This window comes from Flavobacterium azooxidireducens, from assembly GCF_023195775.1.
GTDB classification, from domain to species: Bacteria; Bacteroidota; Bacteroidia; order Flavobacteriales; family Flavobacteriaceae; genus Flavobacterium; species Flavobacterium azooxidireducens.
This window is the reverse complement of the sequence record NZ_CP096205.1, coordinates 288,358-346,028: the sequence shown is the minus strand read 5'-3', so window position 1 is coordinate 346,028 and position 57,671 is coordinate 288,358. Positions and strand designations below refer to the sequence as shown.

Below are 57,671 nucleotides of genomic sequence, written 5' to 3'. Positions count from 1 at the left end.
TTGGTTGTTAGAATTTGCTAAATAATTGTTTCGGGTAATTTCAAATTGCGAAACAGGATCTTCGGCATTCCAATTCAAAAATAAATCGATCATTGCATCCGGTGTGCCGGCAGAGCTTCCAATCCCAATATTTGTTGGTAAACATTGTGTTCCGTAGCGAACGTACATATACATTATAATGCGTGCAACATCTCCTTTCCATTCGTCACCAGGATACCAATTTGCACCAACTGTTCCAGAGTTTCCTGAACTAGCTGCAAATTTTCTGTTACCACGAGAACCATTTCGTTGCACATCACTAGCTCGTAACATGTGTGCATCTGCTCCTGGGCCCGATTGACCCAAATCTGGTGTTCCTATAGATTGTGCATAAACATGCTCACGATTCCATTGCCCATTATTTCCTCCGTTGTTGTTTCTGTTTCTGCTTCTGTCGTTTGTAACATCACTATCGGTACCATTTTCCCAACCATAAATCAGCAAAACATTATTAGAATTGTTTGGATCTCTGTCAACAATTTTTAGTGCTTCCCAAACGTCCGGCGTATAGGATAATTCATTAACGTGGGTGTTTGTTATCAATTGAGTCAATTGATTTTTAAGAGCAGTACCATTCAAATTAAAATTGATACTGTTGTAATAAGCTTGTTGCGAAAAAGCAGAGGCAACAACAAATAATAATAAAAAGGAGTAAATTTTTTTCATACTAATTATAGTTTTCGTTCTAATAAGGCCATATAAAACCCATCAAAACCTGATTCTGAGGCTAGAATTTTTTTATCTTGTACAAAGGTAAAGTTTTTTCCGTTTTCTGTGGTTAAAAAACGTTTTACTTGTTCCTGATTTTCAGATGGTAAGATAGAACAAGTAGCATAAACTAACTTTCCTCCTGGCTTTACAATTCTGGAATAATTTTCTAAAACTTCTGCTTGCACTTTGCGAATGTTGTCAATAAATTCGGGTTGTAATTTCCACTTGCTGTCAGGATTTCGTTTTAAAACCCCTAAACCACTACACGGTGCATCGATTAAAACGCGGTCTGCTTTGTCGTATAATTTTTTGATCACTTTCGTTGAATCAATAATTCGATATTCGATGTTGAAAGCTCCATTTCGTTTGGCACGAAGTTTCAATTGCTTTAATTTACTTTCGTATAAATCCATCGCAATCAACAAACCTTTGTTTTCCATTAACGAAGCCATGTGTAATGTTTTTCCACCTGCACCCGCACATGTATCTACCACTTTCATTCCTGGTTTAACATCCAAAAAGGCTGCGACTAATTGTGAATTGGCATCTTGCACTTCAAAAAAACCATCTTTAAACGCATCTGTCAAAAAAACATTTGCTCTTTCTTTTAAAACTAAAGCATCGGGTTGATCTTTTAAAAATTCTGTTTCGATGTTTAAATCCATCAAAATAGCATGTAATTTTTGTCTGGTAGTTTTTAATGTATTTACCCTCAAAATCACTTGAGCTTGTTGGTTTTGAGCAGCAATTTCTTTAGACCAAAGTTCTTCGCCTAATTCTTTTACGCCTAATTCATCCATCCAATCGGGAATAGATTCACGGTATTTTCTAGTTTTAGATAATTCATCAAAACGACCTTTAATTTTGCGTTGTGGTGTTCCTTCCAATTGTCTCCAATCAGGAATGGTATAACCACGAAGAACAGCCCAAGCAGCAAACATTCGCCATAAATCATCACGATCGTATGGTTCTTTTACTTCGGCAATTTCGGCGTATAAACGCTTCCATCTCACAATTTCGTAGATGGTTTCTGCAACAAACTTTCTGTCGGAACTTCCCCAACGTTTGTCCTTTTTTAAAGCTCTTGCCACCACTTTGTCGGCATATTCACCTTCGTTAAAAATGGCATTCAACGAATCGATGGTGGTATAAACTAAATTTCTATGTAATCTCATTTCAATAAAATAGCCTGCAAAGGTAGTATTAATTATCAGTTCATTGGAAATTAATCGTTAAAAAATTCAAAACCCAACAGAAAAAAATCCGTTGGGTTTTGAGAAAAACAAGCGTACTTATGGTTAGAGTTATGCTAACACATTTTCTAAAGAAGGACCGGCATAAACCAGTTTTTTACCTTCCTCTGTGTTAGTATATTGTTCAAAGTTTTTAATGTATCGAGCCGCTAAATCTTTGGCTTTTGCTTCCCATTCTTCTTCCGTTTTATATGTGTCTCTTGGGTCTAAAATGCCTTTGTCAACATTAGGCAATTCAACTGGAACAGTTAAATTTAAGAACGGAATGTGTTTGGTTTCCATTTTATCAATTTCACCACTTATAATGGCATCAATGATGGCACGGGTATTTTTCAATGAAATTCGTTTTCCGGTTCCGTTCCAGCCTGTGTTAACCAAATAAGCTTTGGCTCCGTGTTCTTTCATTTTTCCAATTAATGTTTTAGAATACATTGTTGGATGTAAGGTTAAAAACGCTTCACCAAATGCAGGAGAAAATGAGGGTTGTGGTTCGGTAATTCCTCTCTCTGTTCCGGCTAATTTTGATGTATAGCCGCATAAGAAATGGTATTGAGCTTGGTCTTCATCTAAGATAGAAACCGGAGGTAACACTCCAAATGCATCGGCAGACAAGTAAATAATTTTCTTAGCATGACCGGCTTTGGAAGGAAGAACTATTTTGTTGATGTGATAAATTGGATAAGAAACTCTTGAATTTTCGGTGATGGAATGATCGTAATAATCTACTTCACCATATTCATTTACCACCACATTTTCTAACAATGCATCTCGTTTGATTGCTCTCCAAATGTCAGGTTCGTTGTCTTCTGATAAATCAATTACTTTGGCATAACATCCTCCTTCATAATTAAAAACGCCATTATTATCCCAGCCGTGTTCATCATCACCAATTAAATAACGTTTAGGATCGGCAGACAAAGTGGTTTTTCCTGTTCCTGATAAACCAAAGAAAACAGCAACATCACCTTCTTCACCAACATTAGCAGAACAATGCATAGAAGCCATTCCTTTTAATGGAAGATAATAGTTCATCATGGCAAACATTCCTTTTTTCATTTCGCCGCCATACCAAGTTCCGCCAATAATTTGAATTTTTTCTGTTAAGTTGAACACCACGAAATTTTCAGAATTTAAACCGTGTTCCTTCCAATTAGGATTGGTTGTTTTTGAACCATTCATCACAATAAAATCTGGTTCTCCAAAGTTTTCCAATTCATAAATAGAAGGTCTAATAAACATATTAGTTACAAAGTGAGCTTGCCACGCTACTTCCATTACAAAACGAACTTTTAATCTAGTGTCGGGATTTGTTCCGCAAAAAGCATCAACCACATATAATTTTTTGGAAGTAGAAAGTTGTTTTAAAACTTGTAATTTTAAATTTTTCCAAATTTCATTAGTTGTTGGAAAGTTCACTTTATCATCCCAATAAATGGTATCTTTTGTGATTTCATCTTTCACAATATATCTGTCTTTAGGAGAACGTCCGGTAAAAACGCCGGTTTTCACAGCTACTGCTCCTGTATCGGTTAAAGCACCTTTTTCATATCCTTTCCGCATGTGAGATGTCTCGGCTTGAAACAATTCTTCATAAGATGGATTATAAACTACTTCATGATAACCCGTGATGCCTAAATCGTGTAGTTCCTGAATGACTTTAATGTTTTTCATAATTATTGAAATTTAAGATTGTAATTTTCTTTATTCTATGTATCAAATTTCCGATTTATCACAGTAAATAAACCTGATAAATATCACGTTTTCAATAAATCTACGAAAACGTTTTCTTTGTTAATTATTGATTTTCAAAGCATTGACATGTTGTTGGTTGATCTATAATAAATTAGCTAAAGTTTAATAAGTTAATGCATTAAAGTCCTCTAAAACTTTCGTAATTTTGCAATCGTTTAACTGATTTTCAACTACTAAATAAAAATATATGAGTCAATTTGATGTGGCCATTATCGGCTCAGGACCAGGCGGATATGTTGCAGCCATCCGTTGTGCACAATTAGGATTTAAAACGGCTATTATCGAAAAATATTCGGTTTTAGGTGGAACATGTTTAAATGTTGGATGTATTCCTTCTAAAGCATTACTTGCTTCTTCTCATCATTACCACGATGCAGTAGCTCATTTTGAAGAGCACGGTATTGAGGTTGGAAAAGTGAAATTAAATCTTGAAAAAATGATTGGTAGAAAACAAGCTGTTGTAGATCAAACTACGGGCGGAATCAAGTTTTTGATGGATAAAAATAAAATTACCGTTTTTGAAGGAATTGGTTCATTTGAAGATGCTACCCACGTGAAAGTGACCAAAAATGATGGTTCTTCTGAAACGATTGAGGCAAAATATTCGATTATTGCAACCGGTTCAAAACCATCAAATTTGCCATTCATTACGTTAGATAAAGAACGTGTAATCACTTCTACAGAAGCATTGAAACTAAAAGAAGTTCCTAAACATTTAGTCATTATTGGTGGTGGTGTAATCGGAATTGAATTAGGTCAAGTTTACCTACGTTTAGGTGCACAAGTTTCTGTGGTGGAATTTATGGATAGAATTATTCCCGGAATGGATGCATCGTTATCAAAAGAATTGACCAAAGTGTTGAAAAAACAAGGAATGAAATTCTACACTTCTCACAAAGTAAAATCGGTTAACCGAAAAGGGAAAGCCGTAACAGTGGAAGCGGAAACTCCAAAAGGAGAAATTCTATCTTTAGAAGGCGATTATTGTTTAGTTTCTGTGGGAAGAAGACCTTATACAGATGGTTTGAATGCCGACAAAGCAGGAGTAAAAGTTACCGATAGAGGTCAGATTGAAGTAAACGATCATTTACAAACTTCAGCCTCAAACATTTATGCCATTGGCGATGTTGTTCGTGGAGCGATGTTAGCTCACAAAGCAGAAGAAGAAGGTGTGATGGTTGCCGAAATTTTAGCCGGACAAAAACCGCACATCGATTATAATCTAATTCCGGGTGTTGTTTATACTTGGCCTGAAGTTGCCGCTGTTGGAAAAACAGAAGAACAACTAAAAGAAGAAGGCGTTGCATTTAAATCAGGAAGTTTCCCATTCAAAGCATTAGGAAGAGCAAGAGCCGGTGGTGACACAGACGGATTTGTGAAAATCTTAGCCGATGCCAAAACCGATGAAGTGTTAGGTGTTCACATGATTGGCCCACGTTGTGCCGACTTAATTGCAGAAGCCGTAACCGCAATGGAATTTAGAGCCAGTGCCGAAGATATTTCGAGAATGAGTCATGCTCATCCAACGTTTGCAGAAGCGGTTAAAGAAGCAGCTTTGGCGGCTACGGATAATCGTGCTTTGCATGTGTAATTTCTAAATATATAATATAAAAAAGCTCCGAAATTTCGGAGCTTTTCTTTTTCATAGCGAATCTGTTATTAGTTTGGTAGTAAAACTCTGTTTAATACATGAATTACACCGTTTGCTGCTTGAACATCAACAGCCACAATTCCAGATGCTCTTCCTACACCATCAGTCACATTTGCAATATTTCCACCTGTGCCTGGTAAAGTGATATTAATCGTTGGTGATGCACCGAATAAAGTTGGAACATTAGTAGTACCATTAGGCGTAAGTCCACTAGACAATACATTTCCAAATGCTCCAGTAGCAACATGGTATTTTAAAACAGCATCTAACGTAGGTTCTGGAATGTCTGCCAATCCAATTCCTCCTAATTCGGTTAATAGAGCTGTAAAAGCATCATTAGTTGGAGCAAATACTGTGAATGGTCCAGCCGCACTTAAAGCAGCCGGAAAATTTGTAGTATTTCCTTCTCTAGTTAATGCTGCTTCTAATAAATCAAATGTTGGATCAGCCTGAGCAAAAGTTACTACAGTTGGCAATCCAATTACAGCATCTACCACATGAACCACACCATTTGAAGCAATGATGTTTGGAGTTACTACAGATGAAACACCATTTAAACGTACACCTGATGTAGTGTTAACATACAAGTTAAGGTTTCTGTCTGCACCACCGTTATAGGTAGCTAGTGTTTTTACTCCGTAACCAGTTGATAACTGAGAGGACTGAACACCACCAGCAACTACATGATTTAACAAAAGTTGAGTCAAGTCTGCATCAGATACTTGATCTAAACTAGTTAACCCGTTCGCGGTTAAATAATTTTGAAAAGCTGTATTAGTTGGAGCAAATACAGTAAGTTGTGTTGTTCCATCTACTGCAGCAACTAAATCTACACGGTCTAGTGCTTGCACTAAAATACTTAAATTTGGTGTGCGAGAAGCGATAGCTGCAATGGTATTGCTTTGCGGAGCACCAGCATCATCATCATCGCTACAAGAAAAAGTAGTTATTGCTAAAAAAGCAAAAAGTACCGATTTAAAAAAATTTCCATTTTTCATAGTTATTGAGTTTTTTATTGTTCAATACAAATATAGAAATTATTTTTCAATATTGTTTAATCTTTTTTGATTTATGATAAACAAAAATGAAATTTTATATTTTTTAAGAAGCTAATTTTTTTATAAAATGCCTTATTTTATTGCCTAATTTTGTTATGTTTAAGAATTTAAGGATTGTTTAAAATTGTTTAATTTTAACAAAAATTTAATAAACAAAATGTAAAAAATCTTAATTAAGTATTACTTTAATTGTATTTATTTCAGATTTCAAGATGTAAATACCACTTTTCAAATTGTCAGGTAAACTATTCATTCCGTTTTCAAGTTGTAGAGCAGTAACTTTTTGTCCGGTTACAGCAAAAAGTTCAAACGTTGTGTTATCTTCAAAACCTTCTAACCAAAGTTTTCCGCTTAACGTTTGAATAATAGTTGGTTTTATGGTTGATATAGTTTCAACAGATAAATTTTCATCCATAAACAACCATTGATAAGCAGCTCCAAATTCTCCTCGCCAATAACTTTCTGTGTGAGTTCCATACGAATCAAATTTTGTCAACGTATTATCAGAAGACATTCCGTTATTCTGCATAGCATTTTTGATAGTGTTTGTATTTGTTACCATGGTAGATGATTCATTTTGCCCTGCAACAAAATAACTTCTATGGTTAGATAAATCAATCGGTGAATTTAAATAGGAATTCAAATCATCCAAGGCAAACCAATAGGCTGGACTAAATGAACCTAATTTCCGAAACAGATTTGGATATTCACAAACACCATACGTTGCAATTAAACCTCCCAATGAACTTCCAATTAAAGCATTGAACTGAGGTTCTGTTCGAGTTCTGAAATTTTCATCGATATAAGGTTTCAACGTTTCCGCAATAAACTCCATATATTCATCCCCTTGACCACCACCGTATTGAGCATTAACCCAAGGCGAATATTCATTTTGACGTTCGCCTAAACCATTGTCAATACCAACCACAATTGCTCCGTAATCGCCTTGATTAAAAAGTGTATTTAAGGTTTCATCCACTTCCCATTCTCCTGCAAAAGAAGTTAGGTTATCAAATAAATTTTGTCCGTCTTTCATATACAAAACCGGATAATTCTTTGTAGAAGTCTGATAATCCGGTGGTAAATACAACCAAATTCTTCTATTTCTGTCCAATTGCGGCATATAAAAATTAGAACTCAAAATCTGAACATTTGCAGCGGCTGTGCTGTTATTTACTCCTCCAAGATCTTCCCAGGACTGAATGGTTAAGGTTAAAGTTTGTGGAGAACCTGTAAAACTGAAAGTTCGATTAGGTAAAAATCCACCGGAAGCATTTCCTTCTACAGTTGCCCAACTTCCACGAGTAAATTTATATTCAACTGTTCCTGTTCCTTCTGGAATAACAAGTTGATAAGCTCCAAATCCGTCCGGTTGCATGATTGAATTATTGTCAACCGGATTCCAACCATTCACACTTCCTGCCAAATAGATTGTTGCTTCAGAAGGTGTGTTTCCGGGAATTGAAGTAATTCTCAATGTTACTTGACCATAAAATGTAAAGGAAAAAATCGAAATAAATAGGAGTAGAAATTTTTTCATAGTTTTGAATGTTAAATGGTATAACTTCAAATTTATGAATTTTCAAACAAATTCTGCTCATCATATACTATTTTTGCTTTTGTTTAGTTTTATAAATAAAAAATAATAAATCCATGAATATCCAATTTTTTAAAAAAATAGTTCTCATTATCTTTTTCATTAGCTCTGCAATTTTTGCACAAGACAAAATCAATCAAGTTGATGAAAAAGGAAACAAACACGGACTTTGGAAAGGTGTTTATGAAGATACTAAATATCCTAAATATGAAGGAGAATTTAAAAATGGAAAGGAAGTAGGTGTTTTTACCTTTTATGATAACACTAAAGTGAAAAAAATTGTAGCTACAAGAGATTTTTCTGCTAAAGATGGTTCATGTTATACTATAGTTTTCAATGGAAAACATAAAGTTAGCGAAGGAAAATTAGTCAATAAGATTCATGAAGGCGAATGGAAATTTTATCATCTACGATCCGATACCATAATGAATTTAGAGAATTATAAGAATGGTAAATTACATGGTGTGAAAAAGGTATTTTATAACACAGGACTGATTGCCGAAGAGGTAAATTATGTTGAAGGAATCAAAAATGGACCTTATAAAAAAGTGGCCGAAAATGGTGTCGTTTTAGAAGAAACAAATTTTAAAAACGGCGAATACCACGGATCAGCAATTTTTAGAGAAGCAGCTGGTGGAAAATATACGGTTGGAGAATATAAAAACGGTCAATCAGTTGGAATTTGGAAATTTTATGATAAGGACAAACTGGTAAAAGAAGAAAACCGTAGCGAAAAGAAAAAAGCCAAACCCAAAACAGCGAAAGGCGAAGCCAAAAGAAAAGTTAAAGCACAGAAACAGTAATTTCAGAAATCCCTACCTTTGCAAAAATTTTTGAAATGAAAAGAGTAGTAGTCGGACTTTCCGGCGGGGTAGATTCCAGTGTTGCGGCGTATTTGTTGAAAGAACAAGGTTACGAAGTCATCGGTTTGTTTATGAAAAACTGGCACGATGATTCGGTAACAATTTCAAACGAATGTCCGTGGTTGGAAGATTCCAATGATGCTCTTTTAGTAGCCGAAAAACTCGGAATTCCGTTTCAAACAGTCGATTTAAGCGAAGAATACAAAGATCGTATCGTTGATTATATGTTCAAAGAATACGAAAACGGAAGAACTCCAAATCCGGATGTTTTATGCAATCGCGAAATTAAGTTTGATGTTTTTATGAAAATCGCTCTTTCTTTAGGAGCAGATTTTGTGGCAACCGGACATTATTGCCGTAAAGGAATTCTTGAAAAAGACGGAAAAGAAATCTATCAATTGCTTGCCGGAAAAGATGACAATAAAGATCAATCGTATTTTCTATGTCAATTATCGCAAGAGCAATTAGCAAAATCATTGTTTCCGATTGGTGAATTGACCAAACCGGAAGTACGTGAAATTGCTTCAAAATTGGATTTAATTACCGCAGAAAAGAAAGATTCGCAAGGATTATGTTTCATTGGGAAAGTGCGATTGCCTGAATTTTTACAACAAAAATTACAACCCAAAGAAGGCATTATTATCGAAATTGATAAAAATGATCCGATTTATACTTTACAAAAACCAACTTTTGAATCAATAGAAGATCAACTGAATTTTGATGCTCAACCTTTCCACTATTTGCCAAGTATGGGAAAAGTGGTAGGCAAACATCAAGGTGCTCATTATTTCACAATCGGTCAACGAAAAGGGTTGAATGTTGGTGGAACTAAAGAAGGTTTATTTATCATTGCCACTGATATTGAAACCAATACAATTTACACAGGACAAGGTCATACTCATCCCGGATTATTCAGAAAAGCATTAAGAGTTCAACCGAATGAAATTCATTGGGTTCGAGAAGATTTACGTTTGAAGAATGGCGAAACAATGGAAGTAATGGCACGCATTCGCTATCGTCAAGCATTGCAAAAAGCTACGTTACATCAATTTGAAAGTGGATTATTTGTTGTTTTCGATGAACCACAATCTGCCATTACAGAAGGACAATTTGTGGCTTGGAATATGGGTGATGAATTAGTAGGTTCGGGTGTAATTTCGTAAATTCGCTTTTCTTAATTATTTGAATTTATGAACAGAATTACATCTCTTTTCAGCATACAATACCCAATTATTCAAGGTGGAATGATTTGGAATAGCGGTTACAAATTAGCCAGTGCCGTAAGCAATGCAGGTGGTTTAGGATTAATTGGAGCCGGTTCGATGTATCCGGATGTTTTGCGAGAACATATCCAAAAATGTAAAAAAGCAACTGACAAACCGTTTGGTGTAAATGTTCCGATGTTGTATCCGAATATTGAAGAAATCATTCAAATTATTATTGAAGAAGAGGTAAAAATCGTCTTTACATCTGCAGGAAATCCAAAAACGTGGACTTCTTTTTTAAAGGAAAAAGGAATTACAGTTGTTCACGTAGTGAGTAGTTCAAAATTTGCATTGAAAGCTCAAGAAGCCGGAGTAGACGCTGTGGTTGCCGAAGGTTTTGAAGCGGGAGGACATAACGGAAGGGAAGAAACCACTACCTTAACATTAATTCCAATGGTGAAAGAAAATATTTCCATTCCATTAATCGCTGCGGGTGGAATTGCAACCGGAAGAGGAATGTTGGCTGCTATGATTTTAGGTGCTGATGGCGTTCAAATGGGAAGTCGTTTTGCAGCTTCCACAGAAAGTTCTGCTCACGCTGATTTTAAACAAACAATTATTGATACGAAAGAAGGCGATACGTTGGTTACATTGAAAGAATTAGCTCCCGTTCGATTGATTAAAAACAAGTTCTACAATGATATTCAGGAATTGTATGCCAAATGTCCAACTCCCGAAGAATTAAAAGAATTGTTAGGCCGTGCCCGTGCCAAACGCGGTATGTTCGAAGGCGATTTAGTGGAAGGTGAATTAGAAATCGGTCAAATTGCCGGATTAATTCACGATATCAAACCAGTGAAAGAAATTATTGATTCGGTTATGGAAGAATTTGAAATGGCTAAGAAGGAAGCTGTTTTGCTTTAAGTAATTAAATTGACTAGTCCTAAATAATCGAAACAGATTATTAGACAAAAATAAGCTCGTGAAAATAGTAAATTAGAAAAATATTTATAATCCATATGAGAGCAATTTACTTAATTTGTAGCTTTGTTTTTTTTGTCGGTTGTAAACCTATTTTAAATGATAATCAAAAAGAATTGTGTTTTTCTGAAAAAAAAGAAAATCCACATGCATTTGCCAATACAATTTTCAAAGAGAGTGAATATAATTATTTGAAACCCTTAAATTGTTTGTTGTTAAATGAAGATTACTACAGAGAGATTGACGCAATTGATTTTTATTATCAAACATTGTTAACTTTCTCATCTTTTGCAAATGATTCGCTTGTTTACTTCGATACATATAGTAAGAGATTTAAATCAGAAAGGAAAAATAATCAGTATAAATTTGATACTTTAAAAATCATTGATGGAAAAATTTTTATAATAAATAAAGCAAAAAATGAAAGGGTAATTATGTTCAATGAACAGCATTATCGAACAAATCAAAGGTTTTTTTTAAAATCATTACTTCAAGATTTTAAAGAGTTAGGTTATAATTATTTAGCTCTTGAAGCGGCTGATAATACTAATTTTAGAGAAAATTATATATTAAATCATGAGGAAGGCTTTTATTTGAATGAGCCTAATTTTGCAAATCTTGTTGCAGAAGCCTTAAAACTTGGCTTCAAAATTAAATCCTATGAAAGTAATATCTCTTGTGTTGAAAGTAAAAACTGTTACAATTTTAGGGATTCAATTCAAGCATTAAACCTGAATAAAATTCTTAAAGATGACAAAGAAGCAAAAATTATAGTATTGGCAGGAGGAAGTCATATTTATGAAAAATCATCTAGAAATAAAAATATGGCACAATATTTTAGAGAATTAACAGGTATCAATCCATTTACAGTTGATCAAATTTCTCTAGTTGATAATTGTACGAATAATAATTCTTTCTATTATCAGGCTAATTCAAATTTTGATATTAAATCCCCATCAGTAATTTTAACTGAGGATGATTCGATATATGAATATGATAACAGAGTTGATTTGTCATTAATTTATCCTTTAAACAATCAACAAAATTGGATGTTTGAGGATAAAAGTGTTGTTGAGATAAAATTAAAAAAACAGTATAATCGTCTTGTTTTTCAGGTATTCAATAGAAAAAATAGTCAAAAAATTCCGGTTTTCAATAAAGTATTATATTCAACCGATTCTACATTGAAATTATACTTAGAGCAAGGAGAGTATTTTTATGTTGTAAAAGATGAAAATGATAAAATATTTATAAAAAAGAATTTTAAAATTCATCATTGATTTTTGCAGACATTTAAGCTTACAACTGTAAGTAATTTTATGAATCATTAAATGTATTTCAACATAATTAAAAGCTACATATTTATATAATATCGATCAATATATCTTCTTTTTTTAGAAGGAAGAAGTGTTTTGCTATTAAAGATTAAGATATAACCTAAAAAACCGTCCAACTTAAAAAATTGAACGGTTTATATAATTTAAATAACTTATTACAAATGAATCACTTCACCATACGCATCGGCCACAGCTTCCATTACCGCTTCACTCATAGTAGGGTGAGGGTGAATTGCTTTTAAAATTTCGTGACCTGTTGTTTCTAATTTACGAGCTACAACGGCTTCGGCAATCATATCGGTTACGCCGGCACCAATCATGTGGCAACCTAACCATTCGCCATATTTGGCATCAAAAATTACTTTTACAAATCCGTCCGGAGTTCCGGCAGCTTTTGCTTTTCCGGAAGCCGTAAACGGAAATTTACCCACTTTTAATTCGTATCCTTTTTCTTTCGCTTGTTTTTCCGTTAAACCAACTGAAGCAATTTCCGGAGTAGCATACGTACAACCCGGAACGTTTCCGTAATCCAATGGTTCAACGTGTAATCCTGCGATTTTTTCTACGCATAAAATTCCTTCTGCCGAAGCAACGTGAGCTAAAGCTTGCCCCGGAGTTACATCACCAATGGCATAATAACCCGGAATATTCGTTTGATAATAATCGTTTACTAAAATTTTATCGCGGTCAACGGCAATTCCAACATCTTCTAAACCAATGTTTTCAATGTTCGTTTTGATTCCAACTGCGGATAATAAAATATCAGCTTCAATAACTTCTTCGCCTTTTGATGTTTTCACAAATGCTTTAACACCATTTCCGCTAGTATCGATTCGTTCTACAGAAGAACTTGTCATGACAGTAATTCCTGATTTTTTTAACGAACGTTCAAATTGTTTTGAAATATCTTCGTCTTCTACAGGAACAACATTTGGTAAAAATTCAACAATTGTTACTTCCGTTCCCATCGCATTATAAAAACTAGCAAATTCAACACCAATAGCACCCGAACCTACTACAATCATCTTTTTTGGTTGTTCCGGCAATGTCATCGCTTGACGATAACCAATTACTTTTTTACCATCTTGCGGCAAATTAGGCAATTCTCGTGAACGAGCTCCTGTTGCGATGATGATATGGTCTGCACTGTATTCAGACACTTTTCCATCACCTGCAGTAACATCTATTTTTTTACCTGGTTTTACTTTACCAAAACCTTCGATTACATCAATTTTATTTTTTTTCATTAAGAATTGAACGCCTTTACTCATTCCGTCTGCCACTCCGCGACTACGGTTGATTACAGCTCCAAAATCTTTATCAAAATCTTTTACGATTAATCCGTAATCTGAAGCATGTTTCAGGTATTCAAACACTTGAGCCGATTTTAAAAGTGCTTTGGTTGGAATACATCCCCAATTTAAACACACACCGCCTAAATTTTCTTTTTCAATAACGGCTACTTTAAAGCCCAATTGTGAGGCACGGATGGCTGTTACATATCCACCGGGACCACTACCTAAAACAATAATATCGTATTTCATTTTCTTTTGAATTTTCGTAATTACAGACTGCGAATTTAATGATTTAATATGTTTTTAAAAAGTTTTTTGAAGACTGTTTTCGGTTGTCCGTTGTCGGTTTGTACGTCCCTGATATAGGTTGACCACAAAAGTCAACTTATATGAAAGCAAATTTGAGAAAAATTAAGAAGTATCGATTTTATTCTACCGAGTTTAAACAGGAAATAGTTTCGTTATATGAAAGCGGAATTTACAGTGTTTATCAATTAGAAAAATTATATGGTATCTGTAATAAATCTATTTATCAATGGATTTATAAATTTTCTACCTTTAACAAAAAAGGAATACGGGTTGTTGAGATGAAAGAAAGTAACACTCAAAAGCTAAAAGAGCTAGAGCAGAAAATTAAAAGTTTGGAGCAAATAGTTGGTCAGAAGCAAATTCAGATTGAGTATTTGGAAAAGATGATTGATATTGCCAAAGATGAGCTAAATATTGACATTAAAAAAAACTCAAGCACCCTACAATCCAATGGTTTAGAGAGAACAAAGAAAAAGTAAGTTTCTCTTTAAATAGTCTGTACAAGGTTGTTACTATATCTAAACAAGCTGTGAATAAATATTGTAAAGAACAAAAATTATTCACCGAAAAAGTAGAGAAATTAGTAATCGAAGCTCAAGAATTAAGGAAAGAGCATCCGGGTTGTGGGGTTGAAAAAATGTATTACGTACTTCGACCAGAGTTTTTAGGAAGAGATAGGTTTATAGATATTATGATGGATTTAGGATTTAGAGTTCAGTATAAAAAGAATTACAAACGGACAACTTATTCCATTGCAAATCAATATCCAAATTTAATAAAAGGATATTTGGTTAATAAACCGTCAACAATATGGCAATCAGATATTACCTATATCGCTTTGGGGGAAAGATTTTATTATGCTGTTTTTATTGTTGATGTATATACAAAGTTGATTGTTGGTCACAGAATATCTAACCATATGAGAGGAACAGCAAACCTTGAAGCGTTAGAAATAGCTTTGAAAGAGTATGATGCTCCAAAAATTCATCACTCCGATAGGGGAAGTCAATATTTATATCATGAGTATATAAATCTATTAAAGTCAAGGGGTTCAAGAGTCAGTATGGCAATTTCTGCTCAAGATAATGCTTATGCTGAAAGGATAAACAGAACAATTAAAGAAGAATATTTGGATTATTGGAAGCCAAAAACATTTGAGGAATTACAAAGAAATATAAGCAAAGCAGTTTGGCATTATAATGAAAAGAGGATTCATAAAAATTTAAACAAAATGACACCGAGAGAGTTTTATGAAAATTGTTTCAAAAAGAATTATAAAAATCCAATTATTGAAATCTATGACAATGGTTCGGGATAAAAATCATAAAAGTTATTTCCAAAATTTTTTTAGCCAGTTAAAAGGGCTAAAAATTTCAGAATAACTTTTATTTTTGATCAGTGATAAATTTAAACATTAGTATTAAAAACCGGTCAACCTTATTTAGGGATTTACAGTTATCCGAAAACAGATAACAGATAACCGACAACGGACAACTTTCTACTGTTCCGTAACAAACTGTGAATCGTATAAATTTTTATAAAAGCCATTTTCGTTTAATAATAGTTCGGCGTGATTTCCTTGCTCTACAATTTTACCTTTGTCCATAACAATGATTTTATCAGCATTCACAACAGTTGCCAAGCGATGAGCAATCACGATAGAAGTTCTTCCTTTGGTCACTTTTTCAGTGGCTCTTTGAATTAATTCTTCAGAATACGTATCAATCGAAGAAGTGGCTTCATCCAAAATTAAAATACTCGGATTGCTCACATAAGCTCTCAAAAAGGCAATCAATTGTCGTTGACCGGAAGAAAGCATTACACCGCGTTCTTTTACATTATAATCATAGCCATTGGGTAAAGTCATGATAAATTCATCTACACCAATTTTTTTGGCAGCTTCAATTACATCTTCTCTGGTAATGTTTGGGTTATCAAGTGTAATATTGTTAAGAATCGTATCAGCAAACAAAAATACATCTTGCAAAACCACGGCAATTTGTTTTCTAAGACTTTGCAATTCAAATTCGTTGATGTTTCTTCCGTCGATGGAAATCGTTCCGCTATTAATTTCGTAAAATCGATTTAATAAATTAATTATTGTTGATTTTCCGGCTCCGGTGGAACCTACAATGGCGATGGTTTCTCCCGGATTTACTTCTAAATTGATTCCTTTGATGACTTCTTCATCTTCAATATAACCAAAACGAACATTTTGAAAAGATAATTTTCCTTCAAAATGTGGAGCTTCAACCGTGCCGTTTTCTTGCACTTGATCCTGAATATCCAAAATAGCAAAAACACGATTGGCGGCAATCATTCCCATTTGCATCTCATTGAATTTATCTGCAATTTGACGGAGTGGGTTAAATAACATTCCTATCAACATCGTATAGGTAAATAAATCGCCAAAAGTGGTGGTAGTGTCTCCGCCAATCAGCGATAATCCACCTACATAGACCACAAAAGCTAATGTGAAATAGGTCACTAAGTCGGCAATTGGAAAGAAAATCGAGTTATACCACACTGTTCTAATCCAAGCTTTGTTGTGTTTATCATTGATGACTTTGAACTTTTCATAATCAATTTGTTCTCTTGAAAAAAGTTGAACAATTTTCATTCCGGTCACTCTTTCTTGCACGAAAGTATTGATGTTGGCCACTTGTGTTCGAACTTCCTCAAACGCCGATTTCATTTTTAATTGAAAAATTCGTGTGGCATAAATTAAAATCGGCATGGCCAAAATCGCAATCCACGAAAGTTTCCAATTCATAAAAAACATGACAAAAATAACAGCGACCATTTTCATTAAATCACTTATAATCATGAATAATCCTTGGCTGAAAATACGTGCAATAGCTTCAATATCCGAAACAGAACGAGTTACCAATTGACCAACCGGAGAATGGTCGTAATATTTCATTTTAAACCGAAGCATGTGGTCAAAAAGCTTAATTCTGATATCGCGAACAATATCTTGCCCTAACCAATTGGCCCAATAGACAAAGTAAAATTGTGATATAACTTCGAGAATTAATACGATTCCCATCAACATGATATAAAACATCAAGCCATGGCTGTCATGGGTTTTGATGTAATCATCAACTGTGTTTTTTAATAAATAGGGGCGAAGAGCGGCAAAAACCGAAAGTCCGATTGCCCAAAATATCACTCCTTTAAACCGCCATTGATAAGGTTTGGTGTAGAATAAAATCCGTTTGAATAATTGAGTGTCAAATGCTTTCATTCGGTGCTGTATGGATATAAAATTTGGGTTAAATAGAGTCCGTGAGCCGGTGCAGAAAATCCTGCTTGACTTCGGTTTTTACTTTCGATGATAGTTCGTAAATGTTCCGGTTCAATTTTTCCTTGGCCAATATTAATCATAGTTCCCACGATTGCTCGCACCATATTTCGTAGAAAACGATCGGCAGTTATCGTAAAAATCAATTGATTCTCATTTTGCTGCCAAAAGGCGTTTTTTATTTTACAATTAAAAGTAAAAACATCGGTATTCACTTTTGAAAAGCATTCAAAATCGGTGTATTCCAACAAAATTTTTGCCGCTTGATTCATTTTTTCCAAATTTAAAGGATAAAAATGATACCAGCTTAATTCATTAATAAAAGCATCTTTGGTGGAATGAATGTGGTATTCGTAGGTTCTTTCAATGGCATCAAAACGGGCATGAGCTTCCGCATTCACTTCAAAAATAGAATGAATTACGATGTCTTTTGGAAGATAGGAATTGAGTTTAGGAACCCAAAAAGTACTATCAATAGCCTCTTCAAAATCAAAATGAGCAAACATTTCTTTGGCATGAACTCCTGAATCTGTTCGACCGGCCGCCACAATTTCTATTTTATTTTTAAGTAAAAGAGAAAGTGCTTTTTCCAATGTTTCCTGAACAGATACTGCATTGGGCTGCGTTTGCCACCCGTGGTAGTTGGTTCCGTTATATGCTAGTTTGATAAAGTATCTCATATTTTCAATCTACAAAGATAATTGAATTGAAATTGTATCAAATTTACGGAGGATATAATTTTACGTTAAACTTTAAGATGGGAGATGGAAGATGGGAGATGGAAGATGGAAGATGGAAGATGGAAGATGGAAGATGGAAGATGGAAGATGGAAGATGGAAGATGGAAGATGGAAGATGGAAGATGGAAGATGGAAGATGGAAGATGGAAGATGGAAGATGGGAGATTTCGGTTACAGTTTTCACACAAACTTGTCATTCCGTAGGAATCTGAAAAAGCAAATGAAGTTTAAAAGGTTCTATTATTTTCAAAATAGAAAATAAGCTCTTATTATTTTTCTCTTTGTATCTTCGTGCTTTCTTGGAAAAAAAATAAAATTGAAAAAAATTCTTCTTCTTTCTGACACGCATAGTTTTATTGATGAAAAGATTCTGAAATATGTTCGTTTAGCCGATGAAGTCTGGCATGCCGGCGATATTGGTGATTTGACTGTGACCGATGAAATTAAAAAACTCAAACCGCTACGGGCTGTTTATGGTAATATAGATAATGATAAAGCTCGGATGGAATTTCCTTTGAACAATCGTTTTTTTTGTGAAGGTGTAGAGGTTTTAATAACACATATTGGTGGTTATCCTGGAAAATATAATCAGACGATTCGAAAGGAACTTAAAAATAATCCGCCAAAATTATTTATTTGTGGGCATTCGCACATTTTAAAAGTGCAGTTTGATAAAACATTGAATTTACTTCACATGAATCCCGGTGCAGCCGGAATCAGTGGCTTTCATCAAGTGCGAACAATGCTTCGATTTGAAATTGACGGAGAGCAAATTAAAGCTCTAGAAATTATTGAAATGGAGAAGAAAGTTTAATGTGGAATTTGAAGTTTAATATAAACTAATGTTCCGGCGTTCATTTTAGAATTGATTGTAATTTTTCCTTTCAAATTTTTAACACGGGCTTTAATTTGAGTTAGTCCAAAACCGTCACTACTGTATGTTTTAGTACTGTCAAATCCTTTTCCGTTGTCTTCTACGTTAATGATAATTTGATTATTTCGTTCTTCAAGCGTTATATATCCACTTGTAGCTTTACTGTGTTTAACGATATTGTTTACTAGTTCTGTGATAATAAAATATACCTTAATTTCAAATTCTTCGTTATATCTTTTTTGGTTTGATCCAAAGTAATTGAATGTAAAATTGATGATAGAATTTGAATTTTTTTCGCACAAATCTTGCACGGCATAATACAAACCTAACTTTGCCAAAACAGGCGGAACCAATTCATGCGATAAATCACGAACTTGATCATGTGCTTCTTTTAAAAGCGATCGGGCTTTTACAATTTCTTCCGGAATTTCATCTTTATGACCAACTAAGTATGCAGAAAGATGCAAACCTGCCGAGGATAACAAAGCACTGATGTTATCGTGTAAAACTTCGGATAGTTTTTTTCGTTCTATTTCCTGACCATCAATGGAAGCATTGATTATATTTTCCTGAATTTCACTATCTAATTCTTTAATTTTATTGCGTTGTTTTAATTGTAAGTTTTGATAAAAAAAGTAGAAAAGAACCAAACTAAATCCAAATAAAGCTACGAAAATAAAAATGATTTTTTTGTTTCGGCTTTGTCTTTCTTCTAATTGTTTAGATTTTTCTTTGTATTCATCTTCAACTTTATCAATGTTGTATTTGGTTTCAATTTCTCGAATTTTATCGCTTAGGTTTTCATTGTATAGTTTTTGACTGTAATCATAAGCCAAAGAACTATTGAAATTTGCCTTTTGATACTCTCCCATTTGTTCGTATGCATATACTAAATTACGGTATAACTCAACATAATCAAATGTAGTTAAATCGTCTTTGTACTCATTTTTAATTTTTTCATATGTTTCAGCTCCTTTTTTAAAATTATTTTCATACTGCATGTAATAGTAGCCATAATTGCTTAATGTTCCAATAATTGAGTTTTTGATATTGTGTTTTACAGCAAAATTATAGGAACTGTCTAAATATGATTTTGCATTTTCTTTTTCATTTATTAAGGTGTAATAAACAAAATGATTATTGTAACTAAAGGATAGACCTGAAATGGAATTCGTTAATTTATCTAATACAAACTTCTTTTTCATGTAATAATATGAGCTATCAATTCTATTTGTTGTATGCAAACGAAATAGGTTGTGATAAACATGAATTAGTGAGGCAGTATCTTTTTCGATTAAGGCAATATGTTTGGCTTTATAGTAATTTTTAAATGCTTTTGAAGTATCACTAACAATAGAATAACGAGTGGCAATTTGTTCAATTATTTCTGCTCTACCTTTCAGTTTGTTTTTTTCAGAAATAGAAAGGGCTTTATAAAGTGTTACTAAAGCTTTTTCATGATCATTGAGTGAACCAAAAAGTTTTGATTTTCTAACTGAAATTTTGCAAAAGTCATTATATTTTTTTTGTGCAAAATAGTCATCAGATTTTTTTTTCGCATAATTAATAGCTTTTATCAGTTCTTTTTTTTCTGTATAATAATCGATTGAGTCAATTTTTGATTGGCTGAAGGTAGTTGTTAAAACAAAAAATAAAAAGAATGTATTTAATAAAAGTTTAGCCATTGACAAAAATTTTCACTTTTGGTTTTGTAGAATTTCCATCTCCCCAGTCCCCTCCAATTGGATTAAAATTTTGTTGTACAAATTGAATTTCAATACATCCATTATATTGATTACAAATTATATTGTCAGTAATATAATTTGATGAAGGCTGTGTTTGTCCTTTATTTAAATTGATCGCAACAGAATATACGCCATCCTTATGACTAACAATAGCATTACAGTTATCAGGAAAGCTAAAGGTTAAATTATAGCTATTTGTATTAATTCTTGCTGTTGAATAAGTGCCTAAAAGTTCCATATTTATTGCTTTATTAAGTTGTTTTTGATAGCAAATTTAACAATACCAATCGTGTTTTTAACGTTTAGTTTTTTGATTAAATTTTTGCGATGAGTTTCAACTGTATTTAAACTGATGGAAAGTTCTTCGCCAATTTCTTTTCCACTGTATTCTAAAGAAATAAGTTTTAAAATTTCTAATTCTCTATCAGTTAAAGTAGCGTTGATGGAAATTTCATTAGTAGAAGGTTCTGCACCATTTCCAGAAAAAGAACTGAAAATTTTTTCTTGAATATTTTGAGAAAAATAATCTTTACCGGATGCAACACTTTCAATAGCCTCAATAATACTTTCACCGGCACATTGTTTAGATAAATAACCGTTGGCACCAAGTTTTAAAACTTCTTTGATTAATTTGATATCATCATAACTGGATAGAATTATAACTCTGCAGGAATGTTTGGTTAGTGAAAGTTCTTTAAGTACTTCAATACCGTCTTTGTGTGGCATGTTGATATCCATGATTAGTATTTCTGCACCGTTTGACAGTATATTATTCACTAAATCCACTCCGTTTAGTGAATGACCCACTACTTCAAACTTTGAATTTGTTTTAAGTACCGCAAGCATTCCGTCAATTAGAACCTGATGATCATCGGCTAAATGAATTCGTATTTTTTCAGACATGTATTTTTAGAAGTTGGTTTAATATAATTAGGTAATACCAAATGTAGAAAAAAATACGAATGTTTTAACTATTTCGTGCATTATTTGAGAGTACTTTTTTGATAGTTAAACCAAGAAACTTAGTAACAAAAAAATCCGAACCATTGGTTCGGATTTTTAACGCACTAAAATAAACTAAGTTTACTGTATTATTTACGTAGTCTGCTCGACGATTTTACGAGCTTTTCGTCCTTTAGAATAGCGATATTGGCTAACGCTAAAAATACGATAGAAATTAAAGGAAGAACTAGCCCAATACCCTTCTTTGATACATGTGGATCTCCAGATAATTTGGGGGCATAAAACATAAATAATAACAATAAAATTATATTTAATATCATATTCAATCTGCAAAGTACAAATTGATGTTGTCTTTTTTTGAAAGATAATATTGCTAATATTGATAACAAAGAACTAAATCCAAATAAAATAGAAATAGGTAAATCTTCTTGAAAATAAATAGGAAAACCGTTTTCATTAAACCATAGAGGAAAGAAAAAAGGTAATATTCCTGCACATATAATTGCACCAATAAGGTAAAGAGACTGTATTCTTTGTAACATGTTTATTTATTAGCTCAGCAAAAATATATTTTCTTTTTCAATAATTGCTATTGTTTATTAAAAAATATTTGTATTATTGCATTGTAAATCTGTTTTTTCTTCATTACAGCAGATAAAATATTTATAGTGTACCTCATTACATTTTCCGACTAAAAATTAACATCATAGAACATTCATGTTTGAAATTTCTGTATTAAAAGAAATGAAGCTTTCTGAGCTTCAAGAAATTGCGAAAGCTGCCAAAACAATTAAATTCAACGGCGTAAAAAAGGACGATTTAATTCAAAAGATTATTGAAACGCAAAATAGTGTTTCAAAATCTGAAGAAAATCAGTCTAATGATGCTGCTTCTAAATCTAAAAGAGCCAGAATAATCGCTCCTAAAGAAAAAATAGAAGAGGTTTCTACTTTGTTTTCTGAATCAGAAGCAAAGAAAACTGTTGAAGTTGAAAAACCGGTTCATGTTGAAAAACCTTCAGATCCACAAGAATCAACGGAAGATTTAAAAAAAGTAGAAAGACCGGTAAAGTTTGTAAAATCAAAGTTTGAGAAAAAGGTTTTTAAAAAGAATCAGGAAAACTCTGAAGTAGCTGAATCTTCAGAAGCAGAATCCCCTGTTGCAAACGATGAAAGTCAGCCATCCAATCAAGAAAATCAGCCGCAACGTCAGCAAAACCAACCTTTTCAAAAGCACCAAAATGGTAATGGAAACGGAAATGGTAATCAAAATCAAAATCCAAACTTCAAAAACAAAAAAACCAACTATCGCGATGCCGATTATGAGTTTGATGGAATTATAGAAAGTGAAGGTGTTTTAGAAATGATGCCCGATGGTTATGGTTTTTTGCGTTCTTCCGATTATAATTATTTAGCTTCACCCGATGATATTTATCTTTCCACTTCACAAATCAGATTATTTGGTTTAAAAACCGGAGATACTGTAAAAGGTGTGGTTCGACCTCCAAAAGAAGGAGAGAAGTTTTTCCCTTTAGTAAAAGTGTTAAAAATTAATGGTCATGATCCGCAAGTCGTGAGAGATCGCGTTTCGTTTGAACATTTGACTCCGATTTTTCCACAAGAAAAATTCAAATTAGCCGAAAAACAAGCTACCGTTTCAACCCGAATTATCGATTTATTTTCTCCTATAGGAAAAGGGCAACGCGGAATGATTGTAGCTCAGCCAAAAACAGGTAAGACAATGTTGTTGAAAGATATTGCCAACACCATTGCCGCCAATCATCCGGAAGTATATTTAATAGTTTTATTGATAGACGAACGTCCGGAAGAGGTAACCGACATGCAACGAAATGTGCGTGGTGAAGTTATCGCATCAACGTTTGATGAACCAGCTGATCGCCACGTAAAAGTAGCTAACATCGTTCTGGAAAAAGCAAAACGTTTGGTAGAATGTGGTCACGATGTAGTGATTTTATTAGATTCGATTACGCGTTTGGCACGAGCTTATAACACAGTTCAACCGGCATCCGGAAAGGTATTGAGTGGTGGTGTTGATGCGAATGCATTACAAAAGCCAAAACGTTTCTTTGGAGCTGCTCGAAACATAGAAAATGGTGGTTCTTTAAGTATTATCGCAACGGCTCTTACTGAAACTGGGTCTAAAATGGACGAAGTTATTTTTGAAGAATTCAAAGGAACCGGTAACATGGAACTTCAATTGGATAGAAAAATTTCGAATAAGCGTATTTTCCCTGCGATTGATTTAACTTCTTCAAGCACACGTCGTGACGATTTGTTATTAGACGAAAACACCATTCAACGAATGTGGATTATGCGAAAATATTTAGCCGATATGAATCCGGTAGAAGCAATGGATTTTATTAACGACCGATTCAAGAAAACCCGAAACAACGAAGAGTTTTTGATTTCGATGAATAATGGGTAATTTCAATATAGGAGTATAAAAAAAGTCGTCTAATTTGACGACTTTTTTTATACTTAATTTTTAAATGATTAATTAGCGGCCAAGACAATTTTAGTAAAATCATCACTTTTTAAAGCTGCTCCACCAATCAAACCACCATCCACATCCGGTTTAGAAAAAATTTCGGCCGCATTTTCAGGTTTTACGCTTCCACCGTATAAAATGGAAACATTGTCTGAAACATCATTTCCATAATTTTTATTAATGATTTCACGGATGAATTCATGCATTTCTTGAGCTTGTTCAGGTGAAGCTGTTTCACCCGTTCCAATGGCCCAAACAGGTTCATAAGCTAGGATAATATTTTTCCAAGCCGAAGATCCTAAGTGAAACAATCCGTCTTTCAATTGATTTTCCACGACATTAAAATGTTGTCCCGATTGACGATCTTTTAATTCTTCGCCAAAACAGAAAATGACTTCCATTTCGTGTTTTAAAGCGGTATCCACTTTATTAGCAAGCAAAGCATCGGTTTCGTGAAAATAAGCTCTTCGTTCAGAATGACCTAAAATCACGATATTGATACCAACACTTTTTAGCATTGAAGCTGAAATTTCACCCGTAAAAGCTCCGCCTTCCGCTTGGTGCATATTTTGAGCTGCGACTTCAATGTTGGTGAATTCCAAATGATCGGCTGCGGCTGATAAATTCACGAATGTTGGAGCAACGATGACTCTTTGCTCTATATCGGTTGGAATTTTATCAATCAATTCGTTTAATAAATCTTCGGTTTCTTCTGCATTTTTATGCATTTTCCAGTTTCCTGCAACGATTTTTTGTCTCATTAGTTAAGGTTTTTTATAGTCGATATCAATTTTTCATCATCTGCTTCGATAGCTCTATACAAAGCAATTTTTCCTGTTTTATCTAGAACGATGTAACGCGGAATCCAATCTAAATCAATTGATTTTTTAAATGATCCATCTTTCCATGGTGACAAAATTAAATAATGTTCGCCATTTACAGCATATTTTTCAATTCCATTTGCCCAACTTTCAGGCGTTTTGTCATACGATAGAAATAAATAAACCGCATCAGGAAATTGTTTTTGTAACGCCTCCACTTTTGGCATTCCTTTAATGCAATCCGGACACCACGATGCCCAAACATCAATAACAACGGTTTTGCCTTCGTATTTTTTTAGGATGTCTGAAAAAGTTAATTCAGTTCCGTCAACAGACAACATTTTATCAGCTAAAGCTTCTTTTGAGAATTCCGTTTTTTGAGCATTTGAGCAGGAAATCAATCCCAAAGCAACAAAAAAAGACACTATTATTTTTTTCATAATTTAATTTTTTATCACACAAATTTACGATAACTCAGGAAATGAAATCCCAAAAAAGTCCTAATTAAAACCGAAAACGTTTTAGCTTAACCTTATTTTTGGATCGAGGTAAGCATAAACCATATCCACTAAAATATTGATTACCACAAACGTAGTAGCAATCACGATTACAGAACCCATAATTACTGGTAAATCCAAGTTGTTCAATGCTTCAACGATTTCTTTCCCAAGTCCGTTCCAACCGAAAATGTATTCTACAAAAACGGCTCCGGCCAACATCGAGGCAAACCATCCTGAAATGGCTGTAACGACAGGATTTAACGAGTTTTTTAAAGCGTGATTTTTAATAATCTGATAAGAATTCAATCCTTTTGCTTTGGCAGTTCTGATGTAATCTTGTCCGAATGTTTCGAGTAATGAATTTCGCATCAATTGAATGACAACTCCAAGCGGACGAATTCCTAAAACAATGGACGGTAGAATTATGTTTTTCCATTGAATAGTGCTTCCTTCGCCAAAATCATCCACTTCATACAAACTTCCGGTCATATTGAGCCCTGTGTAATTGTGAAGCACAAATCCGAATAACCAAGCAAATAAAATCGCACTAAAAAACGACGGAATACTCATACCTAACGTACTGATAAGAGCAATAATTCGATCTAACAAAGTGTCTTTGTAAAGTGCAGAGATGATTCCCAAAAAAACACCAATTACAATGGCAATGATAATGGCAAAAATGGCTAAGATGAAGGTGTTTGGTAATGTGTTTCCAATCACATCTGTCACTTTTTTACCGCTTTTTTGAAAACTTTCCCTTAAATAAGGTGTCTTTAAAACAGTGGTTGTATTTCCTAATTTCACTAATTCAAAGGCATTGTATTTTCCTTCCGATAAAAAAGTATAATCTTCCTGATTAGAACTGTGAAAAGAAATTGGCGACAAATCATTCAAATAATATAAATATTGTGTAGAAATTGGTTTATCAAAACCATACTTTTTCTTCACAATTGCCAATTGTTCTGAGTTTTCATTTTGATCGAGCATCATGCGAGCAGGATCGCCGGGAAGTATTGTAAACAAAACAAAAATAACCGTTATCACACCAAAAAGTGTAAGCAGAGCATAGCCAATTTTATTTAGGAGATAGCGAATCAACTTATTTTAAAGTTACTTTATCAATATCATTAAAATGCTTTTTCTCTACAATCGTTCCTTTTTCTAAAACAACTATACTCGGATTGGCTCTTTCGATTGTTTTTAAGGTAGTTGCATCACAGAAATAATAGTCAAAACTAAATTTATATTCCGCTTTTATTTGGTCAATAATCGATTTGTCTGAAGAAGTCATTCCGATTACTTTATAGCCTTTTTTGGTCGCTTTTTGGTAAAAATCTTCCAACTCATTTAAACCATCATGTTCTGCTTTTGTTAAATCATACGAAATTAGCATAATCAATTTTGGTTCGTTCAGCATGTCTTCGGTATAATCACTTCCGTCCAATTCAATCGTAAAATCGTGAATTGGTGGCACATAACCTTGGGTAATTAATTTATCTTTTCTATCCACAAATTCAGCTGTTTCCGGCACTTTATTTGCCATGACATCATCTTGTGAAAATTCGGTATCTAAACCATTTACTTTGTAAATAAAAATCATTTCATATTCCGACATTTGAGCACCGGCCGGGATTTCCATTCCTTTTTGTATGTTGGTTCCCTCGGCATACGCTCTAAAATCAATAAAAGGCAAATGCATTAATACGGTGTAAGCCATCCATAAACAAAAAATATAAGAGGCTAAAACGGTGATGTTTAAAGCTAATCTTCCAAAAAGCGGTTGAATGTATTTTAAATTAATCAATAAAATTAATATCAAAACCAGCAGAATAATATCTTTTGTAAATGATTCCCAAGGCGTTAATTTTAAAGCATCGCCAAAACACCCGCAATCTGTTACTTTATTAAAATAAGCCGAATAAAAAGTTAAGAAAGTGAAAAATACAATCATCAAAAACAAACTCCAAACCGTGAATTTTGGTTTAAAACCGATGAGTAACATCACACCTAAAACTACTTCAAAAATGACTACAAAAACGGCAATCATCAAAGCAATTGGCATTAGAAAGGGTAAGTTTAAAACGCCTTCCGAAAAATATTCTTCTAATTTAAATGAAAATCCAACAGGATCATTTAACTTGATTAATCCGGAAATGATGAATAATAATCCGACTAAAATTCTGGAAATATGAGTGATGATTTTCATGTTGATAATGTGTAATTAGTTAATGTGGCAATTTAGTTTATTTTTCGTGGAAACCTAAATGAATTAAGGCAAAAACGGCATAATTAATCATATCTTGATAATTAGCATCAATGCCTTCAGATACTAAAGTTTTTCCTTTATTATCTTCAATTTGTTTCACGCGAAGGAGTTTCTGCAAAATTAAATCGGTTAATGAACTCACACGCATTTCTCGCCAAGCTTCGCCATAATCGTGATTTTTATTTTCCATTAACAACTTGGTTTCGGCAATTTTTTCGTCATACAAATGAGTGGCTTCTTCTAAACCTAAATCGGGTTGATCGACCACACCTTTTTCCAACTGAATTAACGCCATAATCGAATAATTGATAATGCCGATAAATTCTCCGGTTTCGTCTTCTTGCACTTTTCTCACTTCATTTTCTTGAAGACTTCTGATGCGTTGAGCTTTGATAAAAATTTGATCGGTAAGCGATGGTAAACGTAAAATTCGCCACGCACTTCCGTAATCTTTCATTTTGTTGCAATATAATTGTCTACAAATGGCAATTACTTTATCATATTGTTGGGACGTACTATTCATTATTGAATTATATTTGTAAAGATTTTCAAAAATACAATTTTCAAAACAAGTAGATACTACTTTTTAAAGCCTTTTTTCAAACGATATGTTAATAAACTGCCTCGGAAATTTAATCGATTTGTCTTCGCCCAAAGTGATGGGGATTTTAAATCTTACACCGGATTCTTTTTTTGACGGAGGAAAATACCAACAAGAAACCGAAACTCTCAAAAGAATAGAAGTGATGTTGACCGAAGGTGCTGATTTTGTTGATATTGGGGCTTATTCCAGCAAACCTAATGCTGAATTTGTTTCGGAAGAAGAAGAATTAAATCGATTACTTCCTATTTTGAAATCGGTTTTGAAAGAATTTCCAAATATTATAATTTCGGTTGATACATTCAGAAGCGAAATTGCCAAAACTTCTATTGAAAATGGTGCAGCGATGATTAACGATATTTCTGCCGGAAGTTTAGATGAAAAAATGATGGAAACGGTGGCGAAATTTCAAGTTCCTTACATTATGATGCATATGAAAGGAACGCCACAAACGATGATGAATTTGACTAAATATGATGATATTGTCAAAGAAATGCTTTTCTATTTTTCTGAAAAAATTACTCAAGCCAGAAGTTTCGGAATTAATGATTTGATTATCGATCCCGGTTTCGGATTTGCTAAAACGGTTGAACAAAATTACGAAGTGATGCAAAAGCTGCAATTGTTTCAAATGACGGAATTACCAATTTTAGCCGGAGTTTCGAGAAAATCAATGATTTATAAACCACTTCAATCAACTCCCGAAAAAGCATTAAATGGAACAACCGCTCTTAACATGATTGCGTTGACAAAAGGAGCTTCAATTTTAAGAGTTCACGATGTAAAAGAAGCGGTAGAATGTGTAAAATTATTTTCTTTAATGAGTTTGTAAGATGAAAAAACTGACCTTACTTTTTTGTGTTTTGATGATGATTTCCTGTCAAAAGGAAGTTGAATTAGTGAAAGCAAATCGAACGATTGATTCTACAGTTGTAGATCATTCGCCTATTTATATTTTTTTGGATGCAAAAGATAAAGATACGCTTGCCGAAGTGAACAGAAAAAACACCATCGGAACAACCAATTGGATTTTTCATGTAGATAAACGTCTTCCGTTGAACGTTGCAATTCCAGAAATTGTGGCGTTGCAAGACAGAAGAGACAAGGCTCAATTTCATAAAAATGAAGAAGCCGGAAATTATTTCTCCTACACAGACAGCGTTCAAAAAACATTGGCATTCATACCGTTTAAAGAAGTTGATTATAGCTACAATAGTTATTTCTCTTCAATTTATGTAAAGGAAAATCCGGATTATCATCTTCATTTTCAGACTTTTTCGGTGAATTTTAAACCGAAAAATAAAGTTTCTGTGGATGGAAATGAAGTAGAAATGAATGAACTACTTACTTTTTTAAAAGAATATACAGCTTTTTCCAGCGAAGGGAAACGAGTTTTAATTTATTTGAATTTTGATGAACGTCTTACCTTTAATCAGTATTTATCCAAACTAATCGAACTAAAATCACTTGAAAACGACATGGTTTCAATTTCTCCAATTCATTTTATTTATGATAAAAAGAAGTTGCCGGATTGTGATTGTGGGATGTAAAAGTTGCGGGTTGGAAGGTTGCGGGTTTGAAGGTTGCGAGTTACGGGTTGCGAGTCGAAGTTACGGGTTTCAGGTTTCAGGTTTTTCAACGCAAAGTTGTCATCCCGAAGGAGGGATCTCATAATGTTAGGTTTTTTTTGTAATTCTTAGAGACTTTGTGCCTTTGTGGCAAACTAAAAATTCTGTGCTTTCCGTGTTTTCTGTGAGAATAAAAATTTGAAATTCTTAGAGTTCTTTGCGATTAAAAAAAGGATCAACTTCTATTGATGATGATAAGGTTCATTCCTCAAAATAGTAAATCCTCTATAAACCTGTTCAATAAAAAACAACCGCACCATTTGATGTGAAAAAGTCATCTTTGAAAGCGAAATTTTTTGTTGAGCTTTTTGATAAACTGCTTCCGAAAAACCATAAGGACCTCCAATTACATACACCAACGTCTTAATTCCGGCATTCATTTTCTTTTGTAATTCATTTGCAAATTCAACACTTCCAAACGATTTCCCGTTTTCATCCAATAGAATTAAAAAGTCAGTAGGAGCGAGTTTGTTCAAAATTAATTCGCCTTCTTTTTCTTTTTGTTGAGCTTCAGAAAGATTTTTTGCGTTTTTGATGTCTGAAATAATCTCTAAATCAAATTTCACATAAAAGGATAATCGTTTTTGATATTCATCCATCAAGGTTTGAAGGTTTTTATTATCCGTTTTACCAATGGCAATTAATTTGATGTTCATTTTGAAACTTTTTTCAAATGTACAAAGTTATTTTTTTTTCATTCGCCCAATAATAGCAGATTATAAACTATTTTTGCACCGCAGACCGCCTTATCGCTTTCAGTAATGAGAGAGGAAAGTCCGGACACCAAAGAGTAGCATAACGGGTAACGCCCGTCTCTCGTCTTTCGGGACGAGAAGGACCAGTGCAACAGAAAGTATGTACAGTTCGGCTGTAGTGAAACCAGGTAAACTCTATGCGGTGAAATGCCATGTATATCAACGTTCTGCTTCGGCAGATAAGAGCTACTCGTTCGATGTTGAAGGGTAGGCAGCTAGATTCAATGGGTAACTATTGAGCAAGATAAATGATAAGGGTTCGTTTTGGCGAATACAGAATCCGGCTTATAGGTCTGCTTTTTTTTGTACACTTTAATCGCAAAAATTCGTGAAAATTTATTCAATTACAGAATTTTTCAAGAGAACATTTTTAGGACTGTAAATTATATTTTTTGTGTAAACTATATAAGAAAAGGTATATTTACAAAGTATCATATGTATTAGAATTGATTCCAAAATTCATCACTTTGATTATCCCAATCTTGATTTTCGTTATATGAAGAGTAATCTATTTCATCATAAACTATGTTTTTAATAAACATTTGATCTTCAAAATTCTTACTGTACTCTCTAGGGCTTTCTAAAATAAAATTAAATGAATACCTTTCAACTGGTAAAAAATTGTTTTTAAAAAAGGAAAGCGGAAAAACTTGACAAATATAACCTTCTCCAATATCAGTTTTTATAAAATTTCCAATCGATAAAATACCATAATGATTTAAAATTAATAATAAATCTATGCCATAAGACATGTTGTAGAAAACATTATTTAGATTAAGTTTCTTATTTGGAAATTCATAATTGTGACAAATTTCAATGATTTCTTCACTAACCATATCGAACAATTGTAATCTCAAAATATTTTTCTTATTCGTTTTACAAACAACATAATGTCTGTCATTGTATTGGATTGGAGATTTTTCATAGTCTAAAGTTTTTATTACTGTTAAATCATTACAATAGACTTCATTATTAAAGAATTTTCGGCCATTATTGTTCCAATTACTTACACGTAATTGTAAATTAAATCTTACTATTTGCATATTATTACATTTTGAAAGTAAATGATAATTTTTTTTAGTAAATAAAACATAAAAAAAGTCATCTTCAACTTTAAGTCGAATAATCTTGCATGAAAGTGAGGGAAAGCCCTCTATATTTTTTGGAGGCAAAAATTTTTCAATTTTGCCCTCTACTACAAATTTCATGAGAATTTTTTAAAATTATAATAATTATCTAGTTTTATAAAGTCTTATTTAAAGAGCCTTCATCTATAAATATCTATGACTTAAATTAAAAACGTTATATTTTTAATTTTGTGCATATTATGAAATTCTATTTATTGTTGATTAAGTGTATAATTTCAAACATAACTATTTTATCAAATATAATTAAATTTTATTATTAAGTTAGATTAGTTATAAGTAACCTTTTGTAAATTAAGAAGTCAATAAAAAGAATAATTAAAGAACTAATAATTTATTTTAATTAGTAAATCAAATTCTAAAGAACATCATAATTATCTATTTTTTTTAAAAAATTACCTTCATTTTAGTCTTTTTTACATTATTGATTTGCTACTTTTTTGTCAATATAAAAAATAATTTCTTAAAAAATTGTTGTAAATAAAATTATTTTTTTAAATTTACGTAATCGATTACATTTATAAATTTAAAATTATGAATAGAAAATTACTTTTTAGCTTATTGACACTTTTATGTGTGATGACATCCGATGCTCAAACAAAAGTTTGGAATTTTTTAACCAACATGACCATTTTACCGGATAATTTTCCGGGTGTACCAGGCGGAACAGAAGATATTGTGGATGATTTAGGTCGATTTGGCCACATCACATCAAACAATTTTTCATCTCAATCTACTGGAACTTCTACTTTTTCCGATGGCTTTCAATCTAACAGAAGAGCAAATATGAATGGAGGTTCCGTAGCAGAAGGAGCATTGCCAACTGTTCGATTTTTCTTTTTTGATGTCTCAGATAATTGTACTATAAAAGTTTGGGCCAGAGAGCAAAACACATCTACTCGAACCCTTCTCATCAGTGATGGAGAAAATGTGCTTGCCAGTGCTTTAAATTCTACTAATCCGGGTGCTTTTATACTACAAGCAAACAATACAAATGGAGCAAGGAGAATATTTGTTTATTGTGATGCAAATGGCTTTGGGATTTATAAAATTGAAGTGGAAGGTGCAACAGTTAGCACTACAGTACCAATGTCTGAATGGCTGTTAAATGTTCAAGAAACAAAGCTGTCAAATATCAATTATTATGTAAAAGACAAAACAGTTTACTTAAATAATATTGATTCAGAATTAGAAGTTTCTGTGTTTTCTATTACAGGTTCATTGGTTAAATCTGTAAAAACTTCATCTTCAGAAATGTCTTTTGATATAGATCAAACAGGATTTTATATTCTTAAATTGAATAGTAGTGAGGGACAAAAATCAATTAAATTAATTGTAAATTAAAAAAAATAGTAAATAAGTTATTGATTAAATTGGTGGTTGTGAATTGGAGGTGTTTGGCCATGTCTTATTCACAACCACCATTTTTCTTAAATGTTTTCAATTCCTTTTTTAAACATTTTTTCAAAATGGTTTGAGCCGATTTTCCAAAAACAACATCATCACGGTTATTTTCTACTTCAATGCTTCCAGTGGTTGTGTGCGAATAAATTAGGCTTCCTTTGTTTACATCATAAACTTGAATGGTAATGGATGCAGATGATTCTTCAGCATTTTTCATCGGTTTGATAGTAATTCCTCCAATATCGTTGGCTAAAATACTGCCCACAACTTGAATTACATAATCAACACTATTGGTAGCTTTTAAAAACGTTAATTGTTCCCTTGAATTTTTATCTGTTAGAATAGGAACATTATAAGCTGCTTTTTTCTTTCCATAGCTAAGATAGAGTGAATCGTTCAGACAGGATGAAAGAGTTGCTTCGGTTGTAGTAGATAAATCATTCCATGCTTTTCCATTTACGGTAACATGATTTAAAAACCATTTTCCTTCCGAAAAATTTATGTCATATAAACTTGATTCTGCAATTGATCTATAGTGCGGAAAATAGCAAGAATTAAATACTAAAAGCAGAGCAAAAAGTCCAAAATAGGTAAGTCTATTCTTCGCTATCATCTCCTTCAATTTCATCATTGTCTGATTCATTTTCCAATTCAAAAAAGGAAAAAGTTGAGCCACCATAATTTTTTTGAAATGAAAAATTGGAAAGATGCTCCAATTTGGTGTGCTTAGAATGTTCCACTATCATCATTCCGTCCTCTGAAAGAAGTTCTTTTTCAAAAACGATTTGTACCACTTTTTCAAAATTTTCTTGTGTCATTCCGTAAGGCGGATCGGCAAAAACAATATCATAATTACCTTTGGTTTTTTCTAAAAATTTAAAAACATCGCTTTTAATGGCGGTGATATTAAATTCAAATTCGTCCGTTGTTTTTTTGATGAAGGAAATACATCCAAAATCAGCATCAACTGAAACTATTGCTTCACTACCACGCGAAGCAAATTCAAAACTAATGTTTCCGGTGCCGGCAAATAAGTCTAAAACCGAAAGTTCGGCAAAATTAAAATGATTGTTCAAAATATTAAACAACGCTTCTTTGCTCATATCGGTCGTGGGGCGAACAGGTAAGTTTTTGGGTGGTGATAATCGGCGACCTTTGTATTTTCCGGATATGATTCTCAAGAGTTAAATAGTATAAAATGGGTTCTGTTTTCCTGTGCCGAAAAAGTGTTTGATTTTTGTAAATCAGAAACATCCAACAAAGTAGTGTTTCTAACGTATTTGTATGCTTTTTGATATAATTCGTCTTGTTCTGTGCAATCACCTAAAATGTTTAATTTAAACGATTCCGGATTCAGATGAAGTTGCTCGGCGGTGAACAATAAATAATATAAAAAGTCTTCTGCTGTTTGGTATTCAAACGAATTGAAAAGCAGTAATTTTTGATTTTGAATAACAATGATTTCAAAATGAGTTTTCGTTACATGTACAAACACGTTTTGCGACACATCATTTTTAGATAAGTCAAGTAATTTAGAAACTAAAATTCCGCTATAATGTTGGTATTCAAAAGAACCAAATTGATCAATCAGATAGTTGTTTATGTTTACATAAGGTACATAAACATTCATCATTTCATATTTTCCAATTTCATCAACGGCAAAATAATCGGTTTCAAAAACTTTGGTGTTATATTGAAGGTAGCTTCCTTTATAATCTTCGTCAAAAAGCGGTTTTGGCACAAATGTACTCAGATTGTTTTCATGCAAAACAGTAATTTGATCATATGATTTGGTTAAATCGGTATAATCTAGAATAGATTTCCAAAGACTGTTTTCGATGCTGAAATTTTTTGGAAATTTAGTAAAATCAATGTTGTTAAAAGAAGTTATCAGCCCAGACAAAGTGTCACGGCAACAAAAAGAAAGCCCATTCAGTGAAACCTGAATGGACAACTTTTTATAACTTTTTTCGGTAATTGAATTATTCGTTATTTCCATATTTTTTAGGCCAGTTTCCTGACAAACTAACTTCTTCCATTGATCCAAGTAGGATGTATTCTCCGTTGATTCCGTCTACAGAAACAACTTTTCTTTCTTTAGCTACTAATCCTTGATCTTGATCTGTTAGTAATTTTGCTTTTTCAAGTTTTGCTTCAAAAACAGGAACATTCAAATCATTTTTCTTAATGAATCCAGATTTCAAATCAATTTTAGCTTCAATGCCATCAACTCTTACAAGATTTAATCTTTTGTAGCGATCTGAATTTTTAAATAAAGAATCTTTAATACTTACTTTACCTAATTCTTTAGTCACAACAACGTCTTTAAAATATCCACCTGTTCCGTCCGGACCAACTGTAAGACCAAAAGCTCTGTTTCTTTCAGCATCAATAACAGAGGTGTCTTTTCTTTCGATGATGGTGAATTTTTCATTTTCAATAAAAGTAATTAACGTATCTAAATTGTCGGTGTATTTTCCGTTGATAGATTTATAGGCTTGCTGAACAGCCTTAATATCCAACATTTTGTTAACTGCAACCTGAAAACGTTTCTCTTTTAATTTGTCAAAACGAATTGGATCCTGAATTGATTCGTAAATTAAATATCCAAACACTAACGTTACTATCCATAATACAATTGAAATAACAGGTTTCAATTTTGTATTAGTGTTTTTATCCAGTAATTTTACAATTCCAAAAATGGCTAATGCAAGTACTACAACAATTATAACTAATTTAATCATCTTGATTTTTTTTAATTTCAGTTTAAGGCAAATCTACAATTTTTTTTTTTTCTCAAAAGCATTTCACACAAAATTCATCAGTATATTTGAATTTTAATAGTTTCCTAACTTTTCATAAATGAATTCATCTCTGTTTTACAGTATCTTACAAAAATCGTTCCCTTTTAATCCCACTTTAAAACAAACAATTTTTTTTGAAAAGGTAGCCAATTTCGCCACAAATTCAGATTCCAACGAACTTTTTGTTTTAAAAGGTTATGCCGGAACCGGAAAAACAACATTAATTTCTACGTTGGTTGAAAACTTACTTTCTGTAAACAAAAAATATGTTTTGTTGGCTCCAACCGGTCGGGCAGCAAAAGTGATTGCCAATTATTCAGGAAAACCGGCTTTTACCATTCATAAAAAAATTTATTTTCCTAAAAAAAATCCTTCAGGAGGCGTTTCTTTTACCAGACAAATTAATAAACATAAAAACACGATTTTTATTGTAGATGAAAGTTCTATGATTTCGGATGTAAATACCGATTCAAAATCAATGGACAGCAATTCACTTTTGGATGATTTGATGAGTTATGTCTATTCCGGTGAAAATTGTAAAATGATTCTATTGGGCGATACAGCTCAGTTGCCACCCGTTCACATGGATGTGAGTCCGGCTTTAAATATTGAAACATTACGTACCTATTATAATAAAGAAGTACTTCACATCGAATTGGATGAAGTGATGCGACAAGAAGAAAATTCCGGAATTTTGTTCAACGCAACCTTGCTCAGAGAAGTTTTGAAAGAACATTTTATCGATTCGTTTCAATTTAATGTAAAAAGTTTCAAAGACATCGTGCGTTTAACCGATGGTTATGATATTCAAGATGCCATTAATACTGCTTATAGTAAAGATGGGATGGAGGAAACCGCTTTCATCGTGCGAACCAACAAACGAGCGAATCAATATAATCAGCAAATTAGAAATGCTATTCTCTTCCGCGAAAGCGATTTGTCTTCCGGCGATTTTATGATGGTGGTAAAAAATAATTATTTTTGGTTAAAAGAAACCGATGAAGCCGGATTTATTGCCAATGGTGATATTGTTGAAATTCTCGAAATTCATAAAATTCAAGAATTATACGGATTCAAATTTGCCAAAGTAAAAATTAGAATGGTCGATTATCCCAACCAAAAACCATTTGAAACCATTTTGTTGTTGGATACGGTTACCAGCGAAACACCTTCTTTATCTTACGAAGAATCCAATCGCTTGTATCAAGAAGTTTTGCAAGATTATGAAAACGAAGGACCAAAATATAAACAAGTGCAAAAAGTAAAGGAAAATGAATATTTTAATGCATTGCAAGTGAAATTTTCATATGCTATAACGTGTCATAAATCGCAAGGTGGTCAGTGGAATACCGTTTTTGTAGAACAACCCTATTTACCCGAAGGTGTAGATAGAGACTACATTCGATGGTTGTACACAGCCGTTACCAGAGCCAAAGAAAAATTATATCTGATTGGCTTTAAAGATGAAAATTTTGAATAAATTTGAAAGATGATATCAATAGAAACCCTAATCAGCATTTGTCTCGGAATCGGATTGGCAGCCTCAGCCGGATTTCGGGTTTTTGTACCGCTTTTTATATTGAGTTTGGCTTCTCATTTGAATTGGATTCCTGTGAATGATTCCTGGAGTTGGCTTGGCGAAACACCGGCATTAATTGCTCTTGGAATTGCCATGATTTTTGAAATTTTAGCCTATTATATTCCTTTTGTAGACAATATTTTAGACACAATTGCTATTCCGTTAGCAGCTATTGCCGGAACTGCAGTGATGGCTTCCACGTTAGTCGATTTGAGTCCGTTATTTACGTGGGGTTTAGCCATTATTGCCGGAGGAGGAACAGCCGCAGCTATTAATTCTGCCACAGCCGCAACAAGACTCACTTCAACTGCTACCACAGGGGGAATTGGCAACCCAATTGTTTCTACCGTTGAAACCGGAACAGCCACAGTTATGTCGTTCGCATCCATTTTTATACCAATTATAGCGTTTATTTTAGTGCTTTTTATTTTCTTTGTGGGAATAAAGTTTTTTCGAAAGATGATAAAATAAAAATCGAAAGAATCCAAAAATCGAAAAATCCAAAAATCGAAAAATCTGAAAATCCAACAATCCAAAAAATGAAAATCATCGCCGTCATTCCAGCTCGTTACGCATCCACTCGTTTTCCTGCTAAACTCATGCAAGATTTGGGTGGAAAAACAGTGATTACAAGAACGTATGAAGCGGCTGTAAACACTAATTTATTTGATGATGTGTTTGTGGCGACAGATTCCGATTTAATTTTTAATGAAATTGTTTCTCAAGGCGGAAAAGCGATTATGAGCATCAAAGAACACGAAAGTGGAAGCGATCGAATTGCAGAAGCCGTTGAAAATTTAGATGTTGATGTGGTGGTAAATGTGCAAGGCGACGAACCCTTCATCAACAAAGAACCGCTGGAAAAAGTGATTGAAGTTTTTAAAAACGATGTAGAACAAAAAGTTGATTTAGCTTCGCTGATGCGAGAAATTACTGATTGGGAAGCGATTGAAAACCCTAATAACGTAAAAGTAATTGTCGATCAAAACGGATTGGCTTTGTATTTTTCACGTTCGGTAATTCCATATCCAAGAGAAAAAAATGTTGGCGTTCGCTATTTTCAGCATATCGGAATTTATGCGTTTAGAAAACAAGCGTTGTTAGATTTTTATCATTTACCGATGAAATCACTAGAAGCTTCAGAAAAATTAGAGCAACTTCGCTATTTAGAATATGGTAAAAAAATCAAAATGGTAGAAACTAATCATGTTGGCATTGGGATCGATACTCCGGAAGATTTGGAAAAAGCTAGATTTTTACTTTAGTTGTACAAAGCATAATAAGCTTCTACATTATCTAAAAATACACCGTCAAATCCGGCATTGATAATTTTTTTCATGTATGAATCATCGTTTCCAAACATCATTTTTTGCCAAGTTGGTTCCCAGAATTCTACGTATATTTCGTTATCGTAACCTTTATAGTTCTTTTTGAGCCATTTCGGATTGCCTTTTTTCCAATTTGGTTGCCAGTAACTTCGCCAATTTTCGGCTGCACCCACATTCAAATAGCAAATCACTAAACGTTTTCCACCATTTTTCTTCACTTTTAGTTTTTCTAAATCGGCTTTGGTATAAGGAAAGCTCAAATAATATAAATCGATTAAAATCAAGTCAAAATTAGTATCGGCAACTTTATCAATCAATTCTTTTTTGGTGTCAAAATCATCGGCATTAATGAGGTATAAAAAATTCTGAACATCTTTTAGTTTGTTAACATCATTAGAATTTTCATTCAGTATTTTTTCAGGAATGGTATGATAATGATAATTATCTGCTGTTCTGATAAACGGAACAAATCCAGCTTCTTGATTTAGTTTAATGATATTTTCTTCTTCATTTTTATCCTTTACAAACTCAGAAACAATTACTTTTTTGTCTTTTGGTAATTTTTTTAGGTTGTTAATTCGATACTTGTCTGCTTTGCCTTTTTCGTCTAAAAATAATTCTTCAATTGCAATGCCGTCAATCGCATTCATATATTCGTTACACAACGGTTTGTCCGGATCAACGTTTTGAAAGGCTAATTCTGAGCCATTTTGCGGGATAACAATAAAATCAGGATTGAATTTGCGGGCATATTTTGAAATGCCGACAACCATTTCCTGCATTTTTTTTCCTGCTTTTTGTGTGTTTTTATCTTTATCATCCATTTCAAAACCAAATAAAAGGAGTAAGGCTAAACTTATGGGAAGTATAAAATATATTTTTTTCATGCTACGAATTTCTGAGGTCAAAAGTAATAATTTAATTGGTATTCATTCGATTACGTTGCAATTAGTGTACCAAGTTATTTTTCTTTTTTAACTAAAATTAATTCGTTGTGCTCTTCAATCCGTGGAAGCGTCCAAACCATATATTTTTCTGTATCAAAAAAAGAAATATACGATTTATTTCGTGCATTGTCATGTTCTTTCAAAATCATCGTATTAAAAAGAATATAACTATTTGCATTTAAAATTTCGGTTAACCGATTCTGAAAGAAATTTTCAAATAAAAAGCCGGGCATAGTCGTGTCTTGAAAGATATCAACAATAATTAAATCATATTTCAATTTGGTTTTTAACACAAATTCAAAGGCTTCATGATGAATAATGTTGAGGTTTTTTATTTTATCCAAACCAAAATGTTCGTTGGCCAAATCGATTACTTTTTCATCCAATTCAATGCCGGTAATTTTTCCGGAATAACCAACTTCATCCACCAACGTTTTGATGACACTTCCGCCGGCAACACCCAAAACCAAAACATGATTCATTGGTTTGATATTTTCAAAACCAATGCTTAAAAGTCCTTTTCTAAGCACACGTTGCAAACTCCCATAGGAATAATTGGTGTTCAAACTATCCAAAACCACTTGTCCGTTTACCAAAGTAACTTCCAACGACTTGCTAATCTCAGAAGTCGTTTTGTGTAAATTGATAGGATAGAGGTAGCTGATTATTTTTTTGAACATTTGATAATTTTTATCAAAAATAATGTATAAATCGTATTTTTACTAAAATATTTTGTGCGATGAAGAAATGGCTTTACAAGTTGGTTTTTTTTAAATTCATGGGATGGAAAATTTCGGGCACCATTGACCCAGCTATTAAAAAATGTGTCATGATTGTGGTTCCGCATACGAGCTGGCATGATTTCTATCTTGGTCTTTTTACAAGAGGAATTGTAGGTCTTGAAATGAATTTTGTAGGGAAGAAAGAATTATTCCGATTTCCTTTTGGCTATTATTTCAAATGGATGGGAGGAGAGCCATTAGACAGATCAGGTGGTTTAAATAAAGTAGAAGCCATTGCAGAAGTTTTTAAAAAAAGAGAAATTTTCAGATTAGCCATCGCACCAGAAGGAACCAGAAAAAAAGTAACGGAATGGAGAACGGGATTTTATTACATTTCACTTCAAGCAAATGTTCCTATAATTCCGGTTGCTTTTGATTATTCAAAAAAAGAAGTTAAACTAGGAAGTCCATTTTATCCAACTGGTAAAATTAAAGAGGATGTTCACTATTTGCAACAGTTTTATTTAGGAGCAACAGGAAGGGTGCCGGAAAATGGGTTTAAGGTTAACGGATGAATGCGTACGATGTTTTTTTTAATTCCAGTTCATGCAAATAGTTAGATAAGTATGAATTTAGGAAAGTAAATTTGTTTGGGGCTAAAAAGTAACAATTATGCGAAACATAAAGGTTTTTATTTTTTTATTTTACTTCATCGGAATGCATTCGTATGGTCAGAAGTATAATCTTTTTAATCAGCTAAAGGCGGTTGTAGATTCTTCTTCGGTGTATGATCAGCGTAAAAAAAAGCTTATTGATGAACTCAAAAACAAACTAGAAAAAACAGCAAAAGAAGACTATAACGCACGGTTTGACTTAAATCAGCAACTTTTTGATCATTATCTGGTTTTTAAGAGGGATTCGGCTTTTAATTATGCTTTAAAGATAAAAGCATTAGCAGAAGTCACCGACCAGAATGATTATTTAATTAAATCCTATATCAATTTAGCCAATATCAGTGTATCAGCCGGAATGTATAAAGAGGGATTGGATTATCTTTTGTCGGTTAAACCGGAAGAAATCAAAGATGGCAACGGTTCGTTATATTATGGGCTTTTAGGTCGATGTTACAGTGACATGGCAGAGTACAGTAGTATACCTTTTTTTAGTTCTAAGTACATAAAACTAGCTAGAGAGTGTAGAATTAAAGCACTCAGTTTAACCGAACCTGGAACTTTTTTTAATTCTTTTTTAAAGGTATTCAACGAATACAAGGAAGGTAATTTAAAACAGGCTCGACTGGGATTCAAATCAATGTTGAAGCAGGGTTTAGAGCAAAGGGAGCAGGCATTGGTCAATTATATGTTGGGTGAAATTGATCATGAAACCGGTCATGTTGATTCGGCAATTAATCATTACTATGCAGCCGCTATAACTGATGTGCGTGTGTCAACAAAAGAATCCCTTGCACTAATTAAACTTTCTGAATTGCTGTTTAAGAAAAAAGAACTGAAAGCAGCGTCTGTTCTCGTGAAGAAAGCCTATGAAGATGCCATTTTTTACGGAGCCCAACAACGCAAGCTTCAGGTCGGTGAGATTCTGCCACTTATTGAAGAAGAAGTGGTTGAAAATATTGAAAGAGAGAAAAGCCGACTTTATACACAATATGTAGGAGCTGTCATTTTTTCTTCGGTATTAATCTGTTTTCTGATTATTATTTTTGTACAAAATAAAAAAATTAAAAAAGGAAGGGAAATTATAGCAGCAGCACACGACTCCTTAGAAAAAACAAATGAACAGTTGCGGTTGGTTAACAAACAAATCAATGCCCATAATGTTGAAATTGAACGAATCAATAACCGTTTGTTTGAAGCTAATAAAATTAACGAAGAATATATAGGTTTCTTTTTTACGGAATACGACGATATTTTTGAAAAATTTAATGAACTGATTGCCGCAACCAAAAAAGAGATAGACTCGGATGATTATACTAAAGCAAAATACCGCATCTCTAAATATGATTCCAATAAAGAAAAAGAAAAGTTGCTTTATAATTTTGACACGGCTTTTATCAGTCTGTTTCCTAATTTTATTGATGAGTTTAACTTATTAATGAAAGAAGGACACGAAGTAAAATTAAAGCCCGATCAGATTCTTAATAAAGAACTACGCATTTTTGCCTTGATCCGGCTTGGTATAAAACACAACGAAAAGATTGCCAAAATTTTAGGCTATTCGGTTAATTCCATCTATGCCTACAAAACTAAAGTGAGAAATAAATCGGTGGTTGAGAACGAAGAATTTGATAAACAATTAATCATGAATACTTCCATCAAGGCTTAGTGTTTAAATTAGATTTTTACAGGTCTGAAAAATAGTCTAAAACGATGCACTTTTAGTACATTTGGTTTTCAGCATCTAAAATTATTTACCGCAAATTCTCAAATTATTTATTTCAAATTCTATACTTTTTTATTTGGTTTCCAACTTCTTTGTCTGCTAGCAAGAGCGATGAACTTCAAGTTCATCGTGTTTAGCTGTGACCCTAAACCGAAAGTTGAATAGACGAAGAAATTTGTAGTAAAACCTTCCGTAACTTATTTGGTTAGTAAAAAGTAAAAGCCAATCTATAACGAACTCATTGTAATGTGTAACCACTTGAGGTAAAGTTATCTTGCATTTCAATAAAAATGTGGTATGAGTTTTTTGCATTTTAATAATGAAATCAATAAAAAACATACCTATTTTATTGTTGAAAGTGTTTTTTTAAACTACTTTTTTTAAGAATAACTTAAAAATAATCTATATAGTTGAATAAAAACATTTTGTTTTAAGTATTTGTTATTCAGTGTTTTGCTTTTAATATAACGTTGTAGTTGTCCGGATTTATCTATATGCTTTTTACGAAATCGTTTTCAGTTTGGTAAATTTTGTTTCTTTGTTTTGCCGGTTAAAAAATTAACAAAGCATTAAGGTTTCAAGGCAGTATTCTGATAGACTGTAAGGAGAAATTTTTTTGTAAAAATTAACAGGTCGTAAAATTCAAACGAACTAATCTAACCTTAAACAAACCAAATTAAATGAAATTCGAATTACAAATTGAGATTTTTATGAAACCAGCAAAGAAATACTTCTTTGGTCTCTTTTTGCTTGGAATGTTACTGGGGTTTTTTCCTTTTCTTTCCGTTAAAGGGTATGCCCAAACAACTCAACAGGCAAAACAGCAAGTTTTCTCCGGAATCGTTTATGATGATCAGAATCAGCCTTTAATAGGGGCGTCGGTCGTTGAACGCGGAACCGCTAACGGAGTGTCTACCGATTTAGAAGGTAAATTTACCCTGAGTTTAACCACTGCAAATCCGGTGTTAATCATATCCTATTTGGGATTTTCCGAAAAAGAGGTGACTGTGAGTGGAACGAATCTGGAAATAAAGTTGTTATCCGAAAACATTACGCTGGATGATATAGTCGTTATCGGATACGGTAAAGCAAAACCAAAAGATTTAACCGGTTCTGTTTCGGTCATTGATGTCGGAAAAACTAAAAATCAGCCTGTAGCAGATATTGGTCAGGCTATTCAGGGACGTGCTGCCGGCGTTCAGGTCGTTTCCTCCGGAGAGCCGGGTTCTAATGTAACTTTCCGAGTAAGAGGAACTGGAACGATTGCCAATAATAATCCGTTAATTGTGGTGGATGGAATGCCATTGAATGGCGGACTTAATCAGGTCAATATGAATGATGTGGAATCCATCAGTGTCTTAAAAGATGCTTCTTCCACAGCAATTTACGGTTCAAGGGGAGCTAATGGGGTGGTAATCATTACCACTAAAAGAGGAGCTAAACAGGAAGGCTCAATCTTTACGTTTGATGCTTTTACCGGTGTTCAGAACGAAACGGGGATGGTTGAGGTACTGAATGCCGCTCAATTTGCGGCGTTGAATAATGAAATGCTTGCCAACGGCGGACTTACTCCAAATCCAGCGTGGTCAAATCCTTCTGACTTAGGAGTCGGTACAGATTGGGTCGGTAATTTATTTAATCCGGCTATGATGTCTAGCTATACTCTTGCCTACGGAAACAAAAGTGAAAAATCTAACATTTATGTTTCAGGAAATTATTTTAAACAGGAAGGAATTGTGTTGGATACGGATTATGAAAGAATTATACTCCAGTTCAACACCGATACCAAGATCAATAAAACAATAAAGTTTGGCAACAGTCTTAAACTGGCTTACGACAATAAGGAACGCGGGGCATATGACATTCGCAATGCACTTTTGGCAAATCCCACACAATCCATTTATGATGAAACCGGTAACTTTACCGGACCGACAGGTAATCCGCTTTATTCCGGAGATGTAGAAAACCCAATCGGAAAAGCCAGTACAGTAAAAACTTCAACCAAAGGATATAATGTACAAGGTACCCTTTTTACGGAAATTAACCTGCTTAAAAATTTAGTGTTTAAATCTCTTGGAGGTTTAGAAGCCAATTTTTGGTTTGACAGAACCTGGGCACCCAAATATTCCTGGGGATCAGATGTACAGCCGAATTCTTATTTGTCACAGGCTTCTAACAGAAGTATAACGCTGTTGTGGGACAATACAATAACGTATGATATTCAGTTTGGAAACCACAATCTGAATGCCGTAGTTGGAACCGGAGCTCAGGAAAACCGGTTTGACTTTTTAAATGGCTCCATACAGAAATTTGCCAGCGATAATACTCAACAAATTGATAACGGAACATTGCAGCCTACGGTTGGCGGAAATGCATCTGAATGGTCACTAATGTCTTATTTTGGAAGAGTTAATTACGACTATAACGGCAAATATTATGTAACAGGTACAATTAGAAGAGACGGTTCCTCACGATTTGGTCAGGGGAATAAATGGGGGTGGTTTCCTTCTGCAGCTTTGGCATGGAGAATTTCAGCAGAGGATTTTATGAAAAATATGACCGTTGTTGATGACTTAAAATTAAGAGTCGGATACGGAATTACAGGAAATCAAGAAATCGGTAATTATGCTTTTGCTTCGGCTTATAACACCGTACTCTACAATTTTAATAACAATTATGTGAGTGCTGTGGTTCCCACGGTTTTGCCTAATACGAATGTAAAATGGGAAGGACAGGAGCAGTTTAATGTGGGCTTGGATGCCAGTTTCCTGAATAACAGAATTAACCTGATTACCGATTTTTATGTGAAAAATACCAATGATATGTTGGTGCCGATGTCGGTTCCGGTCACTTCCGGTTATTCAGATATTTATGTGCCGTCAATCAATGCCGGAAAAATCATTAACAGGGGATTTGAATTTTCTCTATCAACCAAAAATCTGGTTGATGAACTAAAATGGTCTACCGATGCTGTCTTTTCCTATAATAAAAACAAAGTGGAAAGTATCAACGGAGACACACCGATTATTACGGGAAGTACCGGATTAAACAGCAGTATCGGACTCATTCAGGCCGGATATCCCGTTAATGTATTTTACGGCTATGTGACCGATGGTATTTTTCAGACGCAGACGGAAGTTAACAACCATGCTGTCCAAATGCCCGGAACCAATCCGGCCACCAGTACGGCAGCAGGAGACATACGTTTTAAGGACCTCAATAATGACGGTATCATCAACGATAAAGACAGAACATTTATAGGAAATCCTAATCCTAAGTTTACTTTTTCATTGAATAATACTTTTTCATACAAAAATTTCGATTTGAGTATATTCTTTCAAGGCGTCAGTGGGAACGATGTATACAATGCAAACCGAATGTATACAGAATCTATGTCGATACCCAATAACCAGACTACAGCCACACTCGGCCGATGGACAGGTCCCGGAACCAGTAATTCAATGCCAAGAGCTGTATTTGGAGATCCGAATAACAACGCAAGAGTATCTGACAGATTTATTGAAGACGGTTCGTATATCCGGCTTAAAAATATTAGTTTGAGCTACAACTTTCCGAAAGAAATCGTTAAGAATATATTTACTTCAGCCAAAATTTATTTTGCAGCTCAAAATGTATTCACAATCACCGATTACAGTGGTTTTGATCCGGAAGTATCTGTCAATGGTATTGATAATAATGTATATCCCATAACAAGAACATTTTCACTTGGCCTTAACCTTGGATTTTAAAAAATGAAGACTATGAAAACTATTAAAATATTTTTAGGGCTGTTGGTGACAATGGCGTTTGTACAATGCAGTGACGATTACCTTGATAAAGTTCCGCTGGATACTATCAGCACGGGTAATTATCCTACTACCGAAGAAGAGTTGATTACAGTTGTCAATGGAGCATACCAACCGTTACAATGGCCAAAACTTTATAACCTGAGAATGTGGACTTCCGATATTTTTGCAGGAAACAGTATTGTAGGAGCCGGTGGAGGACAGGACGGAATTGAAACAACCAATCTTTCCAATTTTGTAACTACAACAGATAATGAAGGGGTATTGGATTTATGGCGAGGCCCCTGGCCGGGAATTTTGAGAGCCAACATTGTACTTGCAGCCGCCGAAGGATTAACCATTAATGAGAATGTGAAAAACAGAAGTATGGGAGAAGCCTACTTTTTGAGAGCTCATTATTATTTCATACTAGTCCGCTTTTTTGGAGATGTGCCATTGGTCACAACTCCTCAGAATGCCAGCAGTGATTTATATCCTGCCAGAACTCCAAAAGCAGAAGTGTATGCACAAATACTCAGTGATTTGGAAAAGGCCGTGGAATTATTGCCTGTTAAACAGGAATATGGTGATGCAGATAAAGGACGTGCTTCCAAAGGTGCTGCAATGGGAATGCTGGCCAAAGTTCATTTAACCCTCGGAAACTGGTCACAAGTGGTTACGCTGACATCAGGACTTGAAGCAATGGGATACAGCCTGAATACCGCTTACAGCGATAATTTTAATCCCAATACTGAGAATTCAAACGAGTCACTTTTTGAAGTACAATACGTGGCAAATGCAGGATTTGATTTTTGGAGCAATGAAAACCAGTCTTCCTGGACAAGTACTTTCATGGGACCCAGAAGCAGTGGAATGGTGGCAGGAGCATATGGATGGAATCAGCCCACAGCCGAGTTTATGAATAACTATGAAGAAGGAGATGTTCGAAAAAACACCACCGTTTTGTATGAAGGTTGTCCCGATTTTGAAGGGGTGGAATACAGTGCCTCTTATTCCTTAACGGGATATAATGTGCGTAAGTTTCTGGTACCTCAAAGTATTGCCCCTACGTATGACAACAGCCCGCTAAACTTTCCGGTTATGCGTTATGCAGATGTACTGTTGATGAAAGCAGAGGCATTAAATGAATTAGGACAAACAGCTTTGGCTGAAACGCCTCTTAATTTAGTTAGAAACAGAGCCGGATTAAATGATATAACCGGACTTTCGCAGGGGCAGTTCAGAATGGCCGTTTTAAAAGAACGAAGAATGGAATTGGCTTTTGAAGGACAACGATGGTTTGATCTGATTCGTGTAAATAATGGTCAGTATGGAATCGATTTTCTTCATTCTATTGGAAAAACAAATGCATCCCAAAAACATTTATTGTTGCCCATTCCGCAAATTGAACGGGACAGAAATCCTAATTTAACACAAAACCCAGGTTATTAAAAAACAGAATCGTATGAAAACAATTAAAAACAAAATGAATCGGACAAAACTATTGGCTTTCTTTTCAATTGTATCGATGGTTTTTTTGTCGGCCTGCAGCAGTGATGAACTCGACGGGCAGACCTTTGCAACAGATGAATTGGCACTAACGGCTTCCCGGGAAGAAATGGTGTTTGAACCAAGCATGTTTAACGAAAAGTTTCAGTTCAACTGGACTACCGGAAACAATATGGGAACCGGCTCGGCAATATTTTATAAATTACAATTAGACAAGACAGAGAATAACTTTTCTAATCCCGTAGAATATGATTTTGGGAAAAATGTTTTTTCGTTTGAGTTAGGTATTCCCACTTTCAATGCCATGTTGCTCACAACATTTGGAGCTCAGGTCGGTACTCCTGTTTCCATTCGGGCCCGAATTATAGCAACGTTTGCCAACGAAAATGTGGCAACCCAGATTTCAGAAATCAGTTTGGTCTTAACGCCCTATCAGCCTTTGACTAATACATTGTTTCTGATAGGAAGTGCCACACCCAACGGATGGGATATTGTAAATGCCACTCCCCTGATTCAATCTGCTTCAAATCCAACCGTGTTTACCTATGAAGGAACACTGACCACCGGTAATTTTAAGTTTGCTGTGAATACAGATTCCTGTTTATGTCAGGATTTTTATACCCGGAATGCGGACGATGAAAACAGCATGGTATACAACATTGGCGGGAGTGGAGACGATTTACAATGGACAATTGAATCAACCGGAATGTATAAATTAACAGTTAACCTGATTGAACTGACTATTGCGATAGAAGAAGTTGATGCTCCCCCGTTCTCCCAATTATGGATAGTGGGTGATGCTTCACCTAGCGGATGGGATATCAACAATCCGAAACCGTTTACACAAACCGATGATCCTTTTATATTTACCTATGAAGCTACCTTTGTGCCCGGGAATTTTAAAATACTTGCCGGAGTAACGGGGGATTGGTGCGGACAATGGTATAGACCTTTGGTAGATAATGAAGTTTTAACGGCTACTACCGTGGAACAAAATTCAGGCTGTGATGTAGACAATAAGTGGCAGGTAACTACAGCAACTGCCGGCAGGTATAAGATTACCCTGAACACCGCCAATAACACCATAAAAATTGTTCCCGTGGAGGTATACCTCATTGGTGATGCTACACCTAACGGCTGGAGCATGGGTTCTTTTACACCGATGGTTAAAAACGGAAGTGTCTACACTTTTACGGGCAACCTTACGGCAGGGGAATTTAAATTCACAAAGTTTAATACCAACTGGTGTGAAGGAACTGAAATAGTGGCAGCTACGCCCAATCAATCTATTTTAAACACGAGCTTTTTATACAGAGAGAATTGTGCCGGAGATGATAATAAATGGGTTGTTTCCGCCGCTCAGGCTGGTAACCGCACAATTACGATAAATTTAGACACCAATGAATTAACCATTAATTAATGATAAAATTTAAGTTTGTAAAATACAGTATTATTTTAAGTTTGGCCATGTTATTGGCTTGTAGTGATGATGAAACCAATCGGGATATTCCTTATGTTGAAGATCCGGTTATTCCAAGTGTCGAAATGACTACGGATAAAGCGGTTTATAATCCCGGAGAAACAGTGCTTTTTACGGCAGATAAACTTTATGCTAATGCATTTATTCGCTACAAATATTTGGGAACGGTTGTGGGCGAATTACCTCTGACTGCAACAACTTGGAGCTGGACACCGCCTTTAACAGATTTTAAAGGATATATGGCAGAGGTTTATGTTAATAATAATGATGGAACTACACAGATTTTAGGCACTGTTGCCGTTGATGTTTCTTCCGATTGGTCTAAATTTCCGAGGTATGGTTTCCTCTCGGATTTTGGTAATCTCACGGCTTCTCAAAAGCAGGAAGTTATAGCTAACCTGAAAAAATACCACATCAATGGCCTTCAGTTTTATGACTGGCTTTACAGACATCATGCTCCCTTGGCAGGAACAGTGAACAGTCCGATGCCGGTTTGGAACGATATTATTAACCGAGACAATTATTTGAGTACGGTACAGGATTATATTACCCTAGCCCATGAAAGCAACATGAAAACGATGTTTTACAATTTGGCTTACGGAGTATTGAATGATTATGATCCGGCTTTAATTCCTCCGCAGTTGTTTATTTATAAGGATATCAATCATACGATGAAAGACAGGCATGAACTATCGGCTCCGTTCATCAGTGATATTTACCTGGTGAATCCGGCCAATGCACAATGGCAAAATTACCTGATACAAAAGAATGATGAAGTATACCAGGTATTTGATTTTGACGGTTTTCACATAGACCAGCTTGGGGACAGAGGAACGGTATACCGTTACGACGGTTCGGATGCAAATTTAAAAAATACATTTCCGGCCTTTATTGAATCTATGAAACAGGCACATCCTGATAAAAGGATGGTCATGAATGCGGTAAATCAATATGGTCAACCGGAAATGGCCGGTAGCAATCTGGATTTTCTTTACACCGAAGTCTGGTCGCCTAACGAAGGATTTAAAGACCTTACAAACATCTTGGCTGATAATGCCGCCTATAGCAATCACACCAAAAATACCGTTTTGGCAGCGTATATGAATTACAACAAAGCAAACAGTCCGGGAATTTTTAATACACCCGGTATTTTACTTACGGATGCTGTAATCTTTGCCTTTGGCGGTTCACATCTTGAACTGGGTGAACACATGCTGGCAAAAGAATATTTTCCGAATACCAATTTGTCCATGACAGTTGAACTTAAAACAGCTTTACTGGATTATTATGACTTTTTAACAGCCTATCAGAACCTGCTTCGCGACGGCGGTAGTTTTAATACGCCTGTCCTTAGTTCAGGAGACGGAAAAATGAATTTGGGGAGCTGGCCGCCAACCATGGGTAAAGTGGCTGTTGTAGGAAAACAAGTAGGAGCAAAACAGGTGGTTCATTTGTTGAATTTCACAAATGCTAATTCTTTGAACTGGCGAGATACAGAAGGAACGCAGCGTGTTCCGGAGGCTATAAAGCAGGCTATGCTAAATCTTCAAGTCAGCGGTACGGTTACCAAAATCTGGTATGCCTCGCCGGATTACAACGGAGGCAGTACCACAGCAATTGATTTTACACAAGTTGGTAGTTCAGTTAATTTAAAAGTACCTTTTCTTAAGTATTGGGGAATGATCGTGGTGGAATAGCCGTTTTTTTTCGGCAAAAAGCTCTGTTGCCAGGAGCTGTTTTTAAATAAGTTATACGCTTTAATTATGAAAAAATATTTTGTTATCGTACTTCTTTTAGGTTTTCTGCATACTGAAAATACGGCTTCTCAAACAACCGGTGGTACCCGTCAAAAATTGGGGAACTGTGTTTCCTATACGGCCGTTTCGGGAAATAAACTGGTCTTCAATTGTTCCGGAGGTTCAAAAGTACTGTTGCAACTTTGCAGCGGTGAAGTACTCAAGGTTTGGGTTTCTCCTGATGGTAATTTTACACGGACCAATCCATCATTTGCCGTAATCAATGAAGATTTGGGATGGAGTGGTTCCATCAATATGACTGAAGAGTCAGCCGCTTATGAACTGTTTACGGAATCCCTTCGTGTCCGGGTGAATAAAACACCTTTTCAACTGCAAATTTTTGACAAATACCAAAAATTACTCTTCAGTGATTATAACGACATGGGTTTTGTTAAAGAAAATAATCAGTTATTGTCTTACAAAGTACTTCGTACCGATGAACAGTTTTTTGGTTTGGGCGAAAAAACTGGTCCGATAAACCGTCGCGGACGCAGTTATAAAATGTGGAACAGCGATAAACCTTGCTATAGTGTGAATGAAGATCCTTTGTATAAGAGTATTCCCTTTTTCATGAGCAGTTATAACTACGGAATCTTTTTTGACAATACTTATAAAACCGAGTTTAAATTCGGAAGTGAGTCCAATGATTATTACTCTTTTGAAACCCCGGGCGGCGAAATACTTTATTATTTTATGTTTGGAAACAATTACAAACAAATCATCAAGCACTATATAGGGTTAACCGGAAAACCGATTATGCCGCCCAAGTGGGCTTTTGGATTTTCACAATGTAGGGGACTATATACTCGGGAAGACCAGGCAAAAGAAGTGGCTTCTGAATTCAGAGCCAGACAAATTCCCTGTGATATAATTTACCAGGATATCGGATGGGTGGAAGGTTTACAGGATTTTGACTGGAAAAAAAATAATTACAAAAACCCGAAGCAGATGGTTAGTGAATTGAACGAAAAGGGATTCAAAATGATTCTGTCGCAAGATCCGGTGATTTCACAGGCCAACGCAAAACAATGGGAAGAGGCAGATAAATTAGGCTATTTTACCACGGATATACGCACCGGAAATTCTTATGACATGCCTTGGCCGTGGGGAGGAAACTGTGGGGTAGTTGATTTTACCAAACCGGAAGTAGCAGATTGGTGGGGAAATTACCAACAAAAGCCTCTTAACGATGGAGTACGGGGTTTTTGGACAGATATGGGCGAACCGGCTTGGAGTAATGAAGAGACCACAGACCGTTTATTTATGAAGCATTATTCGGGGATGCATGATGAAATTCACAACGTTTACGGTTTTACCTGGGACAAAGTGGTGACAGAACAATTTTATAAACATAACCCCAATAAACGTGTTTTCCAAATGACAAGAGCCGCTTATGCCGGTTTACAGCGTTATACCTTCGGTTGGAGCGGTGATGCGGGGAACGGCAGTAATGTGCTGGAAGGATGGAAACAAATGGCAAATCAGATTCCGGTGGGGCTTTCGGCCGGATTAGGACTTATTCCTTTCTGGTCCTGTGATATTTCAGGTTATTGCGGCGATATTAAAGACCATGATGCTATGGCAGAACTCTATGTGCGATGGATGCAGTTTGGCGTGTTTAATCCTTTGAGCCGGGCACACCACGAAGGTGATAATGCCGTGGAACCCTGGGTTTTTGGTAAAGAAGCGGAAGACATTTCCAGAGAGGCAATTGAATTAAAATACAAGTTGTTTCCCTATACCTATACCTATGCAAGAGAGGCGTATGATACAGGATTGCCTTTAATGAGAGCATTGTTACTGGAATATCCTGATGATAGTGAAACCTATCGGTTAAACGGGCAATTTTTGTTGGGAAAAGAATTGTTAGTGGCTCCCGTTGTAGAAAAAGGAGCGGTTACCAAAGAGGTTTATGTACCGGAAGGGGAGTGGATTGATTTTCATGACGGCAAAACAGTTTACAGCGGACCCAAATGGATAACCGTTGATGCACCCCTGAATCGAATTCCGGTTTTTGTTAAAAAAGGAGCTATACTGCCAATGATGCCAGTGATGCAATACATACATGAACAACCGGATTATCCTGTTATCCTTGAAATTTTTCCCGGAAAACTGAATAAAGAATCTGCCTTCACACTCTACGAAGACGATGGGGAAAGCCGCGACTATGAGCGGAATATTTTCAGTAAAACAACTTTTACAGGTAAAACAGCAAAGGAAGGTTATGCTTTAACCATCCATGCCAGAGAGGAGAATGGTTATAAGCCGGAACAACGAAATATTATTGTTAAACTGCATGCTTCTGTTAAACCGAAAAATGTATCGGTTGACGGCAAAAAAGTAAAAAAGGTAAAAACAGCCGCTTTACAATCGGTCAATGCCAATGAATTCCATAAATTTGCATGGAGTTGGGATGAAGTATCAGGTGTTGTTTCTGTCATTCTGGCCGACACTGGTTTGTCAGCCAAAATAATTGTTGAAAATTAAAAATCCATAAATAAATCAAATGAAAAAAATAACCATTCTGGCTTTTCTATGCCTAAGTGTTTTTACAATAAATGCACAACAACTCAAGTCTCCCGACGGAAAATTAGAAATGACTTTTTCTTTAAAAGAGAATGGTGTACCGACATATTTATTAAATTACAAAGGGAAAAGCGTCATCAAAACCAGTTCACTCGGATTGGAATTAAAAAATGATAAGAAGTCACTGTTGAATGATTTCACAGTTTCAGATACAAAAAATTCAACTTTTGATGAAACATGGACTCCCGTTTGGGGCGAAGAAAGTCAAATTCGCAACCATTACAACGAATTAGCAGTTACTTTAAATCAAAAAGAAACCAATCGTTTGTTAGTTATTCGTTTTCGTCTTTTTGATGATGGATTGGGGTTTCGCTATGAATTTCCACAACAAAATAACTTGGGGCATTTTGTGATTAAAGAAGAAAGAACACAATTTGCAATGACCGGCGATCATACCGCTTTTTGGATTCCGGGCGATTATGACACGCAAGAATACGATTATTCTGAGTCAAAATTGTCTGAAATTCGACCATTGATGGCCAAGTCGATTACTAGTAATTTATCACAGACTTCTTTTTCACCAACTGGTGTTCAAACTTCGTTGATAATGAAAACAGCTGATGGTTTGTACATCAATTTACACGAAGCAGCTTTAATAGATTATGCTTGCATGCATTTGAATTTAAACGATAAAAATTTCGTTTTTGAATCATGGTTAACGCCCGATGTTCAAGGCGATAAAGGTTATCTTCAAGCTCCATCCACTTCGCCTTGGAGAACGATTATGGTAAGTGATGATGCCAGAACAATTTTGGCTTCCAGAATGACCTACAATCTAAATGAAGCTTGTAAAATTGAAGACACTTCGTGGATTAAGCCAACAAAATACATCGGTGTTTGGTGGGAAATGATTACCGGAAAAAGTTCGTGGGCTTACACAGATGATTTTAAAGCCATTCAATTAGGAGTGACCGATTACACCAAAGCAAAATCAAACGGAAAACACGGAGCAACGACAGAAAATGTAAAAAGACACATCGATTTTGCTGCAGAACACGGTTTTGATGGTGTTTTAGTTGAAGGCTGGAACGAAGGTTGGGAAGATTGGTTTGGCAATTCTAAAGATTATGTTTTTGATTTTGTAACGCCTTATCCCGATTTCGACTTGGTTGGAATTAGAGATTATGCCAAAAGTAAAGGTGTAAAAATGATTATGCATCACGAAACGTCGTCGTCTGTACGCAATTATGAGCGTCACATGGACAAAGCATATAAGTTTATGAAGGAGAACGGTTACGATGCCGTTAAAAGCGGTTATGTAGGTGATATTTTACCAAGAGGAGAGAATCATTACAGTCAGTGGTTGATTAATCACTATCAGTATGCGTTGGAAAAAGCGGCAGAATACAAAATTATGGTGAATGCTCACGAGGCGGTTCGACCAACCGGAATTGCCAGAACCTATCCAAATCTTATTGGAAATGAATCGGCAAGAGGAACAGAATATCAAGCTTTTGGCGGCTCTAAGCCTAATCACGTAACGGTTTTGCCTTTCACACGATTAATTGGCGGACCAATGGATTATACGCCGGGAATATTTGAAATGGATATCCAAAAATTCAGTCCGGATAATAAATCGCACGTAAACAGTACGTTAGCAAATCAATTAGCGTTGTATGTAACTTTGTACAGTCCGTTGCAAATGGCTGCCGATTTTCCTGAACATTACAATAAGTTTTTAGACGCATTTCAATTCATCAAAGATGTTGCTTTAGATTGGGATAAAAGCGTTTACACCGAAGCAGAGCCCGGAAAATATGTTACAGTTGCCCGAAAAGCAAAAGGAAAACCAGATTGGTTTGTAGGAAGCGTAGGAGGTGAGCAGACAAGAACTTCGACATTAAAATTTGATTTTTTGGAGAGAGGAAAGACCTATATCGCTACCATTTATGCTGATGCGAAAGATGCTCATTACAAAAATAATCCACAAGCTTACACGATTCGTAAAGTTTTAGTAACCAATAAATCAACCCTTTCACAATTTGTGGCAGCCGGAGGAGGTTATGCCATTAGCATTAAAGAAGCGGCAAGAGAAGAAATAAAAGGAGTTAAAAAGCTCTAAACTATATTTTTTAAGTGGTTGAAAAAGTGAGTTTTTTACTCACTTTTTTGTTTTTTAAAAGTTTGAGCTTAATTTTTTTCAAAAAAGCTCACTTAAATAAAACCAAATTTTTATTTTCCTCGTACATGCTTGTATAAACACTTAAAATTATACAACATGAAAAACAAAAATTTATTTTCGGCAGTTATCTTAAGTTCAATCTTATTTATGTCATGCAATAATGACGACGATAACCAACAAACAATTAGCGAAGTAAAATTATTTACTTCAAGTAACACTTCAGGAATGGTTTCGGTAACGGATTTAATTCCATCTACACCAACCACCCAAAGTTTTTCGGTAAATTCTACCGATGCAGACGGAATTCATTATTATCCGTCAACTGATGAAATCATTCTGGCTTCTCGTTCAAATAATCGTTTGGAGGCTTATGGGAACGTAAAACAAGCAATGATGAACAACAGTTCAAGTTTAACTATGGCTTACAACAGTACTTCAGATTTTAATAATGCCAGAGAAATTGCAGTGACAGGCAATACTGTGATTGTAACACAAGATCAAGCGGAATCTAACGGAAATCAAAACAAATTGTTTGTTTATGAAAAAACAGCTTCCGGATTCACATTGCAAAGAACATTTGATGTTGATATTAAGTTATGGGGAATACATTTCGATGGAACTACATTGTATGCTATTGTTGATTTAACTAGCGATTTAGTGGCTTATAATAATTTTTTAAGCAATTCATCCGGACCGCTTATGCCAAGCAAGCGTGTTACTATTGAAGGTTTGGTACGTACACACGGAATCACTTATTCAAGTGTTGAAAACACTATGGTTTTAACCGATGTAGCTGCTGCAGCTTCTGATTCTGACGGAGGTGTGATTGTAATTAAAAATTTCTCAACCGTTTTCTCATCCACGGCTAACAACGGAATGATTTCAACAGCAAATCAAATTAGAATCTACGGACCTAATTCAATGTTAGGAAATCCGGTTGATGTGGCATACGATAATGTAACAAAAATGATATATGTAGCAGAAAGAGCAAATGGAGGCGGAAGAGTTTTAACTTTCTCGGTTCCGGCAACCAGCGGAGATTATGCTCCTACAATGAATAGGTTAGAGCCTGGTTGTGCTGCGGTTTTCTTGCTAAGAAGATAGTTTTTTGTGTTTGTTTTATTGGTCCTGAAAGCCTTAGCTCCATGTGAGTTAGGGCTTTCTTTATTTTGGTAGGTATGTTTTAAAAGTTCCGTTTTTGTAGAAAATTACTATTTTCTCAACGTCTTCTTGGTCTTGAAAGATTGCTTTTTCAGGTTTAATCACTTCCGGTTTACTGATTTCATCATTTTTTTTCGGTGAAATTTCTTC

The 57,671-nt window shown here is 34.6% G+C and carries 51 protein-coding genes and 1 other RNA gene (2 of these 52 only partly in view); 26 read left to right on the top strand and 26 right to left on the bottom strand.

The features are described from left to right. The 3 genes from M0M57_RS01555 to pckA all read right to left on the bottom strand — a co-directional run. Positions 1-705: the 5' portion of an endonuclease gene (locus M0M57_RS01555; protein ID WP_248434748.1), read on the bottom strand. It extends 351 nt beyond the left edge of the window; only the first 705 of its 1,056 coding nucleotides appear in the window; its start codon is at positions 703-705; its stop codon lies beyond the left edge, outside the window. A gap of 5 nt (positions 706-710) precedes the next feature. After that, positions 711-1,925, bottom strand: coding sequence for an RsmB/NOP family class I SAM-dependent RNA methyltransferase (locus M0M57_RS01550; RefSeq protein WP_248434746.1), 1,215 nt, complete (start codon positions 1,923-1,925; stop codon positions 711-713). A gap of 129 nt (positions 1,926-2,054) precedes the next feature. Beyond that, complete coding sequence (pckA, locus tag M0M57_RS01545; RefSeq protein ID WP_248434743.1) at positions 2,055-3,674, bottom strand: phosphoenolpyruvate carboxykinase (ATP); 1,620 nt, start codon at positions 3,672-3,674, stop codon at positions 2,055-2,057. A gap of 268 nt (positions 3,675-3,942) precedes the next feature. On the opposite strand from pckA, the gene lpdA (M0M57_RS01540) reads away from it, so the two are divergent. Then, positions 3,943-5,346 (top strand): dihydrolipoyl dehydrogenase, encoded by a 1,404-nt coding sequence (lpdA, locus tag M0M57_RS01540; RefSeq protein ID WP_248434741.1) that lies wholly within the window; start codon positions 3,943-3,945, stop codon positions 5,344-5,346. Between the two features lie 68 nt (positions 5,347-5,414). Here lpdA (M0M57_RS01540) and M0M57_RS01535 read toward each other — a convergent pair whose 3' ends face one another. Further along, a complete protein-coding gene (locus M0M57_RS01535) occupies positions 5,415-6,404 on the bottom strand; it encodes a fasciclin domain-containing protein (RefSeq protein ID WP_248434739.1) in 990 nt (329 codons plus the stop codon). Between the two features lie 229 nt (positions 6,405-6,633). Beyond that, positions 6,634-8,004: an alpha/beta hydrolase-fold protein gene (locus tag M0M57_RS01530; RefSeq protein WP_248434737.1), complete on the bottom strand. Its 1,371-nt coding sequence runs from the start codon at positions 8,002-8,004 to the stop codon at positions 6,634-6,636. A 113-nt stretch (positions 8,005-8,117) separates the two neighbouring features. Here M0M57_RS01530 and M0M57_RS01525 point away from each other — a divergent pair, with 113 nt between their 5' ends. The 4 genes from M0M57_RS01525 (at position 8,118) to M0M57_RS01510 (ending at position 12,390) form a co-directional block, all read left to right on the top strand. After that, positions 8,118-8,864: a toxin-antitoxin system YwqK family antitoxin gene (locus M0M57_RS01525; RefSeq protein WP_248434735.1), complete on the top strand. Its 747-nt coding sequence runs from the start codon at positions 8,118-8,120 to the stop codon at positions 8,862-8,864. A 35-nt stretch (positions 8,865-8,899) separates the two neighbouring features. Then, a complete protein-coding gene (gene mnmA, locus M0M57_RS01520) occupies positions 8,900-10,087 on the top strand; it encodes a tRNA 2-thiouridine(34) synthase MnmA (protein WP_248434733.1) in 1,188 nt (395 codons plus the stop codon). 27 nt (positions 10,088-10,114) lie between these two features. Further along, positions 10,115-11,053: an NAD(P)H-dependent flavin oxidoreductase gene (locus M0M57_RS01515; protein WP_248434731.1), complete on the top strand. Its 939-nt coding sequence runs from the start codon at positions 10,115-10,117 to the stop codon at positions 11,051-11,053. Positions 11,054-11,148: 95 nt separating this feature from the next. Continuing rightward, positions 11,149-12,390: a hypothetical protein gene (locus M0M57_RS01510; protein ID WP_248434729.1), complete on the top strand. Its 1,242-nt coding sequence runs from the start codon at positions 11,149-11,151 to the stop codon at positions 12,388-12,390. A 212-nt stretch (positions 12,391-12,602) separates the two neighbouring features. On the opposite strand, the gene lpdA (M0M57_RS01505) is transcribed toward M0M57_RS01510, so the two are convergent. Then, a complete protein-coding gene (lpdA, locus tag M0M57_RS01505; protein WP_248434727.1) occupies positions 12,603-13,991 on the bottom strand; it encodes a dihydrolipoyl dehydrogenase in 1,389 nt (462 codons plus the stop codon). A 140-nt stretch (positions 13,992-14,131) separates the two neighbouring features. Here lpdA (M0M57_RS01505) and M0M57_RS01500 point away from each other — a divergent pair, with 140 nt between their 5' ends. Both M0M57_RS01500 and M0M57_RS01495 read left to right on the top strand, forming a co-directional pair. Next, entirely contained in the window at positions 14,132-14,530 is a 399-nt protein-coding gene (locus tag M0M57_RS01500) for a transposase (protein ID WP_248433141.1), read from the top strand. Continuing rightward, entirely contained in the window at positions 14,497-15,369 is an 873-nt protein-coding gene (locus tag M0M57_RS01495; RefSeq protein WP_326930623.1) for an IS3 family transposase, read from the top strand. Before M0M57_RS01500 ends, M0M57_RS01495 begins: the two co-directional genes overlap by 34 nt. A gap of 180 nt (positions 15,370-15,549) precedes the next feature. Here the strand turns inward: M0M57_RS01495 and M0M57_RS01490 are convergent, their stop codons facing one another. Both M0M57_RS01490 and truA read right to left on the bottom strand, forming a co-directional pair. Next, positions 15,550-17,298, bottom strand: a complete 1,749-nt coding sequence (locus M0M57_RS01490) for an ABC transporter ATP-binding protein (RefSeq protein WP_248434725.1) — start codon at positions 17,296-17,298, stop codon at positions 15,550-15,552. Beyond that, positions 17,295-18,035, bottom strand: coding sequence for a tRNA pseudouridine(38-40) synthase TruA (gene truA / locus M0M57_RS01485; protein ID WP_248434723.1), 741 nt, complete (start codon positions 18,033-18,035; stop codon positions 17,295-17,297). Before truA ends, M0M57_RS01490 begins: the two co-directional genes overlap by 4 nt. A gap of 26 nt (positions 18,036-18,061) precedes the next feature. On the opposite strand from truA, the gene M0M57_RS01480 reads away from it, so the two are divergent. Both M0M57_RS01480 and M0M57_RS01475 read left to right on the top strand, forming a co-directional pair. Beyond that, entirely contained in the window at positions 18,062-18,307 is a 246-nt protein-coding gene (locus tag M0M57_RS01480) for a hypothetical protein (RefSeq protein ID WP_248434721.1), read from the top strand. 104 nt (positions 18,308-18,411) lie between these two features. Then, a complete protein-coding gene (locus M0M57_RS01475) occupies positions 18,412-18,909 on the top strand; it encodes a metallophosphoesterase family protein (protein WP_248434719.1) in 498 nt (165 codons plus the stop codon). On the opposite strand, the gene M0M57_RS01470 is transcribed toward M0M57_RS01475, so the two are convergent. From M0M57_RS01470 to M0M57_RS01455, 4 genes are all read right to left on the bottom strand, one after another. Next, positions 18,906-20,654 carry a sensor histidine kinase gene (locus tag M0M57_RS01470; RefSeq protein WP_248434717.1) on the bottom strand — a complete coding sequence of 583 codons (1,749 nt, stop codon included), beginning with the start codon at positions 20,652-20,654 and terminating at the stop codon, positions 18,906-18,908. The genes M0M57_RS01475 and M0M57_RS01470 overlap by 4 nt on opposite strands. Further along, on the bottom strand, positions 20,647-20,952 hold the full coding sequence (locus M0M57_RS01465; protein ID WP_248434716.1) for a hypothetical protein: 306 nt from the start codon (positions 20,950-20,952) through the stop codon (positions 20,647-20,649). Before M0M57_RS01465 ends, M0M57_RS01470 begins: the two co-directional genes overlap by 8 nt. 2 nt (positions 20,953-20,954) lie before the next feature. Then, the gene (locus M0M57_RS01460; RefSeq protein WP_248434714.1) at positions 20,955-21,617 is read right to left on the bottom strand and encodes a response regulator; all 663 of its coding nucleotides are present in this window, start codon (positions 21,615-21,617) and stop codon (positions 20,955-20,957) included. 188 nt (positions 21,618-21,805) lie between these two features. After that, positions 21,806-22,219 carry a DUF4293 family protein gene (locus tag M0M57_RS01455; RefSeq protein WP_248434712.1) on the bottom strand — a complete coding sequence of 138 codons (414 nt, stop codon included), beginning with the start codon at positions 22,217-22,219 and terminating at the stop codon, positions 21,806-21,808. Between the two features lie 175 nt (positions 22,220-22,394). Here M0M57_RS01455 and rho point away from each other — a divergent pair, with 175 nt between their 5' ends. Continuing rightward, positions 22,395-24,122: a transcription termination factor Rho gene (gene rho / locus M0M57_RS01450; protein ID WP_248434711.1), complete on the top strand. Its 1,728-nt coding sequence runs from the start codon at positions 22,395-22,397 to the stop codon at positions 24,120-24,122. A gap of 68 nt (positions 24,123-24,190) precedes the next feature. On the opposite strand, the gene tpiA is transcribed toward rho, so the two are convergent. The 5 genes from tpiA to M0M57_RS01425 all read right to left on the bottom strand — a co-directional run bounded on the left by tpiA (position 24,191) and on the right by M0M57_RS01425 (position 28,295). Continuing rightward, entirely contained in the window at positions 24,191-24,946 is a 756-nt protein-coding gene (tpiA, locus tag M0M57_RS01445; RefSeq protein ID WP_248434708.1) for a triose-phosphate isomerase, read from the bottom strand. Next, positions 24,946-25,446 (bottom strand): TlpA family protein disulfide reductase, encoded by a 501-nt coding sequence (locus M0M57_RS01440; protein WP_248434706.1) that lies wholly within the window; start codon positions 25,444-25,446, stop codon positions 24,946-24,948. Before M0M57_RS01440 ends, tpiA begins: the two co-directional genes overlap by 1 nt. Before the next feature lie 81 nt (positions 25,447-25,527). Further along, on the bottom strand, positions 25,528-26,604 hold the full coding sequence (locus tag M0M57_RS01435; protein ID WP_248434704.1) for an ABC transporter permease: 1,077 nt from the start codon (positions 26,602-26,604) through the stop codon (positions 25,528-25,530). A 1-nt stretch (position 26,605) separates the two neighbouring features. Further along, complete coding sequence (locus M0M57_RS01430) at positions 26,606-27,712, bottom strand: BT_3928 family protein (protein ID WP_248434702.1); 1,107 nt, start codon at positions 27,710-27,712, stop codon at positions 26,606-26,608. A 37-nt stretch (positions 27,713-27,749) separates the two neighbouring features. Next, positions 27,750-28,295: a DUF1599 domain-containing protein gene (locus M0M57_RS01425; protein ID WP_248434700.1), complete on the bottom strand. Its 546-nt coding sequence runs from the start codon at positions 28,293-28,295 to the stop codon at positions 27,750-27,752. 85 nt (positions 28,296-28,380) lie between these two features. Here M0M57_RS01425 and folP point away from each other — a divergent pair, with 85 nt between their 5' ends. Continuing rightward, a complete protein-coding gene (gene folP / locus M0M57_RS01420) occupies positions 28,381-29,205 on the top strand; it encodes a dihydropteroate synthase (RefSeq protein WP_248434698.1) in 825 nt (274 codons plus the stop codon). A 1-nt stretch (position 29,206) separates the two neighbouring features. Next, the gene (locus M0M57_RS01415) at positions 29,207-29,923 is read left to right on the top strand and encodes a hypothetical protein (protein WP_248434696.1); all 717 of its coding nucleotides are present in this window, start codon (positions 29,207-29,209) and stop codon (positions 29,921-29,923) included. 260 nt (positions 29,924-30,183) lie between these two features. On the opposite strand, the gene rlmH is transcribed toward M0M57_RS01415, so the two are convergent. Next, entirely contained in the window at positions 30,184-30,657 is a 474-nt protein-coding gene (rlmH, locus tag M0M57_RS01410; RefSeq protein ID WP_248434694.1) for a 23S rRNA (pseudouridine(1915)-N(3))-methyltransferase RlmH, read from the bottom strand. Positions 30,658-30,734: 77 nt separating this feature from the next. On the opposite strand from rlmH, the gene rnpB reads away from it, so the two are divergent. Beyond that, an RNA gene (gene rnpB / locus M0M57_RS01405) (RNase P RNA component class A) lies at positions 30,735-31,060 on the top strand. 136 nt (positions 31,061-31,196) lie between these two features. On the opposite strand, the gene M0M57_RS01400 is transcribed toward rnpB, so the two are convergent. Continuing rightward, positions 31,197-31,964, bottom strand: a complete 768-nt coding sequence (locus M0M57_RS01400; RefSeq protein ID WP_248434692.1) for a hypothetical protein — start codon at positions 31,962-31,964, stop codon at positions 31,197-31,199. A 471-nt stretch (positions 31,965-32,435) separates the two neighbouring features. On the opposite strand from M0M57_RS01400, the gene M0M57_RS01395 reads away from it, so the two are divergent. Beyond that, the gene (locus M0M57_RS01395) at positions 32,436-33,245 is read left to right on the top strand and encodes a T9SS type A sorting domain-containing protein (RefSeq protein ID WP_248434690.1); all 810 of its coding nucleotides are present in this window, start codon (positions 32,436-32,438) and stop codon (positions 33,243-33,245) included. Positions 33,246-33,309: 64 nt separating this feature from the next. On the opposite strand, the gene M0M57_RS01390 is transcribed toward M0M57_RS01395, so the two are convergent. Genes M0M57_RS01390 through M0M57_RS01375 form a run of 4 tightly spaced genes read right to left on the bottom strand, consistent with a single transcriptional unit; the run spans position 33,310 to position 36,049 of the window. Further along, positions 33,310-33,918 carry a hypothetical protein gene (locus tag M0M57_RS01390; RefSeq protein WP_248434688.1) on the bottom strand — a complete coding sequence of 203 codons (609 nt, stop codon included), beginning with the start codon at positions 33,916-33,918 and terminating at the stop codon, positions 33,310-33,312. Beyond that, a complete protein-coding gene (gene rsmD / locus M0M57_RS01385) occupies positions 33,902-34,486 on the bottom strand; it encodes a 16S rRNA (guanine(966)-N(2))-methyltransferase RsmD (RefSeq protein ID WP_248434686.1) in 585 nt (194 codons plus the stop codon). The genes M0M57_RS01390 and rsmD overlap by 17 nt, the downstream gene beginning before the upstream one ends. Beyond that, complete coding sequence (locus tag M0M57_RS01380) at positions 34,483-35,304, bottom strand: DUF3822 family protein (protein WP_248434684.1); 822 nt, start codon at positions 35,302-35,304, stop codon at positions 34,483-34,485. The genes rsmD and M0M57_RS01380 overlap by 4 nt, the downstream gene beginning before the upstream one ends. Continuing rightward, positions 35,288-36,049, bottom strand: a complete 762-nt coding sequence (locus M0M57_RS01375) for a hypothetical protein (RefSeq protein ID WP_248434682.1) — start codon at positions 36,047-36,049, stop codon at positions 35,288-35,290. Before M0M57_RS01375 ends, M0M57_RS01380 begins: the two co-directional genes overlap by 17 nt. 118 nt (positions 36,050-36,167) lie before the next feature. Here M0M57_RS01375 and M0M57_RS01370 point away from each other — a divergent pair, with 118 nt between their 5' ends. From M0M57_RS01370 to kdsB, 3 genes are all read left to right on the top strand, one after another. After that, positions 36,168-37,589 (top strand): ATP-dependent DNA helicase, encoded by a 1,422-nt coding sequence (locus tag M0M57_RS01370; RefSeq protein WP_248434680.1) that lies wholly within the window; start codon positions 36,168-36,170, stop codon positions 37,587-37,589. 12 nt (positions 37,590-37,601) lie between these two features. Continuing rightward, entirely contained in the window at positions 37,602-38,159 is a 558-nt protein-coding gene (locus M0M57_RS01365; RefSeq protein ID WP_248436782.1) for a DUF4126 domain-containing protein, read from the top strand. 68 nt (positions 38,160-38,227) lie between these two features. Then, positions 38,228-38,953, top strand: a complete 726-nt coding sequence (kdsB, locus tag M0M57_RS01360; protein ID WP_248434678.1) for a 3-deoxy-manno-octulosonate cytidylyltransferase — start codon at positions 38,228-38,230, stop codon at positions 38,951-38,953. Here the strand turns inward: kdsB and M0M57_RS01355 are convergent. Both M0M57_RS01355 and M0M57_RS01350 read right to left on the bottom strand, forming a co-directional pair. After that, complete coding sequence (locus M0M57_RS01355; RefSeq protein ID WP_248434676.1) at positions 38,950-39,903, bottom strand: endo alpha-1,4 polygalactosaminidase; 954 nt, start codon at positions 39,901-39,903, stop codon at positions 38,950-38,952. The genes kdsB and M0M57_RS01355 overlap by 4 nt on opposite strands. 74 nt (positions 39,904-39,977) lie before the next feature. Next, entirely contained in the window at positions 39,978-40,643 is a 666-nt protein-coding gene (locus M0M57_RS01350) for a spermidine synthase (RefSeq protein WP_248434674.1), read from the bottom strand. 59 nt (positions 40,644-40,702) lie between these two features. Between M0M57_RS01350 and M0M57_RS01345 the strand changes: the two genes are divergently transcribed. The 9 genes from M0M57_RS01345 (at position 40,703) to M0M57_RS01305 (ending at position 57,464) form a co-directional block, all read left to right on the top strand. Beyond that, positions 40,703-41,260, top strand: coding sequence for a 1-acyl-sn-glycerol-3-phosphate acyltransferase (locus M0M57_RS01345; RefSeq protein ID WP_248434672.1), 558 nt, complete (start codon positions 40,703-40,705; stop codon positions 41,258-41,260). A gap of 142 nt (positions 41,261-41,402) precedes the next feature. Beyond that, complete coding sequence (locus tag M0M57_RS01340) at positions 41,403-43,025, top strand: DUF6377 domain-containing protein (RefSeq protein ID WP_248434670.1); 1,623 nt, start codon at positions 41,403-41,405, stop codon at positions 43,023-43,025. A gap of 737 nt (positions 43,026-43,762) precedes the next feature. Next, positions 43,763-46,831 carry a SusC/RagA family TonB-linked outer membrane protein gene (locus M0M57_RS01335; RefSeq protein WP_248434668.1) on the top strand — a complete coding sequence of 1,023 codons (3,069 nt, stop codon included), beginning with the start codon at positions 43,763-43,765 and terminating at the stop codon, positions 46,829-46,831. Between the two features lie 12 nt (positions 46,832-46,843). Beyond that, positions 46,844-48,319: a RagB/SusD family nutrient uptake outer membrane protein gene (locus M0M57_RS01330; protein ID WP_248434666.1), complete on the top strand. Its 1,476-nt coding sequence runs from the start codon at positions 46,844-46,846 to the stop codon at positions 48,317-48,319. Positions 48,320-48,332: 13 nt separating this feature from the next. Further along, positions 48,333-49,796, top strand: coding sequence for a SusF/SusE family outer membrane protein (locus M0M57_RS01325; RefSeq protein ID WP_248434664.1), 1,464 nt, complete (start codon positions 48,333-48,335; stop codon positions 49,794-49,796). Continuing rightward, entirely contained in the window at positions 49,796-51,553 is a 1,758-nt protein-coding gene (locus tag M0M57_RS01320) for an endo-dextranase (RefSeq protein ID WP_248434663.1), read from the top strand. Before M0M57_RS01325 ends, M0M57_RS01320 begins: the two co-directional genes overlap by 1 nt. 66 nt (positions 51,554-51,619) lie before the next feature. Further along, entirely contained in the window at positions 51,620-54,139 is a 2,520-nt protein-coding gene (locus tag M0M57_RS01315) for a glycoside hydrolase family 31 protein (protein ID WP_248434661.1), read from the top strand. A gap of 19 nt (positions 54,140-54,158) precedes the next feature. Then, entirely contained in the window at positions 54,159-56,300 is a 2,142-nt protein-coding gene (locus M0M57_RS01310; protein WP_248434659.1) for a glycoside hydrolase family 97 protein, read from the top strand. 156 nt (positions 56,301-56,456) lie between these two features. Further along, positions 56,457-57,464: a hypothetical protein gene (locus M0M57_RS01305; protein WP_248434658.1), complete on the top strand. Its 1,008-nt coding sequence runs from the start codon at positions 56,457-56,459 to the stop codon at positions 57,462-57,464. A gap of 60 nt (positions 57,465-57,524) precedes the next feature. On the opposite strand, the gene M0M57_RS01300 is transcribed toward M0M57_RS01305, so the two are convergent. Next, on the bottom strand, positions 57,525-57,671 hold the 3' end of the coding sequence (locus M0M57_RS01300; RefSeq protein ID WP_248434656.1) for a helix-turn-helix domain-containing protein. It continues 255 nt past the right edge of the window; 147 of the gene's 402 nt are visible here — the last part of the coding sequence; its start codon lies beyond the right edge, outside the window; it ends in the stop codon at positions 57,525-57,527.

Excerpts from the sequence above, each read along its gene's own strand:
- lpdA (WP_248434727.1), bottom strand. The coding sequence starts at position 13,991 with ATGAAATACGATATTATTGTTTTAGGTAGTGGTCCCGGTGGATATGTA.
- M0M57_RS01390 (WP_248434688.1), bottom strand. The coding sequence starts at position 33,918 with ATGATAGCGAAGAATAGACTTACCTATTTTGGACTTTTTGCTCTGCTT.
- M0M57_RS01325 (WP_248434664.1), top strand. The coding sequence starts at position 48,333 with ATGAAAACAATTAAAAACAAAATGAATCGGACAAAACTATTGGCTTTC.
- M0M57_RS01415 (WP_248434696.1), top strand. The coding sequence starts at position 29,207 with ATGAAAAAACTGACCTTACTTTTTTGTGTTTTGATGATGATTTCCTGT.
- M0M57_RS01455 (WP_248434712.1), bottom strand. The coding sequence starts at position 22,219 with ATGTTACAAAGAATACAGTCTCTTTACCTTATTGGTGCAATTATATGT.
- M0M57_RS01375 (WP_248434682.1), bottom strand. The coding sequence starts at position 36,049 with ATGATTAAATTAGTTATAATTGTTGTAGTACTTGCATTAGCCATTTTT.
- rlmH (WP_248434694.1), bottom strand. The coding sequence starts at position 30,657 with ATGAACATCAAATTAATTGCCATTGGTAAAACGGATAATAAAAACCTT.
- M0M57_RS01340 (WP_248434670.1), top strand. The coding sequence starts at position 41,403 with ATGCATTCGTATGGTCAGAAGTATAATCTTTTTAATCAGCTAAAGGCG.
- M0M57_RS01320 (WP_248434663.1), top strand. The coding sequence starts at position 49,796 with ATGATAAAATTTAAGTTTGTAAAATACAGTATTATTTTAAGTTTGGCC.
- pckA (WP_248434743.1), bottom strand. The coding sequence starts at position 3,674 with ATGAAAAACATTAAAGTCATTCAGGAACTACACGATTTAGGCATCACG.
- M0M57_RS01355 (WP_248434676.1), bottom strand. The coding sequence starts at position 39,903 with ATGAAAAAAATATATTTTATACTTCCCATAAGTTTAGCCTTACTCCTT.
- M0M57_RS01310 (WP_248434659.1), top strand. The coding sequence starts at position 54,159 with ATGAAAAAAATAACCATTCTGGCTTTTCTATGCCTAAGTGTTTTTACA.
- lpdA (WP_248434741.1), top strand. The coding sequence starts at position 3,943 with ATGAGTCAATTTGATGTGGCCATTATCGGCTCAGGACCAGGCGGATAT.
- M0M57_RS01440 (WP_248434706.1), bottom strand. The coding sequence starts at position 25,446 with ATGAAAAAAATAATAGTGTCTTTTTTTGTTGCTTTGGGATTGATTTCC.
- M0M57_RS01460 (WP_248434714.1), bottom strand. The coding sequence starts at position 21,617 with ATGTCTGAAAAAATACGAATTCATTTAGCCGATGATCATCAGGTTCTA.
- folP (WP_248434698.1), top strand. The coding sequence starts at position 28,381 with ATGTTAATAAACTGCCTCGGAAATTTAATCGATTTGTCTTCGCCCAAA.
- truA (WP_248434723.1), bottom strand. The coding sequence starts at position 18,035 with ATGAGATACTTTATCAAACTAGCATATAACGGAACCAACTACCACGGG.
- M0M57_RS01305 (WP_248434658.1), top strand. The coding sequence starts at position 56,457 with ATGAAAAACAAAAATTTATTTTCGGCAGTTATCTTAAGTTCAATCTTA.
- M0M57_RS01395 (WP_248434690.1), top strand. The coding sequence starts at position 32,436 with ATGAATAGAAAATTACTTTTTAGCTTATTGACACTTTTATGTGTGATG.
- M0M57_RS01550 (WP_248434746.1), bottom strand. The coding sequence starts at position 1,925 with ATGAGATTACATAGAAATTTAGTTTATACCACCATCGATTCGTTGAAT.
- M0M57_RS01535 (WP_248434739.1), bottom strand. The coding sequence starts at position 6,404 with ATGAAAAATGGAAATTTTTTTAAATCGGTACTTTTTGCTTTTTTAGCA.
- M0M57_RS01525 (WP_248434735.1), top strand. The coding sequence starts at position 8,118 with ATGAATATCCAATTTTTTAAAAAAATAGTTCTCATTATCTTTTTCATT.
- M0M57_RS01350 (WP_248434674.1), bottom strand. The coding sequence starts at position 40,643 with ATGTTCAAAAAAATAATCAGCTACCTCTATCCTATCAATTTACACAAA.
- M0M57_RS01500 (WP_248433141.1), top strand. The coding sequence starts at position 14,132 with ATGAAAGCAAATTTGAGAAAAATTAAGAAGTATCGATTTTATTCTACC.
- rho (WP_248434711.1), top strand. The coding sequence starts at position 22,395 with ATGTTTGAAATTTCTGTATTAAAAGAAATGAAGCTTTCTGAGCTTCAA.
- tpiA (WP_248434708.1), bottom strand. The coding sequence starts at position 24,946 with ATGAGACAAAAAATCGTTGCAGGAAACTGGAAAATGCATAAAAATGCA.
- M0M57_RS01510 (WP_248434729.1), top strand. The coding sequence starts at position 11,149 with ATGAGAGCAATTTACTTAATTTGTAGCTTTGTTTTTTTTGTCGGTTGT.
- M0M57_RS01425 (WP_248434700.1), bottom strand. The coding sequence starts at position 28,295 with ATGAATAGTACGTCCCAACAATATGATAAAGTAATTGCCATTTGTAGA.
- kdsB (WP_248434678.1), top strand. The coding sequence starts at position 38,228 with ATGAAAATCATCGCCGTCATTCCAGCTCGTTACGCATCCACTCGTTTT.
- M0M57_RS01465 (WP_248434716.1), bottom strand. The coding sequence starts at position 20,952 with ATGGAACTTTTAGGCACTTATTCAACAGCAAGAATTAATACAAATAGC.
- M0M57_RS01380 (WP_248434684.1), bottom strand. The coding sequence starts at position 35,304 with ATGGAAATAACGAATAATTCAATTACCGAAAAAAGTTATAAAAAGTTG.
- M0M57_RS01370 (WP_248434680.1), top strand. The coding sequence starts at position 36,168 with ATGAATTCATCTCTGTTTTACAGTATCTTACAAAAATCGTTCCCTTTT.
- M0M57_RS01530 (WP_248434737.1), bottom strand. The coding sequence starts at position 8,004 with ATGAAAAAATTTCTACTCCTATTTATTTCGATTTTTTCCTTTACATTT.
- M0M57_RS01515 (WP_248434731.1), top strand. The coding sequence starts at position 10,115 with ATGAACAGAATTACATCTCTTTTCAGCATACAATACCCAATTATTCAA.
- M0M57_RS01490 (WP_248434725.1), bottom strand. The coding sequence starts at position 17,298 with ATGAAAGCATTTGACACTCAATTATTCAAACGGATTTTATTCTACACC.
- mnmA (WP_248434733.1), top strand. The coding sequence starts at position 8,900 with ATGAAAAGAGTAGTAGTCGGACTTTCCGGCGGGGTAGATTCCAGTGTT.
- M0M57_RS01470 (WP_248434717.1), bottom strand. The coding sequence starts at position 20,654 with ATGGCTAAACTTTTATTAAATACATTCTTTTTATTTTTTGTTTTAACA.
- M0M57_RS01315 (WP_248434661.1), top strand. The coding sequence starts at position 51,620 with ATGAAAAAATATTTTGTTATCGTACTTCTTTTAGGTTTTCTGCATACT.
- M0M57_RS01330 (WP_248434666.1), top strand. The coding sequence starts at position 46,844 with ATGAAAACTATTAAAATATTTTTAGGGCTGTTGGTGACAATGGCGTTT.
- M0M57_RS01430 (WP_248434702.1), bottom strand. The coding sequence starts at position 27,712 with ATGAAAATCATCACTCATATTTCCAGAATTTTAGTCGGATTATTATTC.
- M0M57_RS01400 (WP_248434692.1), bottom strand. The coding sequence starts at position 31,964 with ATGAAATTTGTAGTAGAGGGCAAAATTGAAAAATTTTTGCCTCCAAAA.
- M0M57_RS01335 (WP_248434668.1), top strand. The coding sequence starts at position 43,763 with ATGAAATTCGAATTACAAATTGAGATTTTTATGAAACCAGCAAAGAAA.
- M0M57_RS01345 (WP_248434672.1), top strand. The coding sequence starts at position 40,703 with ATGAAGAAATGGCTTTACAAGTTGGTTTTTTTTAAATTCATGGGATGG.